Raw genomic sequence first — 55656 nt, forward strand, 5'->3', positions numbered from 1 at the left:
GGGCGGGGCCCCCCCGCGGGGCGGCCGCGTTTCTGGCCGGGGGGGGGGGGTAACACCCCCCCCCGGCCCGCGTCACGAACGAGTCGCCAAGATCTCACCTGCCGGACAGCTCGGGGGGCTACCCATCGCCGGGGGCGCACGGCACACTTCTACGCGCGTACCTCTACGCGCGTCACAGAGCCTGTGGGCCGCTACCGTCGGCCGTCGTCGGCCCTTGTTGACGATCCGTTTCGCAGTCCCCACCGGGAGAGTCGTCCATGCCCCTGAACCGCCGTGACTTCGTCGCCCGGTCCGCCGCCACCGCCGCGGGCGCCGCGCTGGCCGGCAGCGCCGGCCTGGCCGCCGCCTCCCCGGCCGCGGCCGCCGGTCCGGAGGACGCCCGCGCCAAGAGCCGGAACAAGCGGCAGGCCTTCACCGTCATGGGCACCACCGACCTGCACGGCCGGGTGCTCAACTGGGACTACTTCACCGACGCGGTCTACGCGGACAAGGCGCACAACGAGGTCGGCCTCGCCAAGATCTCCACGCTGGCCAAGCAGGTCCGCGAGGAGAAGGGCTGGGACCGCACCCTGCTGATCGACGCCGGCGACACCATCCAGGGCACCCAGCTGACCTACTACTACGCCCGGGTCGAGCCGATCGCCACCGAGGCCGACACCGCGCCCGAGCACCCGATGGCGCTCGCCATGAACACCATGGAGTACACCGCCGCCGCGCTCGGCAACCACGAGTTCAACTACGGCATCGACACCCTGCGCGCCTTCGAGGAGCAGCTCGACTTCCCGCTGCTCGGCGCCAACGCGCTGAACGCCCGCAACGACAAGCCGGCCTTCCCGCCGTACGTGATCCGCAAGCTGAAGCTGGGCAACGGCCCGGCCCTCAAGGTCGGCATCCTCGGCCTCACCAACCCGGGCATCGCGATCTGGGACAAGGCGAACGTCGCCGGCAGGATGACCTTCCCGGGCATCGTCGAGACCGCCAAGGTCTGGGTGCCCCGGCTGAAGGCGGCCGGCGCGGACGTCGTCGTCGTCGCCTGCCACTCCGGCATCGACGAGGCCACCTCCTACGGCGACCAGCTGCCGTGGGCGGAGAACGCCTCCGGCGCGCTCGCCGAGCAGGTGCCCGGCATCGACGCGATCCTGGTCGGCCACGCCCACAAGGAGATCCCGCAGCGGCTGATCGCCAACAAGGAGACCGGCAAGGCCGTCGTGCTCTCCGAGCCGCTCTGCTGGGGCCAGCGGCTGACCTGCTTCGACTTCGAGGTCGAGCTGGACAAGGGCGCCTGGAAGGTCGTCTCGCTCGCGGCCCGGGTGCTGAACTCCAACACCGTCCCGGAGGACCCGGAGATCGTCGACCTGATGACCGACCAGCACAGGAAGGTCGTCGAGTACGTCAACCAGGTCATCGGCACCGCCGCGATCGAGCTCTCGATCGCCGAGGCCCCGTTCCGGGACACGCCGATCATCGACCTCATCGGCCGGGTCCAGGCCGACGTGGTCCGTGCCGCACTGGCCGGCGGCCAGTACGCCAAGCTGCCGGTCCTCGCCCAGGCCGCGCCGTTCAACCGCACCGCCGTGATCCCGGCCGGCCAGGTCAAGCTGCGCGACGCCGCCGGCCTGTACATCTACGAGAACACCCTGGAGGCACGCGTCCTGACGGGGGCTCAGATCAAGGACTACCTGGAGTACTCGGCGAAGTACTACGCCCAGGTCGCCCCCGGCGCGCCGATCGACCGGGCCACCCTGACCAACGCGCAGAACACCCCGGACTACAACTACGACGCGGTGTACGGCGTCTCGTACGACATCGACATCGCCCAGCCGGCCGGCTCCCGGATCGTCGGCCTCAGCTTCGAGGGCAAGCCGATCGACCCGCAGGCGCAGTTCGTCCTCGCGGTCAACAACTACCGCGCCAACGGCGGCGGCAACTTCCCGCACGTCGCGGCCGCCCAGAAGCTGTGGGCCAACTCCGACGAGATCCGCAACGCGATGATCGGGTGGGTGAAGGAGAAGGGCGTCATCGACCCGGCGGACTTCCACACCGCGTCGTGGCGCCTGGTCCGCGCCGGCCAGCCGGTCTTCTAGGCCGGACCCTCCTGCGGACCCCTTTCGCGGACCCTCCCACGGGAGGACCGGCGGACCGCCGCGCCGCCGCGCCGTCGCGTCCGCCGTACGCGTCGAAGGGACAGCCCCGGGGCCCTCGCCCCGGGGCTGTTCCCGTCCGTGCCGCCCGCCGTTAGCCTGTCGGCATGCGCATCATCGCCAGCTGGCCGCTGGACGGCGAGCCCCCGGCCACCGTGCCGGCCGAGTTCCGCGAGCCCTGCACCCTGGTGGGGCGGGACCTGCTGCGCACGCTCGCCGACCGCGAGCTGCCACCGGGCGTCCGCTGGGAGCTCGCGGAGGAGCACTACTCCGGCTTCCTGCTGGGGCTGGGCGCACAGCACCCGCTGTTCACCCACGACACGGACCCCTACCTCCCGCCCGGCCCGCTGACCGCGTACGTGGCGGAGCAGGTCCAGGACCACCTGGCCGGTTACGAGTTCGTCCAGTGGCCGCCCTGCCCGGGGCACACCCACCTGCTGGAACCGGCCGCCGGCGGACCGGACGGGACGGCCTGGTGGCACTGCCGGACATCCCGGGCCGCCGTCATCAGGGTCGGCGAACTGCCCCCCGGCTAGCGGGCGTTCACTCCCCCCGTTCGGCTCGACTCCCCCAGCCGGGTCAACTCCCCCATCGCCGAACGTTCCAGGGCCGCCAGCTCCCGCAGCAGCGCGCCCGCCTCGACCAGCTGCGCCGCCTCGCCGGAGGTGCCGGCGGCGGCCACCAGCCGGGCCACCTCCGTCCAACCCCGCGCCGCCTCCGCGTACTTCGCGTGGGCGAGCCGGAGGCGCGGGTCGTCCAGGAGTTCCACGCACTCGCCGAGGAAGTCCCGGTAGAGGTTGCGGAACAGCGCGCCACCGGTACCGGCCAGCTCCATCATCCGGGCGGCCTGCGGCAGCCGGATCTCCGGCCGGTCGGCGCGTGCCTGCCAGCCCGGCACCAGCGCCGCCGCCTTGTCGACACCCCGGTGGCCGAGGTTGGCGATCGGTGGGTGGAGGAACGCGTCGGCGCAGGCGGTGAGCGCGGGCACCATCGCCTCCCGCACCAGCTTCTCCCGCGCCAACGGCCCCTGGAACGCGGCCGGTTCGCCCCGCAGGGCGAGCGTGAACGAGCGGTTCCGCGCCGTCATCGGCCCGCGCTCGGCACGCGCCGCGGCCAGCGAGGCGAGGCTGGTGGTGACGGCGCCGCCCTGCTGCTCGGTGTCGACCAGGTGCGCGTCCCGGCCGTCATGGCCGTACATCGCGACGACGTGCCCGCCGAAGTGGACCTTCGAGGTGAAGTACTCCAGCTGGTAGCTGTCCACCTGGAGCCCGACCGGCCGGCCGGCGTCGAGTTCGGCGGCCACGTTCTCCCAGGCCCGGCGCGCGGATCCGGTCTCCTTGACCACGAGCTCCAGCCCGAGGCGCCCGGCCAGGTTCCGGGTCAGTTCGAACGGCTTGACCCGGCCGCCGAGGAACGGGAAGTCCAGGCCCTTGCCGTCCCAGTAGACGAACGACAGCCCGGCCCCGAGCCCGAACAGCATCGGTTCGGACAGGTCCAGGCCCTCGTGGCGCAGCAGCACCCCCAGGGCGGTCGTCTCGCAGTGCTTCGCCCCGCGCGGCTCCGTCATGTCGCGTCCTCCTCGACCCGTACGACCAACCTGGTCATCCATTCCTCGTCCGGCGCCTCACCGGGGCCGACCAGGTACGCCTCCCGGACCGGGGGCACCGGGCGCAGCCCGCGCTCGTGCACGGCGGAGAGCAGCGCGTGGTAGGCGAGCGGCAGTCGGGAGTACGGGCCGTGGTGCACGGTCTCGACGACCGGCCCGCCGGGCAGCACCTCGTACGCGAGGCCCCGCTCCAGCCGTCCGCCCTCCGGTGACTCCTCCGGCGCCCCGGCCTGCGTCCCGACCGGCGTCCCGACGCCTTCCGTCGCCGGTAGTGCCGTCTCCACTTCCGCCCCGACGGCGATCCGCATCCCGTCCCCCAGGTCCAGCGGGAACAGGCCCCAGAGCGGGGGGCTCCACCGCAGGTCACCCGGTCCGCCCGGACCGGCGAGACCGGCCAGCAGCAGCCCGACGCACGCGCCGACCCGTTCCCCCAGCTCCGCCGGCCCGGCGGTCGCCCGGACCACCGCGAGCCGCCGGTCCGGCTCCCGCCCGCGGACGACCTCGTAGCCGGGCAGACCGCCGCCGTCGGCGAGACGTTCCAGCAGGTCCAGCCGGGCCCGGTCGCGGGTGATCCGTTCGGCGACGCGGTCGCGTTCGGCGCGCAGCAGGCGCGCGCGGTCGGGAGGCTCGGCGCAGAGGGTGGCGGCGATCACCGCCAGCGGGAGGTCGAGTTCGCGCAGCAGCACGATGGTGAGGGCGTCGCGGGCCTGCCCGGGCGCGTAGTAGCGGTAGCCGGTGGCGGCGTCGACCCGGGCGGGGGCCAGCAGGCCGGTCTCGTCGTAGTGGCGGAGCTGTTTGACGCTCAGACGGCAGAGCCGGGCGAAGCGCCCGATGGTGAGGAGTTCGTCGTGGTCTGGCACTCCGCCATCGTGGACCCTCCCTCCGGGGGAGAGTCCACTTCGGCGGGGCCGCCCGAGCGGACGGCCTGGGCCGTCCGGACGGGCCCAGGCGGCCGGCCGGCGAGACGCCGGGACATCTTCCGGAGACAGCAGGATATTCATCCGCGCTCACGGCCTTCCTACTGTTGGAGCCGTCACCAGCGGTCACCCCGGCAGAGAAGGAACAGTCCCATGCGCGCAGTCATCCAGAAGTCCGTCGGCGGCCCGGAGGTCCTGGAGGTAGTCGAGATCGACCGTCCCTCCCCGCTCGGCGCCGAGGTCCTCGTCCGGGTCCACGCCAGCGGCGTCAACCCGGTGGACGCGGCGGTCCGTTCGGGCAACTACCCGCTGCTCGGCGAGCCGCCGTTCGGGGTCGGTTGGGACATCTCGGGCGTGGTCGAGGCGGTCGGCCCGGGCGCCCGTTTCAAGCCGGGCGACGAGGTGTTCGGGCTGCCGTTCTTCCCGCGGGCCGCCACCGGCTACGCCGAGTACGTGGCGGTCCCGTCCCGCCAGGTGGCCCGCAAGCCCGCCTCGCTGGACCACGTGCAGGCGGCGGCCCTGCCGCTGGCGGCGCTGACCGCCTGGCAGGGCCTGGTGGACGCGGCGCGGCTCTCCGAGGGCGAGCGGGTGCTGATCCACCGTGCGGCGGGCGGCGTCGGCCACCTCGCCGTCCAGATCGCCAAGGCCCGGGGCGCCCACGTGATCGCGCTGGCGAGCGAGCCGAAGCACGCGTTCGTGCGCGGACTCGGCGCCGACGAGGTGATCGACTACCGGGCCGACGGCTACCTGGAGGCGGTCGGCGAGGTCGACGTGGTCTTCGACTCCTCCTCGCAGGGCACCGCCTCACTGCGGGTGCTGCGGCCGGGCGGCGTGCTCGTCTCGATCATGGAGCACTGGAACACCGCGCTCGCCGCCGAGGTGGAGGCCGCCGGGCGCCGGTTCGCGGGCATCTCGGTGGAGCCGGACTACGCCTCGCTGGAGGCGATCGCCAAGCTGGTCGACGAGGGCCGGGTCCGGCCGCACATCGCCGACACCTTCCCGCTGGAGGAGGCGGGCAAGGCCCACGAGCTGATCGCCTCGGGGCGGACCCAGGGCAAGATCGTCCTCACCGTCGCCTGAGCCCGGGCTTCTAGGCTGCGGACATGCGTCACCTGACCGGGGAGAACACGTGGACATCCTGACCGAGGCGTTGAGCTCGATGCGGACGGGGCAGCCCACCTCCGTCCGCACCGAGGGGCGGGCGCCCTGGGGGCTGCGTCTTCCCCCGGTCGCGGGCGCCGGGTTCCACGTGGTGCTGTACGGAACGTGCTGGCTGGTCCCGCTGGACGACGCCCCCGGGCTGGCGCCGGTCGCGCTCAGCCCGGGGGACGTGGTCTTCCTGCGGGACGGTCGCGGCCACATCCTCGCCGACCACCCGGACACCCCGGCCGTCCCGGAACAGCCGGACCAGTTCCGGCCGAGCCTGCCGATCGGCACGGTCTCCATCGGCGGCGACGGGCCGCGCACCAGCCTGCTGTGCGGCAACTACCACCTGGACCAGGGGCGCCCACACCCCTTGGTGCGCCAGCTGCCGGAGATCATCCACCTGCCGACCCGGCACGGCCGGCACCCCGAACTCAGCGCGGCCGTGCAGCTGTTGGGCGCCGAGCTGGAGAACCCCAGGATCGGCTCGACCGGCATCGTCCCGGCCCTGATCGACTCGTTGCTCCTCTACATCCTGCGGGCGTGGTTCGAGGACCGGCCTGCGGCGACGGCCGCCGGCTGGGCGGCGGCCCTCGGCGACGCGGCCGTCGCCCCGGCGCTCACCGCCATCCACGAGGCGCCGTCCACCGCGTGGACGGTGGAGTCCCTGGCGGGCCGCGTGGGCCTCTCCCGGGCGGCCTTCGCCCGCCGCTTCACCAACCTCGTCGGCGAGCCGCCCATGGCCTACCTCACCCGGTGGCGGATGACCACGGCCGCCCGGCTGCTGCGCGAGTCCGAGGCCCCGCTCACCACCGTCGCCGCCCAGACCGGCTACGGCTCGGAGTACGCCTTCGCCAAGGCGTTCAAGCGCGAGTACGGGCAGGCCCCCGGCGGCTACCGCCGCGAGGCCCGCACGGCGTAGGGCCTGCCCGCCGGGCCCCCGCCGGGCGCGCCGGGCGCGCCGGAGCGGGGGTGGCGGCCTCCCGCCCGGGCACCGCAGTCCCCCCGCGCGCCCGGACGGCGCGGCTCGGCGGACGGTGCGGCTCGGCGAACGGCGCGGCTCAGACCCTGCCGAACAGCTCGATGTACTGCGCGGTGAACAGGTCGCCGCCCTTGTACTGGGCGACCGTGGCCGCCGGGGCGAAGAACGGCCCGTCGGGTCCGGGCAGCTGGCCGACACCGCCCCGCGGGCCGAGCGGCACCAGCATCGCCGCGTGGGACAGCGGCTGGTAGACCGCCTCGGCCGGCTCGCCCTTCAGCTGGGCGAGGATGTTCCGCGCCACCACCTCGGCGTGCCGGCCCGCGTTGCCCGCCATCTTGGGCTCGGCGACGTCGGTGAGGTCGCCGACCGCGTACACGTGCGGGTGGCCTTCGACGGCGAGGGTCTCGCCGACCCGGACCTGGCCGAGCTCGGTGCGCTCCAGCAGCAGGCCGTCGGCGAGGTAGTCGCTGTTGACCCGCACGCCGTACGCGCGGAACCAGATGTCGGCGGTGATCTCCGCGCCGTCCGTGGTGGCGACGGTGAACTCCCCGGCCCGGCCCGGTTCGGTGGCGGGCTGCCCGGCGAGGCCGGTGCCCAGGCGAAGCCGCACGCCCAGCTCGTCCAGCTGCCGGTGCAGGTCCTCGCGCACCTCGGGCAGGAAGGCCGGGAGCAGCCGGTCGGCCGGGTCGAGGACGGTGACGTCCTTCGTCGGCCAGACCTCCTTGATCTCGCCGGCGAGCTCCAGCCCGACCGGTCCGGCGCCGACGATCAGGACCCGGGCGGCGCCGGCCAGTTCCTTGTGTGTCCCGTGGAGGTGCTCCAGCGCCTCGCCGGCGGAGTCGGCGGTGGGCTTGGCCGGGTAGGCGTAGGTCGAGCCGGTGGCGAGCACCAGGTAGTCGGCCTCGACGCGTCGGCCGGAGGCCAGGGTGACGCCGCCGGGGTCCACCGAGGCGGCGCGGTCGCGGATCACCTCGCCCCGGGCGAGCAGCGTGTCGTACGGGAAGAAGATGTTGCCCGCCCAGTCGGGCCGGACGAGCGCCCGCAGCGACCCGACGGCGTTGACGAAGGCGTCGCGCGGGTCGATCAGGACGACGTCGGCCTCGGCGTCGAGCGCCTTGGCCACCGCGGTTCCCCCGTACCCTCCGCCGACCACTACAACGGTACGACTCATGTCCCTTGCCCCCAAGCAGAAAAGAGTTGCAGTTCGCTCCACGAACATATTAGTTCGTTTCGCGAACTGCAACCCCTTCCGGCGAAGAGCCGGGCCTCAGCACGTGTGGCCGGCGCACCCCCCGACGCCTACGCCCGACTCTCCGAAGACCGCGGGCACCTTGTTGTCCAGCACCACCCGGCCGAGCAGGTCGGTGAGCACCTCCCGCTCGCCGGGGGCCAGGCCGTCCGGCAGCGCCTCGATCCGGCGGCAGGTCTCGGTGTGGAACTCCTCGGCCAGCGCGGCGCCCTCGGGCGTCAGCGCGACCCGCACCGCGCGCGCGTCCTCCGCGCAGCTCTCCCGTCGCACCAGACCGTTGCGCTCGGTGCGGTCGACCAGGCCGGTGAGGCTCGACTTGGCCAGCCGCAGGACCGACCCGAGCTCACCCATCACGAACGACCGCGCCATCAGCACGCAGAGCAGCTGACCCTGCTGCGGCGTGATCCCGTGGTCCCGCGCGGACTCCGTGTACACCGTGTCCACCAGGAACGCCGTCCGCACCAGCGCCCCCACGATCCCGATCCGGTCGTCATCACTCTTGTCCACCCGCCCAGACTAGCAGTCGGGCACCTTACAATTCGCGGTACGAACTATCTGGGACGCAGCCCGCCGCGGTGCGAGAATGACCGCACGACCGGAGTCCGCGCCGCCGAACGGCACGCCCGGTTGCCGGCCTACGCGCAGAGCCTCGCCCCTCCGCCGGGGTGGAGGATCGAGGTCTCCGGCGACGAGATCATCATGACGGCCGGCCGTCCGTGATCCACCAGCGGAACCTGCTGCTCGTCCGCCGCCGGTCCGGCGCCCGCCGCCCCGCCGATCTGATGCCCGGCGAGAACACCGACCTCGCCTCGCCCCGCACCGGCGAGCTCCGCAGTCCCGGCCTCACCCACATCCCGATCGCCACCGTCGAGCCGGGCGGCAGCCAGGTGCCCGCCGAACCGCTCCGCCACCCGTCGTCCTGACGGCCGCGAGGCCGGGACCGCCGCCCTACCGCTTCTCGCCGACGCCCGCCCAGATGCCCACCTGGGAGTCGGTGGACTGCTCGGGCCCGTCGGGGCGCCAGAGCGGCGCGGTGACCAGGCCGGGCTCGGCCAGGTCCAGGCCGTCGAAGAAGCGCAGCACCTGCGCGCGGCTGCGCATGGTCAGCTGTGCGGTGGCGCTGCGGTAGACGGCCGGGCCGCGGGAGGCGTCGACGTCGGGGGTGAAGTCGAGGGTGCCGTGCGAGAGGACGAGGCGGCTGCCGGCCGGCAGCGCGTCCACGAGGGTGCGCACGATCCCGTACGGGTCGCGCTCCTCGTCGACGAAGTGCAGCACCGCGACGAGCAGCAGACCGACCGGCTCCCCGGAGTCGAGCGCCCTGCGCACCTCGGGGGCCGCCAGGATCGCCGCGGGGTCACGCAGGTCGGCCTGGACCACGGAGGTGCTCCCGGCGGCGGTTCCGCTCAGCAGGGCGCGCCCGTGGACCAGCACGATCGGATCGTTGTCCAGGTAGACCACCCGCGCGTCGGGGTTCACCGCCTGGGCGATCTCGTGCGTGTTGCCGGCGCTCGGGATCCCGGTGCCGACGTCGACGAACTGCCGGATGCCCTCGGTGGCGAGCTGTCGCACGGCGCGGCCGAGGAAGGCCCGGTTGGCGACGGCGCTGATCCGCACCAGCGGGCTGATCGCGAGGACCTTCTCCGCGGCCGCGCGGTCGGCGGGGAAGTTGTCCTTGCCCCCGAGGTAGTAGTCGTACATCCGGGCGGGGTGCGGGATCTCCGGACGGAGGTCGGTGGGCGGGCGGGCCTCGTCGCCCTCACCGCCGACGAGCCAGTCCCGGCCGATCTCCTGATAGTCGGTCATCCCCGATACCCCCTGGGTCCGTTCCGGTCATATGCCGGGCAGCATAGGGCATCTGCCGTACACCTACGGAAACAAGGTGGAACCCGGCCGTCCGCCCGCAACGGCGGGGGGACGGCCGGACCCGTACGGCCGCACCGGCCGCGGCGCCTCAGAACGGGAAGCGGCTGCGTCCGTGCTGGATCGAGATCCACTTCACCGTGGTGAACGCGTCGACCGTGGACTCGCCGTTCAGCCGGCCGACGCCCGAGTTCTTCTCCCCGCCGAAGGGCACGATCGCCTCGTCCGCGATCGTGCCGTCGTTGACGTGGATCATGCCGGTCTCGATCCGCTGCGCCACCCGCACGCCGCGCTCGACGTCGGCGGTGTGCACCGCGCCGCTGAGCCCGAACGGGGTGTCGTTGGCGATCCGCACCGCCTCGTCCTCGCCGTCGAACGGCACCACCAGCACCACCGGCCCGAACAGTTCGCGCCGCAGGATCGGCGCGTCGGCCGGCAGGTCGCCGAGGACGACCGGGTCCATCAGGCTGCCGTTGGTCTCGCCGCGCAGCAGCGCCGTGGCGCCGGCGGCGAGCGCCTGGTCGACCTCGGCCCCGATGGCGGCGGCCTGGACGGGGTTGATCAGCGGGCCGATCTGGGTGGCCGGGTCCTTGGGGTCGCCGACCTTCAGGCCGGCGACCTTGGCGACGAACCTGGCGGTGAACTCCTCCGCCACGCTGCGGTCGACGAGGATCCGGTTGGCGGCCATGCAGACCTGGCCCTGGTGGGCGAAGCGGCTGAACACGGCGGCGGCGACCGCGTAGTCGAGGTCGGCGTCGTCCAGCACGATCAGCGCGCTGTTGCCGCCCAGCTCCAGCACGGTCCGCTTGAAGTGCGAGGCGGCGACGGTGGCGACGTGCCGGCCGACCTTGTCGGAGCCGGTGAAGGAGATCACCTTCGGCACCGGGTGCTCGATGAACGCGTCGCCGATCTCGGCGATGTCCGTGACCACGACGTTGAACAGGCCGGCCGGCAGGCCCGCCTCCTCGAAGATCTTGGCGAGCAGGGTGCCGCCGACCACCGGGGTCTCCTGGTGCGGCTTGAGCACCACGCCGTTGCCGAGCGCCAGCGCGGGCGCCACGGCCTTGATCGAGAGGAACAGCGGGAAGTTGAACGGGCTGATCACGCCGACCACGCCGACCGGCAGGCGGTAGAGCCGGTTCTCCTTGCCGTCGACCGGCGAGGGCAGCAGCCGGCCCTCGGCGCGCAGCGCCAGCTGCATCGCCTCGCGCAGCATGTCCTTGGTGAGGGCGAGTTCGAAGCCGGCCTTGAGCGCGGTGCCGCCGAGCTCGACCATGATGGCCTCGGTGATCTCCTGCTCGCGCTCCTCGACGATCCGCAGCGCGCGCTCGAAGACCAGCCGGCGGGCGTACGGGTTGGTGGCCGCCCACTCCTTCTGCGCCCGTTCGGCGGCCCGGTACGCCTGGTCGACCTCGTCGACGGTGGCGACCGTGACGGTGGCGATCTTGTCACCGGTGAACGGGTCGACGTCGACGATGTCCCAGGAGCCGCTGCCATTGCGCCACTCGCCGTCGATGTACTGCAGCGCCAACTCGGAAAGGTACGACATCTAAGTCCCTCTCGTGCCGATTCGTGAACGCCCGCGAGCAGTTCGCGATCAGATCTGATCGAGGCTCATCGTACTGAGCGTCTACAGCTCTTGGCGTACGGAGCGAAGAAGTTCCCGTGTCCGGTCGGGGGAGAGACTGTCGGCCAGCAGGCCGTCCATCGCACCGGCGTACTCGGCCACCTCGGCCGGCTTGTCCAGGTAGAGCGCGGTGGTGAACTGCTCCAGGTAGACGATGTCGGGGAGGTCCTGGTCGTCGAAGGTCAGCACGGAGAACGCGCCGCCCTCCGCCCGCAGGCCGCCGAACCCCAGCGGCATCACCTGGAGCACCACGTTGGGCAGTTCGGTCAGCTCCAGCAGCCGGTCGACCTGGGCCCGCATCAGCTCCGGCCCGCCCCACGGGCGGCGCAGCACGGCCTCGTCCAGCACCGCGAGCAGCCGGGGCGACTGCTCGGCGGTCAGCACCGCCTGCCGCTTGAGCCGCACCTCCACCCGGCGCTCGATCTCCTCCGCCTCGGTGACGTGCCCACCGTGGGTGATCACCGCCCGCGCGTAGTCGGCGGTCTGCAGCAGCCCGTGCACGAACTGGACCTCGTAGCTGCGGATCAGGGTGGCCGCCTCCTCCAGCCCCAGGTAGTTCTGGAACCAGCCCGGCAGGACGTCCCCGTACCCCTGCCACCAGGAGGTGGCGTTGGCGGCGCGGACCAGCCCCAGTACCGAGGCCCGTTCCTGCTCCGCCTCGACGCCGTACAGCGTCAGCAGGTCGGCGACGTCGCGCTCCTTGAAGCCGACCCGGCCGAGCTCCATCCGGCTGATCTTCGACTCGGAGGCCCGGATCGAGTACCCGGCCTCCTCGCGGCTGACTCCCCTCGCCTCCCGGAGCCGGCGCAGCTGTGACCCCAGCAGCAGACGCCGCACCGTGGCACCGCCGCCCGCCTGAGTCGCACTCATCGCCTCAACCTCCGCACCTCGCGCAGCCCCCCGGCCGTCGGCCGCAGTCTTCCATCAGGGACCGACAAACAACAGTCCTCGGTACGCCCCCGCGAACAGCCCGCCCGACGCGGTCCCCGGTGACCCGGCCGCCGTCGGCTTCGTGCCCGGGGCCGACCTGCCGCCCGGACACGCGCGGTAGTTGTCCCGTAGCTGCTCGGATTGCACTCTAGCCGTCGGACGGCCCTCTGGACATCCCCGGATCCCGGTCACCGCAAGCGTTCCAGCCGCATCAGGGCGGGAACGGCGGCCAGGCTCAGGACGAGCAGGAAGATCCAGGGCAGCGCGGTGCCGTGGCCGAGGAGGAGGGTGAGGAGTCCGGGGGCGACGGCCTGGCCGAGGTTCCAGGAGAGCTGGTAGACGGCGAGGTAGCGGCCGCGGCGGGCCGGGTCGGCGAGCGAGACGGAGAGTTCCTCGGCGTAGGGGGTGGAGACGGTCTCGGCGAGGTTGTAGACGGCCATCGCCAGGTAGAGGCCGGCCAGGACGGCCCAGCCGGGGGCGGCGGCCACGGCGGCGAAGAGTCCGAAGGCGACGGCGTTGAGCAGCGCGCCGGCCGCCACCACCCGGGTCGGCCGGAACCGTTCCAGCCGGCGGGCGACGGCGCTCTGGGTGAGCACCACCTGGACGCCGTTGAGGACGAGCAGCGAGCCGGCCACCCAGGCCTCCCGGTGCAGGCCCTCGACCAGGTAGACGGCGAGCAGCATGCTGATGATCATCGAGCCGAAGACGAAGGTGAGGTTGACGGCCACCAGCAGCAGGTACCGCCGGTCCCGGAGCACCGCCCGGTAGCCGCCGCGCTCGCGGGCGGCGGGCGCCACGCCCCGGTCCGCCCCCGCGGCCCCGTCCGGGCCCCTCCCCGGCGCCGCAGCGGCCGCCGGGCGCCAGGAGGCCAGCATGACCGAGGCCAGGGCGAAGCTGACCGCGTTGAGCACCACCAGCGCCCGCAGCCCGCCCGTGCCGCCCCCGGCCACCAGGACGGCGCCCAGGGCCCCGCCGAGCCCCATCCCGGTGTTGCGCAGGGTCTGGACGAGCGCGAACCAGCGGGTCCGCTCGCCGTCGGCCGAGGCGAGCACCACCAGCCCGCTGCTGGACGTCCAGTAGCCGACGTGCCCGATCTGGGCCAGCAGGCAGACCAGCACGATCTGCCACAGCTGCCCGGCGACCAGGTAGCCCGCGAAGGCGACGGCGGAGAGCGCGTTGCCGCAGACGGCCGTGGTCCGGGCTCCGTAACGGTCGATCAGCGGGCCGACGACGATCGCGGTGGGCAGCGCCAGCAACCGGGCGGCGGAGACGGCGGCGCCGATCGCCGCCACGGTGAGGGAGGTGGTGCGGGCGAAGTAGACGAGGGTGAAGGCGAGGATCAGACCGGTGCCGAGACTGTCCACGAGGTGGGCGGCGATCAGCCGGTGGCGGCCGGTGGTGACGGGGAGTCCGAGGCGGTCCCGGAGTGCGACAGGCGCAACGGTGGTGGTCATGGGCCGAGCCTTTCGGCGATGATCGACCATGCCCAGGGATTCGACCCTGATCGAATCCTCGCCGCTCGCTCCCCGCTCCCCGCTCCCCGCTCCCCGCCGGAGGACCTCGTGCTCACCCTGGACTTCTCCGCCCAGGACGTCGCCGCCACCCGGTTCGCGTGCTCGCGCCTCCTGGAGGTGGTGACCAGCGTCCAGGTCCTCAAGGACCCGGGTGCCAAGGCCGTCCACCTGCCGTGGGTGCGCCGCACCCGCGAGCGGCTGGCCGCGGCCGGCGTCCGCTACGACCTGCTCTCCCAGCTCGTCCCGATGCCGGCCTGGCACCTGCCCGGCTTCCTCATCCCGATGCCGTCCGCCACCGCGCCCGACCTGGAGACCGAGCTGGCCCTCCTGGCCTCCACCACGCCCGCCGCCGTCCGCACCGGCCTCGCCCCGCTGGCCGAACCGCTGCCCCCGCTGGTCGCCGCGCTGCGGGCCGACCCCGGGGCCGGCATCGCCCGGCTGGTGGCCGAGGTCCGGGCGTACTGGGCGGTGGCCGTCGCGCCGTACTGGCCCCGGATCGAGCGGCTGGCGGAGGGCGAGATCCTGTACCGGGCGCGGCGGATGGCGGCGGCGGGACCGGCGGCGCTGTTCGAGGGGCTGCACCACAAGGTGAGCTGGCGGGACGGCCGGCTGACGCTGGCCCAGCGCCGCTACGACATCGAGGAGCGGCTGGACGCGGGCCGGGGGCTGGTGCTGGTGCCGTGCGCGTTCATCTGGCCCGGCATGGTCTGGCAGAGCGGGAACGCCGGCCAGCCCGGCCTGGTCTACCCGCCCCGGGGCGTGGCCACGCTCTGGGAGACCACCGGCCCCACCGTCCCCGAGGGGCTGGCCCGGGTCATCGGCCGCACCCGCGCCCGGCTGCTCGCCGAACTCGCCGCGCCCGCCTCCACCACCGAGCTGGCCGCCCGCACCGGCCTCTCCCCCGCCAACGTCTCCCACCACCTCACGGCCCTGCGCGGGGCCGGCCTCACCGCCCGGCACCGCACCGGCCGCACGGTGCTGTACGCCCGCACCGAGGCGTCCGAACTCCTGCTGGACGGCCGGTAGCCCACGCGACCACCGCGAAGGCCGGACCGCCGTACGACGGCCGGACCACCGCGCGGGGGCACCGCCGCCCGGGAACGCACAGCGGCGCCTGCCCTCTGACTGGTCGGGGAGAGGGCAGGCGCCAGGGACCGCGGTGGCCCGGCGACTCTGGCGGGATGCGGCTCGGTGCAACCCGGCGATGCGGCGCCGGGCGGTTCAGGGGTGCGTCAGACCACCAGCGGGCGGTCGGTCGGCCGGATCGGGGCGGGCAGCGGGGTCTTGCCGCCCAGGTACGTGTCCACGGCCGCGGCGGCCGAACGGCCCTCCGCGATGGCCCAGACGATCAGGGACTGGCCACGCCCGGCGTCGCCGCAGACGTACACGCCATCGACGTTGGTGGCGAAACGACCGTCACGGGCAACATTACCCCGTGCGTCGAGGTCCACGCCCAGCTGCTCGACCAGGCCGTTCTTCACGTCGGTGCCGGTGAAGCCCATGGCCAGGGTGACCAGCTGCGCCGGGAGGGCCCGCGCGCTGCCGGGAACCTGCTCGAACTTCCCGTTCCTGAACTCCACCTCGACGAGGTGCAGCTCCTGCACGTTGCCGTCCTCGTCGCCGCTGAAGTGGGTGGTGGAGACGGAGTAGATCCGCTCGCCGCCCTCCTCGTGCGCGGAGGTGACCTTGTAGGTCATCGGCATGGTCGGCCAGGGCTGGTTGCCGGGGCGGTCCTCGCCGGGCCGCGGCATGATCTCCAGCTGGGTGACGGAGGCCGCGCCCTGCCGGTGGGCGGTGCCGACACAGTCGGCGCCGGTGTCGCCGCCGCCGATGACGACGACGTGCTTGCCCTTGGCGCTGATCGGGGCCTCGACGAAGTCGCCCTCCTGTACCTTGTTGGCCAGCGGCAGGTACTCCATGGCCTGGTGGACGCCCTTGAGCTCGCGCCCGGGCACCGGCAGGTCACGGGCGGTGGTCGCACCGGCGGCGACGACGACGGCGTCGAAGCGCTCGCGCAGCTGCTGCCCGGTGATGTCCTCGCCCACGTGCACGCCGGTGCGGAACCGGGTGCCCTCCGCCCGCATCTGCTCGACGCGGCGGTTGATGTGGCGCTTCTCCATCTTGAACTCGGGGATGCCGTAGCGCAGCAGGCCGCCGATCCGGTCGGCCCGCTCGTACACCACGACGGTGTGCCCGGCCCGGGTGAGCTGCTGGGCGGCGGCCAGGCCGGCCGGCCCGGAGCCGACCACGGCGACCGTCTTGCCGGAGAGCCGCTCCGGGATCTGGGCGGTGACGCCGCCCCGGTCCCAGGCCTTGTCGATGATGGTGACCTCGACGTTCTTGATGGTCACCGCGTCCTGGTTGATGCCGAGGACGCACGCCGACTCGCACGGCGCCGGGCAGAGGCGACCGGTGAACTCCGGGAAGTTGTTGGTCGCGTGCAGACGCTCGATGGCACCGGACCACTCGTCCCGGTAGGCGAGGTCGTTCCACTCGGGGATGAGGTTCCCGAGCGGGCAGCCGTTGTGGCAGAACGGGATGCCGCAGTCCATGCAGCGGCCGGCCTGCTTGGTGATGATCGGCAGGAGGCTGCGTTCGACGTAGACCTCGTTCCAGTCCCGCAGACGGACGTCCACGGGACGGCGCTCGGCCAGCTGCTTGGGCGTGGTCAGGAAGCCCTTGGGGTCAGCCATGTGCCGCCTCCATCATCTTGCGAGTGGTCTCGGCCTCGGAGAGGCCGTCGCGCTCAGCGGCGTCCTTGGCGGCGAGCACTGCCTTGTAGTCGGTCGGCATGATCGTGGAGAAGCGGGAGACACCGCTGCCCCAGTCCGCCAGGAGCTCGGCGGCGACGGTGGAGCCGGTCTCCTCGTAGTGCTGCTGCACGGTCTCGCGCAGCCAGTCCCGGTCGGCGGCGGTGGGGGCCTCGATGCCCACCATGCCGTCGTTGACGTTGGCCGGCCGCAGGTCGAGCACGTAGGCGATGCCGCCGGACATGCCGGCCGCCAGGTTGCGCCCGGTCTCACCGAGGACGACGACCCGCCCGCCGGTCATGTACTCCAGGCCGTGGTCGCCCACGCCCTCGACGACCAGGGTGGCGCCCGAGTTGCGGACGGCGAACCGCTCGCCGGCCTTGCCGCGCAGGTGGATCCGGCCGCTGGTGGCGCCGTAGCCGATGGTGTTGCCGGCGATGACGTGGTTCTGCGCGTCGTTGCCGATGGCGGCGGCGTCGCGGGCCGGGCGGACCACGATCACACCGCCCGACAGGCCCTTGCCGACGTAGTCGTTGGCGTCGCCCTCCAGCCGGAGCGTGATGCCGCGGGGCACGAAGGCGCCGAAGGACTGGCCGGCCGAGCCGGTGAAGGTGACGTCGATGGTCCCCTCCGGCAGGCCCTCACCGCGGTACCGCTTGGTCACGTGGTGGCCGAGCATGGTGCCGACGGTCCGGTTGACGTTGCGGATCGGCAGCTGGATGCGGACGGCGTCGCCGTTCTCCAGGGCGTCCTGCGCCAGGTCGATCAGCTGGTTGTCGAGCGCCTTGTCGAGCGCGTGGTCCTGCGTGGTGGTGCGGTGGAGCGAGGCGCCCTCGGGCAGCGCGGGGACGTGGAAGAGCGGGGCCAGGTCGAGCCCGGCGGCCTTCCAGTGGTCGACCGCGGCCTGCGCGTTGATGTGCTCGGCGTGGCCGACGGCCTCCTCGATCGTGCGGAAGCCCAGCTCGGCCAGGATCTCCCGGACCTCCTCGGCGATGAACTCGAAGAAGTTGACCACGAACTCGGGCTTGCCGGAGAACCGCTCGCGGAGCACCGGGTTCTGGGTGGCGACGCCGACCGGGCAGGTGTCCAGGTGGCAGACGCGCATCATGATGCAGCCGGAGACGACCAGCGGGGCGGTCGCGAAGCCGAACTCCTCCGCGCCGAGCAGCGCGGCGATGACGACGTCGCGGCCGGTCTTCAGCTGGCCGTCGGTCTGGACGACGATGCGGTCGCGCAGACCGTTGAGCAGCAGGGTCTGCTGGGTCTCGGCGAGGCCGAGCTCCCAGGGACCACCGGCGTGCTTCAGCGAGGTGAGCGGCGAGGCGCCGGTGCCGCCGTCGTGGCCGGAGACCAGGACCACGTCCGCGTGCGCCTTGGAGACGCCGGCCGCGACCGTGCCGACGCCGACCTCGGAGACCAGCTTCACGTGGATGCGGGCCGCCGGGTTGGCGTTCTTGAGGTCGTGGATCAGCTGCGCCAGGTCCTCGATGGAGTAGATGTCGTGGTGCGGCGGCGGCGAGATCAGACCGACACCCGGAGTGGAGTGCCGGGTCTTGGCGACCCACGGGTAGACCTTGTGGCCGGGCAGCTGGCCGCCCTCGCCGGGCTTGGCGCCCTGGGCCATCTTGATCTGGATGTCGTCCGCGTTGACCAGGTACTCGGAGGTGACGCCGAACCGGCCGGAGGCGACCTGCTTGATCGCCGAACGGCGCTCCGGGTCGTACAGGCGGTCCGGGTCCTCGCCGCCCTCACCGGTGTTGGACTTGGCGCCGAGGCGGTTCATCGCGATCGCCAGGGTCTCGTGCGCCTCCAGGGAGATCGAGCCGTACGACATGGCGCCGGTGGAGAACCGCTTGACGATCTCGGAGACCGGCTCGACCTCGTCGACGGAGATCGGGGTGCGGCCGAGGCCGTCCAGCCGGAACAGGCCACGCAGCGTCATCAGGCGCTCGGACTGCTCGTTCACCCGGTCCGTGTACTGCTTGAAGATGTCGTACCGGCGGTTGCGGGTGGAGTGCTGGAGCCGGAACACGGTGTCCGGGTCGAACAGGTGCGGCTCGCCCTCGCGGCGCCACTGGTACTCGCCGCCGATGTCCAGCGCGCGGTGCGCGGCGGGGATGCCGGAGGCCGGGTACGCCTTGGCGTGCCGGGCGGCGGTCTCGCGGGCGATCTCGTCCAGGCCGATGCCGCCGAGCTTGGTGGTGGTGCCGGCGAAGTAGCCGTTCACCAGCTCCTGGGAGAGGCCGATCGCCTCGAAGACCTGGGCGCCGCGGTAGGAGGCGACGGTGGAGATGCCCATCTTGGACATCACCTTCAGCACGCCCTTGCCGAGCGCCTTGATCAGGTTCTTGATCGCCTTCTCGGACTCGACGCCCTCGATGAAGACGCCCTGGGCGACGAGGTCCTCGACCGACTCCATGGCCAGGTACGGGTTGACCGCGCCGGCGCCGTAGCCGATCAGCAGGGCGACGTGGTGCACCTCGCGGACGTCACCGGCCTCGACCAGCAGCGACACCTGGGTGCGCTGCTTGGTGCGGATCAGGTGGTGGTGGATGGCCGAGGTGAGCAGCAGCGAGGGGATCGGGGCGTGCTCGGCGTCCGAGTGCCGGTCGGAGAGCACGATGATCCGGGCGCCGTCGGCGATCGCGGCGTCGGCCTCGGCGGCGATCGCGGCGAGCCGGGCGGCCAGGCCCTCGCCGGCGCTGGAGACCTTGTACAGGCCGGACAGCGTGACGGCCTTGAGGCCGGGCTGGTCGCCGTCGGCGTTGATGTGGACCAGCTTGGCCAGCTCGTCGTTGTCGATCACCGGGAAGGTGATGCCGACGGAGCGGCAGGCGGCGGCGTCGGCGGCCAGCAGGTTGCCCTCGGGGCCGAGGTTGGAGAGCAGGGAGGTGACCAGCTCCTCGCGGATGGCGTCCAGCGGCGGGTTGGTGACCTGCGCGAAGAGCTGCACGAAGTAGTCGAACAGCAGGCGCGGCTTCTCGCTCAGCGCGGCGATCGGCGAGTCGGTGCCCATCGAGCCGAGCGCCTCGCCGCCGGTCCTGGCCATCGGCGCGAGGATGACGCGCAGCTCCTCCTCGGTGTAGCCGAAGGTCTGCTGGCGGCGGGTGACCGAGGCGTGGGTGTGCGCGATGTGCTCGCGCTCGGGGAGCTTGGCGAGCTGGATCTGGCCGGCCTCGACCCACTCCGCGTAGGGGTGCTCGGAGGCCAGCGCCGACTTGATCTCCTCGTCGTCGACGATGCGGTGCTCGGCGGTGTCGACGAGGAACATCTTGCCGGGCTGCAGCCGGCCCTTCCGGACGACCTTCTCCTGGTCGATGTCGAGCACGCCGACCTCGGAGGAGAGGACGACCAGGCCGTCCTCGGTGATCCAGTACCGGGCCGGGCGCAGACCGTTGCGGTCCAGCACGGCGCCGATCTGGGTGCCGTCGGTGAAGGTGACGCAGGCCGGGCCGTCCCAGGGCTCCATCAGGTTGGAGTGGTACCGGTAGAACGCACGGCGGGCCGGCTCCATGGTGGCGTGGTTCTCCCACGCCTCCGGGATCATCATCAGCACCGAGTGCGGCAGCGACCGGCCGCCGAGGTGGAGCAGCTCCAGGACCTCGTCGAAGGAGGCCGAGTCGGAGTGGTCCGGGGTGCAGATCGGGAAGATCCGCCCGAGGTCGCCGGGGATCAGGTCGGTGGCGAGCTGGGACTCCCGGGCGGTCATCCAGTTCCGGTTGCCCTTGACCGTGTTGATCTCGCCGTTGTGCGCGACGAAGCGGTACGGGTGGGCGAGCGGCCAGCTCGGGAAGGTGTTGGTGGAGAAGCGCGAGTGCACCAGACCGAGCGCGGAGGCGTAGAGCCGGTCCGACAGGTCGGGGAAGAAGGGCTCCAGCTGGCCGGTGGTCAGCATGCCCTTGTAGACGACGGTGCGGGCGGAGAGCGACGGGAAGTAGACACCGGCCTCACGCTCGGAGCGCTTGCGGACGACGAAGGCGATCCGGTCGAGGACGATGCCCTCGACGCCGTCCTTGCTCAGGAAGATCTGCCGGAAGCGCGGCATCACGCTGCGGGCGGTGGCGCCCAGCAGGTCCGGGGTGACCGGGACGTCGCGCCAGCCGAGGACGGTCAGGCCCTCCTCGGCGGCGATGGTCTCGATCTGCGCGACGGCGGCCGCGTCGGCGGCGTCCTCGTCGGGCAGGAAGGCGATGCCGACCGCGTAGGCGCCGGCCGCCGGAAGCTCGAAGGAGGTCCTGGCGCGCAGGAAGGCGTCCGGGACCTGGGTGAGGATGCCCGCACCGTCGCCGGAGTCCGGCTCGGCGCCGGTCGCACCGCGGTGCTCCAGGTTGCGCAGGACGGTCAGCGCCTGCTCGACGACGGTGTGGTCGGCGATGCCGGTCAGCGTGGCGACGAAACCGACGCCACAGGCGTCGTGCTCGTTTCGCGGGTCGTACAGGCCCTGAGCAGCAGGTCGCGCATCCGGAACGAGCGCGTACGGCGGGCGCGCGGCGCCGACCTGGGGCTCGTTGGCGGAGTGCATGGATGCAGACAGCATCGGCTCTCCCGTCGTCGTCTTTCGAAGCTGGTGCAGTAGGGACGACGTTGGCCCTGATGCGATTTCATGCAAGTTACATGATGCCCAAGAACCCGGGAAGCGGAATATCGCGTCCACATCGCGGACTGATCCGCAGGTCAAGGGTGCAATGAGAGGACGTGCAGCAGCGCACGTACCGACGATTGTGCCCGGCGTTCGGCGGCCCGAAACAGGGGCGAAACCCGCACGCCACAGAGGCCGATCATGGCCGCCTGCGAATCCATCCCCGGAGTCGATCGCAGGATGCGAATCGTCGGACCCCGGGCCCGAATGGTGAGACTAGGCAAGGTCGCACCCGGACTTCATGTGCGGAACGTCACGCAGTCGTCCGCATAATCATGCACACTTCCGTACCATCCTACGGCGCCGCCCGCACACCCGCCCAGCCCTCGGGCCGGCCCGACGGGCCGGCCGAGCGGCCCCCGGCGGGCCCGTCAGCCGACCTGCCCGCCGATCAGCCACCCCAGCAGGTACGTCACCCCGGCCGCCGCCCCGCCCAGCACCAGCTGCCGCAGCCCGCTGAACCACCAGCTGCGCGCCGTCACCCGGGCCACCACCGCCCCGCAGGCGAACAGCCCGGCCGCCGACAGCAGCAGGGCCGGCAGCAGCGAGGTCGCACCGAGCAGGTAGGGCAGCAGCGGCAGCAGCGCACCGGCCGCGAAGCAGACGAACGAGGACCCGGCCGCCACCCACGGCGAGGGCAGGTCGTTGGGGTCGACGCCCAGCTCCTCCCGGGCGTGTATCTCCAGCGTCCGGTCCGGGTCGGCCGAGAGCTGCCGGGCCACCTCGCGGGCCAGCGCCGGATCGACCCCGCGCTCGACGTACAGCTGCGCCAGCTCGGCCAGCTCGCCGTGCGGGTTGCGGCGCAGCTCCAGCCGCTCAGCCTCGATCTCGGCCTGGACCAGCTCGCGCTGGGAGGCGACCGAGGTGTACTCCCCCGCCGCCATCGAGCAGGCACCGGCCGCCAGGCCCGCCAGACCGGTGAGCACCACGGTGCCGCCGGAGACGGCGCCGCCGACGACGCCGGTCATCAGGGCGACGTTGGAGACCAGCCCGTCCATCGCGCCGAACACGGCCGGTCGCAGCCAGCCGCCGTTCACGTCGCGGTGGTGCCCGGCGGCGGGGATCCGGGGGTGGTGCCCGGCCTCGGGGTCGAGGGTGGTCGCGCTCACGGTACTCCGGCCTCCATACGGTCGAATGATCGTCAGTTCGGCTGACGAATCGACCGTAGCCCTCCTGAGCTGGGCATTTCCAGCAAAGCAAGGCTGTCCGAACAAAGCTCCGGCCGCCCTCGCACAGGGTGCGGAGGGCGGCCGGAGTCGATGAACGTCGCAGGTCAGGCGGGGTTCCTGGCGCCCTTCTCCAACCTGTCGAGCTTCTCGGCGAGCGTGTCGGCCGATCCCGCGCCGGGCCTGTCCTCCGACTTTGCGTCGGACGTCGAGCCGGACGTCGAGCCAAACTTCGAGCCGGGCTTCGAGCCGGTCCTCCCGTCCGACGGCTCGCCGGACGCGCCCTCCGACTCCTCGTCCACGGCCGAGTCCGGGTCCGTCACGGCCGCCGCGGACGCCGAGTCGGGCGCCGTCGGGTCGATGCTCGCCGGGTCCTCGCGGCCGGGCCGCTTCTTCCCCACGATCACGAAGTAGGCGACGGCACCCACGAAGACCACGACCGCGACCCAGCCGTTGAGCCGCAGGCCGAGCACGTGGTGCGCGTCGTCGATCCGCAGGTACTCGGTCCAGAACCGGCCCACCGTGTACCCGGCCACGTACAGCGCGAAGGCCCGGCCGTGGCCCAGGGTGAACCGGCGGTCCGCCCAGATCACCAGCGCCGCGACACCGACGCACCAGAGCGACTCGTAGAGGAAGGTCGGGTGGTAGATCCCGGTGACCGTCTCGCCGCCGGGCAGCGTCTTCTGGATCTCCAGGCCCCACGGCAGCGTGGTCTCCCGGCCGTACAGCTCCTGGTTGAACCAGTTGCCCCAGCGGCCGAGCGCCTGGGCCAGCGCGATGCCCGGTGCGATCGCGTCGGCGTAGGCGGGCAGCGGGACGCCCCGGCGGCGGGCGCCGATCCAGGCACCGACCGCGCCGAGCGCGATCGCGCCCCAGATCCCGAGGCCGCCCTCCCAGATCTTGAGGGCGTTCCAGGGGTTCTTCCCCTCGCCGAAGTACAGCTGGTGGTCGGTGATCACGTGGTAGAGCCGGCCGCCGACCAGGCCGAACGGCACAGCCCAGACGGCGATGTCGCCGACCGTGTGCTTGCCACCGCCGCGGGCGACCCAGCGCTTGCTGCCGAGCCAGACGGCCACGACGACACCGAGGATGATGCAGAAGGCGTACGCGCGCAGCGGGACCGGTCCGATGTACAGGACGCCCCGCGACGGGCTGGGAATGTAGGCGATATCCATGGCAGCTCCGACGCTACAGGGTCCACGGCCTCCGCCGGGCACCCCCAGGGTCACAGATCGGCGCACAGCGCACCGCCGCCCCCTCCGGACGGGGAGGAGACGGCGGGATCCGCACGGGTACGGGTCAGCCGGCGGTCGGGGTGGCGGCCGGGCCGGAGGGGGCGGCCGACGCGCTCGCGGTACCCGGCTGCTTGCCCTGGTTGGCCGCGTCCACCCACTTGGTGAGGTTGGCCGGCGTGATCTCCTCGTTGTTGTACTTGGGGTAGATCGGCTGCCCGTTGAGCAGCACCGTCGGCGTGGACTTGTAGCTGGACTTGTCGAAGTCCTGCTGCACCGCCGACACCCATCCGCTGTACTTGTTGTCGTTGACGCACGCCTCGAACTCCGGCGTGTTCAGCCCCGGCACCTGCTTGGCCAGTTCGATCAGGGTCGAGGTCTTGCCGAAGGCGTCGTCGGTCTCCTGCGGCTGGTTGCGGTAGAGGACGTCGTGGTAGGCGCGGAACTTCCCCGCGTCCTGGGCGCAGCCCAGCGCGTTGGCCCCGTACTTGGAGCCCTTGCCGCCCACCGCCCGGTCGATGAACGAGACGATGTGGTAGTTCCCGACGATCTTGCCCTCGTCCTGCAGCCGGTCGATGGTCTCGGCGAACTCCTTCTCGAAGATCGCGCAGGCCGGGCAGCGCGGGTCCTCGTAGACGGTGAGCGTGGCCGGGGCGTCGGCCGCGCCGACCGGGATGACCAGGTTCTTGTCACCGATGGTGCCGGCGGGGGCGGCGGCGGGGGTCTCGGGCTTGGACCGTTCGTTCTGCACCACCACGCCGGTGACCACCGCGGCGGCGATCACGGCCAGTGCCACCCCGCCGATGATCAGCTTCTTCTTGCGCCGGCCGCGGGCCTCGTCCTCGGCCCGTTCCGCCAGCATCCGCTCGCGGGCGGTGCGCTTGCCTTCTCGGTTCTTCTCGCTCATCAGCCTTGGACATTCCAGGTTCGGGGGTGGGGATGCGGTGCGACGGGGCGGCCCGACGTGCTGTTCAGCTCGCCAGCCAGCCGTCCACCGAGAACTTGGTGCGGGGCCGCCAGACCAGCCACCCGGCCAGCAGCAGGAACCCGGTGTCGCGCAGGATCTCCTGCAGGTACTCGGTCTGCGAGGCGTCCACCGCCCCGCCGCCGCCGAAGCAGCCGCAGTCGATCGAGATGCCGCGCGCCCACGCGGAGGCGATCCCGCCGATGAAGGCGAGCAGCAGCACCGCGGAGACCACGGCGACCAGCCGCACGCCGAGGCCGATCACCAGGAGCAGCGCGAGCGCCAGCTCCAGGAAGGGCAGGGCGTGGCCGACCGGCTTGACCAGGCCCTCCGGCAGGATCTCGTACGCCCGCACCGCCTGCGCGGCCTCGGCCGGGTCGGCGATCTTGGCCAGCCCGGCCCAGCCCCACACCACGGCGAGGCCCAGTCGGGCGGCCGTGCCGATCCACTCCGTCACCGGCCCGGCCATCCGGACAACCCCCTCGGGAAACACCGTCACGTCCTGATGAACCGTAACCAGTGACGCCGGGTTCCTCCATATTCAGGAGTTAAGCCGAAAGAGTGACGTTTATGACGCCCTGTCCGATTGCGCCCTAGCGCGTGTTCGGATCGCAGCCCGGTGGCCGGCCGAGGTCGTAGCGGCCCGCGTCGAGGTCCCGTCGCCCCTCCCGGACCGAGCGGCCGGCCCGTACCACCGCGTCCACCCGGGCCGCCTCCGCACAGACGTGGGCGTCCCGCTCGGCGCGCTCCACACCCCGTTTGGCCAGCGCCGGACCGACCACGCCCTGGGCGCCGAGGGCGGCCCCCAGCACCAGGGCGGCCGCGGCCGCCCGCAGCAGCACGGCTCGCTGGAGACCTGGCACCGGCCGACCCCTTCCGCTCGCTCCGCACCACCGGGGCACGTCGTTCGTGCACTCGTCCCTCCACTCAACGCCGGTCAACCCCCGTTGATGCGTGCACCCGCCGCTGTTCACCCGTTCGGGTCGTCCCCGCCGGGACCGGGAACGCCGACGGCCCGCCGCCCCCGGAATGCGGGGCGGCGGGCCGTCGGTCCTGCGGGTCAGCGCCGGCGGACGCCCTCCGCCAGCTCACCGGCGAGGGCGCGCACGGCGGCCAGGCCGGCCCGCTCGTCCCCGTCCGCGTCCAGGATCCGCTGCACGAACGCCGATCCGACGATCACACCGTCCGCGAACCCGGCCACCTGCGCGGCCTGCTCACGGGTCGACACCCCGAGGCCGACGCAGACCGGCAGCTCGGTGGTGGCCCTGGTCCGGGCGACCAGGTCCTCGGCCAGGTCGCCGACCTGGGCCCGGCTGCCGGTCACGCCCATCACCGCGGCCGCGTACACGAAGCCGCTGCCGGCCGCCGTGACCTCGGCCAGCCGCTTGTCCCTGCTGCTCGGCGCGACCACGAACACGGTGTCCAGACCGTGCTCGTCCGCCGCCTTGCGCCACTCCTCGGACTCCTCCACCGGAAGGTCCGGCAGGATGCAGCCCACCCCGCCGGCCGCGGCCAGGTCGGCGGCGAACCGCGCGGTCCCGTACCGCTCCACCGGGTTCCAGTAGGTCATGACCAGCACCGCCGCCCCGGGGTGCGCGGCCGCGACCTCCTGCACCGTCCGCAGCACGTCCTTGATCCGGACGCCGCCGCGCAGCGCGATGTCGTCGGCCGTCTGGATGGTCGGACCGTCCAGGACCGGGTCGGAGTGCGGCAGGCCGATCTCGACGACGTCGCAGCCGCCCTCGATCAGCGCGTTGACCGCGCGCACCCCGCCGTCCACGCTCGGGAAGCCGGCCGGCAGGTAGCCGATCAGCGCCGCGCGGTTCTCCGCCTTGGCCGCGGCCAGGATGCCACTGAGCTTCGAAGCCATGATCACTTACCCCCGTGGGCGGAGCCGGCGCCCGGCTCGTCGTACAGGCCGAAGTACTCGGCCGCGGTGTGCATGTCCTTGTCGCCGCGCCCGGAGAGCGAGACCAGGATCGTGGCCTCGGGCCCGAGCTCGCGGCCCAGCTCCAGGGCGCCGGCCAACGCGTGCGCGCTCTCGATGGCCGGGATGATGCCCTCGGTGCGGGACAGCAGCCGCAGCGCCTGCATGGCGGCGTCGTCGGTGACCGGCCGGTACTCGGCCCGGCCGGTGTCCTTCAGCCAGGCGTGCTCCGGGCCGACGCCCGGGTAGTCGAGGCCGGCCGAGATCGAGTGGGACTCGATGGTCTGGCCGTCCTCGTCCTGGAGGACGTAGGTGCGGGAGCCGTGCAGCACGCCCGGGTCGCCCTTGGTGAGGGTGGCGGCGTGCTTCGGGGTCTCGGCGCCCTCGCCGGCCGCCTCGCAGCCGATCAGGCGCACGCCCGCGTCCGGGATGAACTCGTGGAAGATGCCCATCGCGTTGGAGCCGCCGCCGACGCAGGCGACGACGGCGTCGGGCAGCCGTCCGGTCCGGTCCAGGACCTGCTGCCGCGCCTCGATGCCGATCACCCGGTGGAAGTCCCGGACCATCATCGGGAAGGGGTGCGGCCCGGCGACGGTGCCGAACAGGTAGTGGGTGGAGTCGACGTTGGCGACCCAGTCGCGGAACGCCTCGTTGATGGCGTCCTTGAGGGTGCGGCTGCCGGAGGTGACGGACACCACCTCGGCACCGAGCATCCGCATCCGGGCGACGTTGAGCGCCTGGCGCTGGGTGTCCACCTCGCCCATGTAGATGGTGCAGTCGAAGCCGAACAGCGCGCAGGCGGTGGCGGTGGCCACGCCGTGCTGCCCGGCGCCGGTCTCGGCGATGATCCGGGTCTTGCCCATCCGGCGGGTGAGCAGCGCCTGGCCCAGCACGTTGTTGATCTTGTGCGAGCCGGTGTGGTTGAGGTCCTCGCGCTTCAGCAGGACGCGCGCGCCCCCCGCCTCGGCGGAGAAGCGGTGGACGTCGGTCAGCGGGCTCGGCCGGCCGGTGTAGTCCTTGAGCAGCGCGTCGAGCTCGGCGGTGAAGGCCGGATCGGCCTTCGCCTTCTCGTACTCCTCGGCGACCTGCTCCACGGCGGCGACGAGGGCCTCCGGGATGAAGCGGCCCCCGTACGCGCCGAAGTAGCCGCGTGCGTCCGGCACCTCGGCGCCGGGCAGGTAGTCCTTGGCGGACTTGTCGGACATGGTGAAGTCCTTCGGGAACTCGGGAAGATGACGATGACGAGAGGGACGTCGGAACGGCTGGTCAGCCGTGCGTCCCGCGCCATCGCCGTCCCGGCACCTGCCCGGGCTCGCAGCCGATGACGTACCGCACCCGCCTGCCCAGCACCCGGCGTGCGGGCGCGCGGCAGCCGCGCGGGCGGCAGCCGGGGGCGAGACGGGTGGCGATCTTCATGGCGGCGGGATCAGTCCTTGTGGCGGATCGCGGGGTGGGCACCGGCCGCGACCAGGTCGGCCACGGCGGCGCGCGGGTCCTTGCCCGTCACCAGGGACTCGCCGACCAGCACCGCGTCGGCGCCCAGGTTGGCGTAGGAGATCACGTCCAGCGGGCCGCGCACGCCGGACTCGGCGATCTTGACGACGTTGTCCGGGATGGCGTGGACGACGTTGCCGAAGGTGTTCCGGTCCACTTCGAGGGTCTTCAGGTTGCGGGCGTTGACGCCGATGATCCGTGCGCCGGCGTCCACCGCGCGCGCGATCTCCTCCTCGTCGTGCACCTCGACCAGCGGGGTGAGGCCGATCGACTCGGCACGCTCGATCAGCGACACCAGGGCCGGCTGGTCGAGGGCCGCGACGATCAGCAGCGCGAGGTCGGCGCCGTGCGCGCGGGCCTCCCACAGCTGGTAGGCGGTGACGATGAAGTCCTTGCGGAGCAGCGGGGTGTCCACCGCGGCGCGGACGGCGTCCAGGTCGGCCAGCGACCCGCCGAAGCGGCGCTGCTCGGTCAGCACGCTGATCGCGGCGGCGCCGCCGGCCGCGTAGTCGGCGGCCAGGGCGGCCGGGTCCGCGATCGCGGCCAGGGCGCCCTTGGACGGGCTGGAGCGCTTGACCTCGCAGATCACCCGTACGCCGTCGCCCTTGAGCGCGGCCACGCCGTCCTTGGCGTCCGGGGCCTTGGCGGCGAGCTCCTTGAGCTCGTCCAGCGACACTCGGGCCTGCCGCTCGGCGAGGTCCTCACGGACCCCTTCGATGATCGAGTCGAGCACACTCACGCCAAGCGCCCCCATCATGTCTGCTAGTTCTGCTAGCGAGGAGCCGGACGGCCAGTGGGCCTCCGGCCCTTCGATGGTATCGGCAAGGGGGGGCGCCCAGCGCATCCGCCCAGCGCGCGTCTCGCGGAGCGGACGCCTCCGGGCCCCCTCCGAGCTGCGGTTTCACGGCTCCTCCACCCCCGCTCGCCGCGCCCCGGACGGCCCGGACCGGCTCGGGACCGGCCGGGACCGGCGCGGGGTCCTCAGACCAGCGGCGGGGCCAGCCCCGCGCCGATCGGCAGGTTGCGCACCACCGTGAAGACCAGCACCAGCAGCCCCACCAGCACCCAGCGCCGCGCCCCGAGCGCGAGCCGGGGCACCGGCACACCGCGCGCCGCCGACCAGATCCACCGCAGCCAGAGCACCGCCAGCACGGCGAAGAGCAGCACCGCCACCGCGTTGTCGTGCAGCGCGCCGCTCAGGTCCCCGTGGGCCAGCGCGTGGACGCAGCGCAACCCGCCGCAGCCGGGACACCACCAGCCGGTGGCCGCGAGGAACGGACAGTCCGGGTAGTGCCCGGGGGCGTTCGGGTCGACCGCGGCGACGTACCCGGTGGGGACGGCCACCGCGACCAGGGCGGTCAGCGGCGGCACCAGCCGGCGCGGCCCGGACGACCGGGCGGTGGCGGCGGAAGCGGTGGGAGCGGCGTTCACGCCCACGATTGTGCCCGCCCGGGCGTCCCGCCAGAAACGAAACGGCGGGCGTGGCGCCCGCCGTTCACGCAGTACCGGGAGTTCCTCAGGCAGCGACCAGCGCGGCCTGCTCCTCGGGGGTGTACACGTTGGTGCTGGGCTGCTGGCCCATGCCCGCCATCGCCATGGCCTTGCCCACCACGGCACCGAGCAGGACGACCGCCAGGCCGGCCCAGACCAGCAGCACCGACGGCAGGATCATGGCGACGCCCGCGATGCCGAAACCGATGAAGGAGATGGTCACGCCGGTCCAGGCGGCGAGGGTGTGACCGTGTGCTGCTGCTGCCATCTGATGGTGCTCCTAGGCTCTCGGGTCCCGGCCGGGCCTGCGGGCCCCTGGCGGGTTGACGGTTCCATTGTGCCGGGCCACACACGGGTGCCCCAAAGGGGGTGGAGGGTCTATCGCGTCACAGCGCGCGCCGTGCGCCGGCCGGTCAGCCGGCGGTCGGGTCCTCGCCCCGGTCCAGCGCCTTCCACAGGTCGGCCGGGCTCTCCGCGGCCGCGCTCTTCCGCGACACCGGCGCCTTCCCGGTCGGGGCCTCGTAACGGCTGCCCATGGCCGGCCAGCCGCGCCCGAACCGGAGGGTGAGCAGCCCGGCCAGTGCCAGCAGCAGCCCGCCGGCCAGCGCCACCCACGGCCATCCGGTGTGCCCGACCCCGGTCGCGGCGGAGCCGGTCAGGGCGAGCTTGCGGGCCGCCTCACCGTCCAGCGCCGCGGTGTCCCCGGCGCCCGCCACCGCGGCCGCCGCCGCGCCGAGCCCGGCCAGCAGGGTCAGGGCCCCCACCGCGAGCCGCCCGGCGCCGCGCACCGCGAACACCGCGACCGCAGCCGCCAGCGCCACCAGCGCCAGCCCGGCGGGCAGTTCGGAGATCCTCCCGCCGGTGACGGAGACCTCCAGGGTGCCGGCCAGGCCCTCGGCCCAGACGCGGCCGGCGGCGGTCAGCACCAGGACCGCGCCCAGCGCGGTCAGCAGCAGCATCAGGCCGAGCGTCCGCCGCCCGGCGCCGCCCTTCGCGGGGACGGGCTCGGTCTCGGTACGGGACTGGGTAGGAACGCTCACCCGTCCACTATCCCTGACACCACGCGCCGGACCTACGCCGGGTCGACCGGGAAGTCGTCGGTCGACAGCACCAGGGTCCGGTCCGCCGACGGCAGGAACACGTCGTTGCCGAAGGGCACCCGCTCCGCCTCCCGGTAGCCGCCGGTGCGCTGCGGGGCACTGTGCACCGTGCAGACCGCCTCGGCCTGGTCCACCACGACGTACAGCGGGATCCCGCACCCGCCGTAGGTGCGCACCTTCGTCACGTGGTCGTGGTCCCGGCCGGACGGCGGCACCACCTCGATCACCGCTTCGAGGTCGTGCCACGCGAACCGGCCGCGGCCGTTGCGCTCGGCGCCGGGGGCGACGACCGCCAGGTCGGGGGCGTAGCCGGAGCGGGCCGAGGGGAAGTCGACCATGGCGTCCGCGAGAACGGTGCCGCGGCCGGCGAGCTGCTGCTCCAGCTGCGCGGCCGCGCTGCGCACGACGGCCCGGTGGCTCTCCCCCCGGGGCGTCATGATGATCTTCCCGTCCGTGATCTCCACCCGGTACCCGCGCGGGAGGTTCACGCCCTCCAGCACGTCCCAGGCCGATCCGGCACCCTGGTCCTGCGACATCCCGGCTCCTTACGGCGGCTCACACCGCCGGCGTGCGCAGCGTATTCGCCGTGGCCACCGCGCGCAGGACGGCGGCGGCCTTGTTGCGGCATTCGGTGTCCTCGCCGTGCGGGTCGGAGTCGGCCACCACGCCGGCGCCGGCCTGGACGTACGCGGTGCCGTCGCGCAGGACCGCCGTCCGGATCGCGATCGCGGTGTCGGAGTCCCCGGCGAAGTCCAGGTAGCCGACGCAGCCGCCGTACAGGCCGCGGCGGGTGGGCTCCAGCTCCTCGATGATCCGCATCGCGCGCGGCTTGGGCGCCCCGGAGAGGGTGCCGGCCGGGAAGCAGGCGGTGAGCACGTCGAAGGCGGTCCGACCCTCGGCGACCCGGCCGGTCACGGTGGAGACGATGTGCATGACGTGGCTGTACCGCTCGATGTGCATGAAGTCGACGACCTCGACGCTGCCCGGCTCGCAGACCCGCCCGAGGTCGTTGCGGCCGAGGTCGACCAGCATCAGGTGCTCGGCCCGCTCCTTGGGGTCGGCGAGCAGCTCGGCGGCCAGGTCGCTGTCCTCCTGCGGGGTGGCGCCGCGGTGCCGGGTGCCGGCGATCGGGTGCAGCATCGCCTCGCCGTCGGTGACCTTGACCAGCGCCTCCGGGCTGGAGCCGACCACGTCGAAGCCGCCCTCGGCGCCGCCGTCCGGCCCGGGGAACCGGAACAGGTACATGTACGGGCTGGGGTTGGTGGTGCGCAGGACGCGGTAGACGTCGAGCGCGGAGGCCGGGCAGGGCGCCTCGAACCGCTGCGAGGGCACGACCTGGAAGGCCTCGCCGGCCCGGATCCGCTCCTTGATCTCCTCGACCGCGGCCCGGTAGGGCTCCCCGCCGAACGGCGAGCGGACCTCGCCGGGGCCGGTCGGGGTGAAGGTGGCGAGGCCGGGGTCGACCGGCTTCAGCAGGTCGGTCTCCATGGCGTCCAGCCGGGCGACCGCGTCCGCGTACGCCTCGTCGACGCCGCTGGCCAGGTCGTTGTGGTTGACGGCGTTGGCGATCAGCAGCACCGTGCCGTCGGCGTGGTCGAGCACGGCGAGGTCGGTGGCGAGCAGCATGGTCAGCTCGGGGAGCTTCAGGTCGTCCGGGTTGAGGTCCGGGAGCTTCTCCAGCCGGCGGACCACGTCGTAGCCGAGGTAGCCGACCAGGCCGCCGGTGAGCGGCGGGAGGCCGTCGTCGGCGCTGCGCGGGGTGTGCAGGGTCTCCAGCGCGGCGCGCAGCACCTCCAGCGGGTCGCCGGTGGTGGGGATGCCGACCGGCGGGGCGCCGTGCCAGCGGGCCCCGCCGTCCGGGCCGACGGTCAGCGCGGCCTCGCTGCGGACGCCCACGAAGGAGTAGCGGGACCAGCTGCGGCCCTGCTCCGCGGACTCCAGCAGGAAGGTGCCGGGGCGCTCGGCGGCCAGGCTGCGGTAGAGACCGATCGGGGTGAGGCCGTCCGCGAGGAGCCTGCGGGTGACCGGGATGACCCGGGTGTCGACGGCGAGTTTGCGGAAGGCTTCGAGGTCCATGGCGGGCGGCACCTTACGGAAGTGGGGTGGGGGTGGTCAGCCGAGGGGGAGCACGTCGGCGTCGAAGCAGGTGCGGTCGCCGGTGTGGCAGGCCGCGCCGGTCTGGTCCACCTTGACCAGCAGGGTGTCGCCGTCGCAGTCCAGCGCGACCGACTTCACCTGCTGGACGTGGCCGGAGGTGTCGCCCTTCACCCAGTACTCGCGGCGGCTGCGGCTCCAGTAGGTGCAGCGGCCGGTGGTGAGGGTGCGGTGCAGCGCCTCGTCGTCCATCCAGCCGAGCATCAGCACCTCGCCGGTGTCGTACTGCTGCGCGACAGCCGGGAGCAGGCCGTCCTCGGTGCGCTTGAGGCGCGCGGCGATCTCGGGGGCGAGGGCGGTGGAGCCGGGGGCGGCGGGTGTGGTGGACATGGGGCCATTGTGTCAGTCCGGTCCGCTCGCGACGCCCGCCGTCCGGATCCCGGCCGCCGCCGCGGGCCCGGCCCGGACGGTCCGCCCGGAGGCCGGGGAACGCCCTGCCGACCGGGCCGGCCCGGGCCCGGTCCGCGGGACGCCGCCCGAGGTCCGGGCCCGGATCGGACGAGTTGTGCCAACCGGCTGCCGACCGGCACCGCTCTGGGCCATCCTCGTGCCCATGACCACCGAGCCGCCCGCCGCCGAGCCCCCGGGCACCGACCGTCCGAGTACCGACCGTTCGAGCCGCGACCGGCCGGGTGCCGGCGCACCGGGGGCCGGCCGTCCCGGCACCGGGCCCGCCGCCGGGCCGTCGCGGGGGCTGCTGCTCGCCGTCGTGGCGGTGCTGGCCGTCCTGCTCGCGGTGGTGGCCACCGTGCTGCTCTGGCCGGAGGAGAAGCCGGCCGCCCAGCCGCCCCCGCCCTCCCCCACCACGACCTCCCCGAGTCCCACGCCCACACCCACCCCGACCCCCACGCCGACCCCGACCCCGACGCCCACCAAGGTGGTCCCGTACACCTTCTTCACGGTCGGCACCTGCTTCGACCACCCGCAGCTCAGCAGGACCATCACCAAGCCGGAGGCACGGCCCTGCGAGGGCCGGCACGACGGCGAGGCGATCGCCGACCTGCTGCTCCCGGAGGGTCTGAGCGGCGACTACCAGATCGCCAACGCGATGCGGGACGGCTGCAAGGAGGCGCAGGCCGCCGCCGAGGCCCGCCAGGGCGGCGGCGGCCCGTACTACAGCTACCCCGTGGGTCCGACCAAGACCTTCTACCAGCAGGGCTGGCGGGACTACACCTGCACCCTGACGGCGAGCAACCGCCTCGACTCCACCAAGCTCACCGGCAACCTCCGCCCGTGAGTGCCCGGGTCCCTCACCCGGGGCACGTCATCTGACTAGGCTGGGCGGCATGTCGAACCACGCCCTCGCCGAGCGTCACCGCCTCGCCGAACTGCTGGCCGCCGCCGGGCCGGACGCGCCCACCCTCTGTGCCGGGTGGTCCACCCGGGACCTCGCCGCCCACCTGGTGCTCCGGGAGCGCCGGCCGGACGCGGCGGCGGGCATCCGGGGCGGCCCGCTGGCCGGCCGGACCCGACGGGTGCAGGACGCGTACGCCGACCGCCCGTACGAGGAGCTGATCCGGCTGTTCCGCTCCGGCCCTCCGGTGTTCTCGCTGTTCTCGCTGCCAGGCGCGGACGAGGCGGCCAACACCGTCGAGTACTTCGTGCACGCCGAGGACGTCGCGCGGGCCGGCGCCGACCCCGTGCGCCGGCCGGTGCCGCCCGGCCGGACGGAGGCGCTCTGGCGCCGGCTGCCGCTGATCGCCCGGCTGGAGGCCGGCCGCCGCTCCCCCGTACGGCTGGAGCTGCACCGCCCGGACGGCGCGGGCCCGACCGTCGGCCCGTCCGGTTCGTCGACCGTGCGGATCACCGGCGAGCCGGGCGAGCTGCTGCTCTTCGCCTTCGGCCGGGGTGCCCGCGCCGAGCTGGCCGTGGACGGCCCGCCGGACGCCGTCGAGGCCCTCCGCCACGTCCTGCCGCTCCCGTAGGACCTGCCGGCCGAACCGGTGTCGCCGCAGGCCGGGCCCGCCCCGGCTGCGGATGTCAGTGGCGGGGTGCAGACTCGCAGAGGGCCGGGGAGGGGCGCCTCCACGGCCGTCTGAGGGCTGCCCGGCCCCGTCCCGTCGAAGGAGCGCGACACCATGCTCACCACCGACTTCCCCACCGGTTCCCCCTGTTGGATCGACCTCGGCAGTCCGGACCCGGCCGCCGCCGCCGCGTTCTACGGCTCGGTGTTCGGCTGGACCTTCCGGTCGGCCGGCCCGGAGGCCGGCGGCTACGGCTTCCTCCAGCTGGACGGCCGGACGGTCGCGGCCATCGGCCCGCTGACCGAGGAGGGCGCGCAGTCCGCCTGGACGACGTACCTGCGCACGCCGGACGCGGACGCCGCCACCAAGGCCGTCGAGCAGGCCGGCGGCTCCGTCCGCGTACCGCCCTTCGACGTGATGGACGCCGGGCGGATGGCCCAGCTGACCGACCCGCAGGGCGCCCGGTTCGCGCTCTGGCAGCCCGGCGCGGTCACCGGCCTGGACGTCGTCTCCGAGGACGGCGCGCTGATCTGGGCCGAGCTGCACACCACCGACGTGGACGCCGGGTTCGCCTTCTACGAGCGGGTGTTCGGCTGGCGCCACGCCGACCTCCCCTCCCCCGGCGGTACGTACCGGGTGGTCTCCACCGCCGACGGCGACCAGCAGGACGCCACCTTCGGCGGCATCGCCCCGGTGATGGGCGAGGACCAGGTGACCGCCTGGACCCCGTACTTCGGTTCGTCCGACGTGCCGGCGGTGGTCGCCCGGGCCACCGCGGCCGGCGGCACGGTGCTGATGGGCCCGGAGCACGTCCCGGACGTCGGCGTGCTGGCCTGGCTGGCCGACCCGTTCGGCGCCCCGTTCGCGCTGATCAAGGGCGAGCCGCCGCAGGAGTCCTGACCGGTCCGGCCGGCCCGCCCGACCCCGCGGAGGCGCCCCCCTCGTTCGCCATGTCCGTTACAGGACAAGGAAGTTGACGAACCGAGGGCGCCTCAGCGGGGGCCGCGCGCGGCCTTCCCGTACCCCGGCCGCTGCGCTAGCCTCACCAGGGCATCCCCACGGCCGATCCCCCGGCGGGATCGCCGCCCATCCACCGTGCAGCGGAGGACCACGGGTTGAGACCGGCGCAGCCGACAGCACCGAACCACCACCCGGACCACCACCACGCGAACCCCCACCGCCAGGACCCCCGGCAGCCGGACCCGACCACCCGGCCGGGCCCGCCGGCCGTACGGCCACCGGCGGCACGCCCGCCGGCCCGGGGCTGGCCCGAGGGCACCCTCCTCGCCGAACTGCGCCGCGACGGGTCACCGGCCGCGCTCGCCGCCGAGCAGGACATCCTCCGGCTGGGCACCCGGCGCGTCCACGGCCACGACGAGACCCTCATCCTCGACCAGGACCACGGCCGCTTCGTCCTGCTCCTGCTGGACGGCTTCGCCAAGGCCACCGTCGAGGACACCGCCGGCACGCCCGTCCTGCTCGACGTCCGCGCGTACGGGGACATCGTCGGCGAGGCCGCCGCCCTCGACGACCGCCCCCGGTCCGCCACGGTGAGCGCCGCCGGTCCGGTCACCGTCCGCCGGATCTCCCAACCCGACTGGCTGCACTGGCTCGGCACCCACCCGGTCGCCGGCATCGCGCTGAGCCGCTGCCTGGTGAACCGCAGTCGCACCGCCACCCGCCGCCTGGTCGGCCTCGCCTCCGAGCAGGTCGTCAACCGGCTCGCCCACGACCTCGCCGACCTCGCCCAGCGGTACGGCAGCGCCGGCCCGCGCGGGATCACCATCCGCCCCCGGCTGACCCAGGTCGAGCTGGGCGCCCTGATCGGCGCCGGCGAGCGGCGGGTCCACCACGCCCTGCACGAGCTGGCCGACCGCGGCCTGCTCCGGCTCGGCCGCCGCAGCACCGTCGTCCTGTCGCTGCCCGGGCTGCTCGCCGTCGCCGCCGAGGGCGAACCGGGCCGCTGACCCGCAGAAGATCGCCGCCCGGCCGAGATCCGGTCACGGAACCCTTGCGAAGCCCCCGAACCCGTCCTGCGACGGGTTCGGGCCGCCGCCGGCGCGCTCTACTACGCCCCGGGCCCGCCCGTGGGGCCCGTGGTGCGGACCGCTCGTACGGAAAGGGCGCTCATGTCTTCGATCCCGGTGACCGTGGTGGGTCCACGATCCTCCGGCAAGACCGTGTACCTGGCCAGTCTCTTCGCCAGGCTCTCCCAGCAGGACCCCGAACTCGGCTTCTCGGTGACCCTGCCGCTCGGCCAGTCCCAGCAGCTCAACGCCGTCTACGAGCAGGTCGTCGGCCCGGGCGACTGGCCGATCCCCTCCACCCCGGCGGACTTCCCGGTCTGGGACTTCACCTGCACCGTCAGCACACCGGCGCGGCGGCGGCTCACCCCGTTCGCCGTCTCCTACGTCGACTACAGCGGCGAGCTCCTCACCCAGGGGGACCTGTACCCGGAGTCGCTGGAGAAGCTCGACCGGCTGATGACCGCCTCGCCCTTCCTGCTGATCCTGCTGGACGGCGAGAGGGTTCTGCGCTTCCTGGCCGGCGACAACCGGCTGATCAGCGAGTACCGGCCCGTCTTCAGCCACCTCGGTGCCAACCAGGACGCGGTGGTCCACTTCGTCCTGACCAAGTGGGACCTGCTGGAGGCGGCCGGCCACACCCTGGAGCAGGTGGCCGACCGGCTCTGCGCGACGCGGGAGTTCCGGCTCTTCGTCGACGGCCGGCGCGCGCTGCAGGGCGACGGCGGCGTGATCCGGCTCATCCCCGTCAGCTCGGTGGGCCGCGGCTTCGCCCGCCTCGACGAGAACGGCCACGTGGTCAAGACGCCCGGCGCCCGGCCCGACCCGCTCGACGTCGAGGTGCCGTTCATGGCCGTCGTGGTGGACCTCTTCACGACCGAGCTGAGGAAGTACACCCGGGCCCGGGAGAACCCCGCCGTCCGTGCGCCGGGGAACTCCGAGGGCCTGCTGCGGATCTTCCGGCGGGTCAGCGCCGGCATGCCGCTGGTCCGGGCGTTCCTCGCCACCCGCGCCACCAGGAACCCGCTGCTGAAGACCGCCGGCGAGGTCGTCGTCGACGCCCTCGCCGAGTACGTCGACGAGCAGGCGCGGCGCCACGGCCGCCGGATCGAGGAGAGTGCCGCCCAGCTGCGCCGGGCGGTCGAGCAGGCCGCCACCGACCAGCAGGCACTGGTCCGCATCGCCAAGGCGTTCCAGGCCCGGCTGGAGGAGTTCGAGGACGAGCACCCCGGCTCCCGGCTCGACCTCTGGACGGCCCGGACATGAGCGCCGCCGCCGGCACCCGCCGCCAGACGGTCTGGCCGTTCGCCATCGTCTGCGCCCCGACCACCGGCTACGGGCTCGCCGCCGCGCCGGACTTCCTGGTCGAACGCCGCCAGGCGTCCGTCCTCAGCAGCACCGCGGGCGGCAGCCTGAACGGCTCCGCCTCCCTGGTGCAGCTGGTCGGCGCCGACGGCGGAAGCTTCTGGCTGCTCTACCGGATGGTCCCGCTGAGCGCCCGGGAGGTGGACCAGGAGGGCGAGGTCGCCCGCAGCGGCAGCCGGATCGCGCCCCTGGTCGAGGGGGTGGTCACCCTGGAACGGCCCACCGGCCGGCCCACCGCCGCGTACTTCGACGCGGTGCACGAGCTGGTCCGGGGCTCGGTCCGGAGCTACTTCCTCGCCGACAACCCGCGCCGCCCCGTGGATCCGCTCCCGGGCACGACCGACCTCCCCGACCCGGCCGACCCGGCCGAGGGCGGCGAGGAGCTGCCGCTGACCGAACTGGAACCGCGCCGGACGAAGGAGCTCCTGCACGTCGTCGACGTGCCTCTCCCACCCGGGGGGCGGAGCGGGGCCACCGGGCCCGCGCCCGCTCCCGATCCCGCCGGGTCTGCTGCACGGGACCGCGCGGGTCCTGACCTCGGCGGGGCGGGGGCTGATCCTGCTCGGCGGGATCCTGGAGTCGCTCGCGGCCCCGGACCGGTAGCGCCAGCCGGGACGCCGGGGGCTCCAGGCGTCCCGGGCGGATTCGGCCGTCCCGCCCTCGCCGTCATCGGAGCACTGAGCCTGCTGGTGCTCGTCCTGCTGGTGCTGCTCGCCCTGAAGTGACGCCGGGGCGGGCACCCGGCACCCCGGAGTCCCGGGGTGCCGGGTGCCCGGCCCGCCCTCAGCGGACCGGCTGCCCGGCCTCCCGCAGCGCGTTCTTGACCTCGCCGATCCGCAGGTCGCCGAAGTGGAAGACGCTGGCGGCCAGCACCGCGTCCGCACCGGCCTCCACCGCCGGGGCGAAGTCGGCGAGCTTCCCGGCGCCGCCCGAGGCGATCACCGGCACCGAGACGGTCTTGCGGACGGCCCGGATCAGCTCCAGGTCGTACCCGTCCTTGGTGCCGTCCGCGTCCATCGAGTTGAGCAGGATCTCGCCCGCGCCCAGCTCGGCGGCGCGCCCGGCCCACTCGACGGCGTCCAGGCCGGTGCCCTGGCGCCCGCCGTGCGTGGTGACCTCGAAGCCCGACTCCGTCTCGGTACCGGGCGGGCAGCGCCGGGCGTCGACCGAGAGGACCAGCACCTGACGGCCGAACCGCCGGGCGATCTCCCGGACCAGCTCCGGCCGCGCGATGGCCGCGGTGTTGACGCCGACCTTGTCGGCGCCGGCCCGGAGCAGCTTGTCGACGTCCTCGACGGCGCGGACGCCGCCGCCGACGGTGAGCGGGATGAAGACCTGCTCGGCGGTGCGGCGCACCACGTCGTAGGTGGTCTCGCGGTCGCCGGAGGAGGCGGTGATGTCGAGGAAGGTCAGCTCGTCCGCACCCTCGGCGTCGTAGAGCTTGGCCATCTCGACCGGGTCGCCGGCGTCCCGCAGGTTCTGGAAGTTGACGCCCTTGACCACGCGGCCGGCGTCGACGTCCAGGCAAGGGATGACACGTACTGCGAGGGTCACTGCTGTCTGCCTTCCAGAGTCTTGGCGAGCCCGGCACGATAGGCGTCGATCTCGACCTCGACCATCATCCGGGAGTCGACCAGGCCCTCGACCACCACCATGGTGGCGGCCGGACGGACCGTGTCGAAGAGGAACTTGTGGGCGCGGCCGGCCTCGGAGCAGTCCCGGGCGTGGGTCACGTACATCCGGGTGCGGACCACGTCCGCGAGGGTGAGGCCGAACCGTTCGAGGGCCTCGCGCGCCGTCCCGAAGGCGGCGAGCGTCTGCCCGTACGGGTCGCCCTCGTGGTGGACGACGCCGTCGACGTCGAGGGCGGTGGCGCCGGACACGAAGAGGAAGTCCCCGGCCGCGACGGCTCGGGAGAAGCCGAACTCCTCCTCCTGGGGGAAGGAGCCCGGTACTCGGTCGAGCCGCCGCGCGGCCGGGGGTTCGCTCATCGGGACACTGCCTCCAGGGCCTCTTCGAGGGTGAACTTCTGCTCGTAGAGTGCCTTGCCGACGATCGCGCCCTCGACTCCCTCGCCGACCAGCGTCGCGATCGCCCGGAGGTCGTCCAGCGAGGAGACGCCGCCGGAGGCGACCACGGGGCGGTCGGTGGCGGCGCAGACGTCGCGCAGCAGCTGCAGGTTGGGGCCGGTCAGGGTGCCGTCGCGGTTGACGTCGGTGACCACGTACCGGGCGCAGCCCTCGGAGTCGAGGCGGGCCAGCACGTCGAAGAGCTGTCCGCCGTCGCGGGTCCAGCCGCGGCCGCGCAGGGTGGTGCCGACCACGTCCAGGCCGACGGCGATCTTGTCGCCGTGCTCGGCGATGACCTTGGCGACCCACTCGGGGCTCTCCAGGGCGGCGGTGCCGAGGTTCACCCGGGTGCAGCCGGTGGCGAGCGCGGCGGCCAGCGACTCGTCGTCGCGGATGCCGCCGGACAGCTCGACCTTGATGTCGAGGGCGGCGGTGACCTCGCGGAGCAGCTCGCGGTTGGAGCCGGTGCCGAAGGCGGCGTCGAGGTCGACCAGGTGGAGCCACTCGGCGCCGGCGCTCTGCCAGGCGAGGGCGGCGGCGAGCGGCTCGCCGAAGGAGGTCTCGGTGCCGGAGGCGCCCTTGACCAGGCGGACGGCCTGGCCGTCCCGGACGTCGACGGCGGGGAGCAGTTCGAGGCGGCTCATAGTGTTGGCAACTCTCAGATCGTCAGAGGGTGCTGACCCAGTTGGTCAGCAGGGCGGCGCCGGCGTCGCCGGACTTCTCCGGGTGGAACTGGGTGGCCCAGAGCGGACCGTTCTCGACGGCCGCCACGAACGGCTCGCCGTGGGTGGCCCAGGTCACCAGCGGGGGGTTGATCCGCGCGCTGTGGACCTCCAGCTCCCAGCTGCGCACCGCGTAGGAGTGCACGAAGTAGAAGCGGGAGTCGGCGTCGAGGCCGGCGAACATCCGGCCGTCCGCGGGGGCGTCGACGGTGTTCCAGCCCATGTGCGGGACGACCGGCGCCTCCAGCGGTTCCACGGTGCCCGGCCACTCGTCGCAGCCGGCGGTCTCGACGCCGTGCTCGACCCCCCGCTCGAAGAGGATCTGCATGCCGACGCAGATGCCCATGACGGGGCGGCCCCCGGCGAGCCGGCGGCCGATGATCCAGTCACCGCGGACGGCCCTCAGCCCGCGCATGCAGGCCTCGAAGGCGCCCACGCCGGGGACGAGCAGGCCGTCCGCGTCCATCGCGGTCTGGAAGTCGGACGTGACGGTGACGTTCGCCCCGGTGCGCTCCAGGGCGCGCTGGGCCGAGCGGAGGTTGCCGGAGCCGTAGTCGAGCACGACGACGTTCTTGCCCATGTTCAGGTGTCCAGTCTTTCGGTCGCTCGACGGATTACAGGCGCATCAGGCCGGAGACGAGACACATCACCGAGCCGAGCGCGAGCACCACGATGACGCCCTTCGGGATCTTCTGCTTCCAGAACGAGATCACGCCGCCGGCCAGGAAGAGGCCGACGAAGAGAAGGACGATCGCAGACTTGCTCACAGCGCACCCTTGGTCGACGGGAGGATGCCGGCCGCGCGCGGGTCGCGCTCGGCGGCGTAGCGCAGCGCCCGGGCCAACGCCTTGAACTGGCACTCCACGATGTGGTGCGCGTTGCGCCCGTACGGCACGTGGACGTGCAGGGCGATCTGCGCCTGGGCCACGAAGGACTCCAGGATGTGCCGGGTCATGGTGGTGTCGTAGGTGCCGATCATCGGCGCCATCGTCTCCGGCTCGGTGTGCACCAGGTAGGGGCGGCCGGAGAGGTCGACGGTGACCTGGGCGAGCGACTCGTCCAGCGGCACGGTGCAGTTGCCGAACCGGTAGATGCCGACCTTGTCGCCGAGCGCCTGCTTGAAGGCGCCGCCGAGGGCGAGGGCGGTGTCCTCGATGGTGTGGTGGGTGTCGATGTGCAGGTCGCCCTCGGTCTTCACGGTGAGGTCGAAGAGCCCGTGCCGGCCGAGCTGGTCCAGCATGTGGTCGTAGAAGCCGACGCCCGTGGAGATGTCGGTCTTCCCGGTGCCGTCGAGGTCTATCTCGACCAGGACCGAGGTCTCCTTGGTGGTGCGTTCGACGCGTCCGATGCGGGTCATGCGGGGTTACAGCTCCTTGATCACTTTGGCGACGGCGTCCAGGAAGGCGTCGTTCTCGGCGGGGGTGCCGGCGGTGACGCGCAGCCACCCCGGGACGCCGTTGTCACGGACCAGGACGCCGTGGTCGAGGATGGCCTGCCAGACGGCGTGGGTGTCGGCGAAGCGGCCGAACTGGACGAAGTTGGCGTCCGAGTCGGTCACCTCCAGCCCGAGTCCGCGCAGGGCGTCGACCAGCCGGTCGCGCTGGGCCTTGAGCCGGCCGACGTAGCCGAGCAGGGTGTCGGTGTGTTCCAGGCAGGCCAGCGCGGTGGCCTGGGTGACGGCCGACAGGTGGTAGGGCAGGCGGACCAGCTGGACCGCGTCCACCACCGCCGGGTCGGCGGCCAGGTAGCCCAGGCGCAGTCCGGCGGCGCCGAAGGCCTTGGACATGGTGCGGGTGACCACCAGGTTGGGGCGGCCCTCGATCAGCTCCAGCAGCGAGTCCCGGTGCGAGAACTCGACGTACGCCTCGTCGACCACCACCAGGCTGGGCCGGGCGGCCTGCGCGGCCTCGTACAGCCGCAGCACGACGTCGGCCTCGACGGCGGTGCCGGTCGGGTTGTTCGGCGAGCAGACGAACACGACGTTCGGCCGGTGCTCGGCGATGGCGGCGACGGCCGCGTCGAGGTCGATGGTGAAGTCCTCGTTGCGCGGCCCGGAGATCCAGCCGGTGCCGGTGCCCCGGGAGATCAGGGCGTGCATCGAATAGGAGGGCTCGAAGCCGAGCGCGGTGCGGCCGGGGCCGCCGAAGGTCTGCAGCAGCTGCTGGAGCACCTCGTTGGAGCCGTTCGCGGCCCACACGTTCGCCCGGGCGACCGGGAAGCCGGTGGTGCGGGTCAGGTAGGCCGCCAGGCCCTCGCGCAGCTCGACCGCGTCCCGGTCCGGATAGCGGTTGAGGTCTCGGGCGGCCTCGGCGACCCGTTCGGCGATCCGGGCCACCAGCTCCTCGGGGAGCCGGTACGGGTTCTCGTTGGTGTTCAGCTGGACGGGCACGTCGAGCTGGGGCGCGCCGTACGGGGACTGCCCGCGCAGCTCGTCGCGGATGGGAAGGGAGTCGATGGTGCTCACGCGCCCGGCACACTCCAGTCGAATCGGGCCTTGATCGCGTCGCCGTGACCGGGCAGGTCCTCGGCGTCCGCCAGGGTGACGACGTGCGCGGCGATGCCGGCCAGTGCCTCGCGGTCGTACTCGACGACCTGCACGCCGCGCAGGAAGGTCTGCACGGACAGGCCCGAGGAGTGGCAGGCGCAGCCGCCGGTGGGCAGCACGTGGTTGGAGCCGGCGGCGTAGTCGCCGAGCGAGACCGGCGTGTACCGGCCGATGAAGATCGCGCCCGCGTTGCGGACCCGGGCGGCGACCGCGTGGGCGTCCCGGGTCTGGATCTCCAGATGCTCGGCCGCGTAGGCGTCGACCACCGCGAGGCCCTGGTCGAGGTCGTCGACCAGGATGACGCCGGACTGCCGGCCGCCCAGGGCCTCGGCGACCCGCTCGCTGTGCCGGGTCCGGGTGACCTGCACCTTCAGCTCGGCCTCCACCGCCTCGGCCAGCTCGGGCGAGTCGGTGACCAGCACCGAACCCGAGGTCGGGCCGTGCTCGGCCTGGCTGATCAGGTCGGCGGCGACCTCGCGCGGGTCGGCGCTGTCGTCGGCGAGGACGGCGATCTCGGTCGGGCCGGCCTCCGAGTCGATGCCGATCCGGCCGGCGAAGTAGCGCTTCGCGGCGGCGACGTAGATGTTCCCGGGGCCGGTGACCATGTTCACCGGCTCGCACTCCTCGGTGCCGAGCGCGAACATGGCGACCGCCTGGGCGCCGCCGACCGCGTACACCTCGGTGACGCCGAGCAGCGCGCAGGCCGCCAGGATGGTCGGGTGCACGCGGCCGCCGAAGGCCTTCTGCGGCGGCGAGGTGACCGCGATGCCGCGGACACCGGCCTCCTGGGCCGGCACCACGTTCATCACAACGGAGGACGGGTAGACCGCCAGGCCGCCCGGTACGTACAGCCCGACCCGGTCCACCGGCACCCAGCGCTGGGTGACCGTGCCGCCGGGCACCACCTGGGTGGTGTGCCCCTCGCGGCGCTGGTCGGCGTGCACCGTGCGGGCCCGGCGGATCGACTCCTCCAGTGCGGCGCGCACCTTCGGGTCGAGCGTCTCCAGGGCCTCGGCGAGCTGCTCGGCGGGGACCCGGGTGGTCTCCAGCCGCACGCCGTCGAAGCGCTCGGTGATCTCGATCAGCGCCTGTACGCCCCGATGGTGCACGTCCTCGGCGATCGGCCGCACCGTCTCCAGGGCGGCCGCCACGTCGAACTCGGCACGGGGCAGCAGGTCACGCGGGTCGTCGAGCGAGCCGCGGAGGTCGATTCGAGAGATCACGCCACCCAGTGTAAGGAGTGGCCGGAACGGGCGGCCCCGCATTTCAGTCCGTGATACGAAGAGCGAGACGACCGGGGGAAGCAGGGGGGAACCATGACCGAACGGGCACCCGACGGCTGGACGGTGACCGAGCAGGGGCTCTGGCACGCGTTCCGGCACGGCCGGATCCACGACCTGCGGGTCGGCGTGGCCGAGCAGGACGACCCGTTCGGCGACGCCGACTGGGGGCCCGGGCGCACCGTCCGCGCCGAGGTGCTCTCCCGGCTGTTGCTGGACGGGCCCACCGCCGTCTCCGGCCGGGTCGCCTCGCTCAAGCTGACCGGCGCCCTGATCGCCGGCCCGCTGCGGCTGGCCGGCGGCACCATCAGCCACTACGTCGAACTGCACGAGTGCCGGTTCGAGCAGAAGGTCCTGATGTCCGAGGCCGAGGCGGGCACGGTGCGCTTCGTCGGCTGCCTGATCCCGCGCCTGGAGGCCTCCCGGCTCGCCACCTCCGGCGACCTGCACCTGGCCCGCTGCCGCCTCCCGCAGGGGGTCCGGCTCACCGACGCCCGGATCGGCACCGACCTGCTGCTCAACCAGGCCGTGCTCGGCGGCGACCGGTTCGGCCGGGCGCTGTCCGCCGACGGCCTCGCCGTCAGCCAGGACTTCGAGGCCGAGCGGCTGGAGGCCGTCGGCGAGATCAGCCTGCGCACCGCCCGGATCGGCGGCCGGTTCTCGCTGCGCGGCGCCCGGCTGCAGGCCGTCCCGGAGAACCCCAACGCGCTCAACGCCCCGCGAATAACCGTCGGCCACACGCTGTACCTGAGCAGCTCGGCGGACCGGGGCTGGACCGACTCGCAGTCCTACTACGGCTCCGGCTACGGCCAGGTCATCCCGCCCAGCGCCTCCAGCACCCCGTTCCGCGCGTACGGCCGGGTCCGGCTCTCCGACGGCCGGTTCGAGAACGCCTGCCTGATCTCCGGCGCCGAGTTCCACCTCGGGGAGGGGGACGAGCTCGCGCTGCGCCGGATCCAGACCCCCGAGCTGCGGTTCACCTGCCGCACCCCGCCCACCGGGCCGGTCTCGCTCTCCCGCGCGCGGATCGGCAACCTGGTCGACTCCCCCGAGGCCTGGCCGCACGGCCGCCACCTGGGCCTCACCGGCTTCACCTACGAGTGCCTGCGCCCGGCCGTGCCGTTCACCGTCCGGCAGCGGATCGCCTGGCTGGAGGGCTCCTCGGTCGACTTCCAGCCCGAGTCGTACGAGCAGCTGGCCGCCGCCCTGCGCCGGGACGGCGCCGACGACGACGCCCGCGAGGTGCTCTACGCCAAGCAGCGCCGCCGCCGGCAGACCCTGCCGCTGCCGTCCCGGATCTGGGGCCGGATCCAGGACGCCACCGTCGGCTACGGCTTCCGCCCCAACCGGGCCGCCCTCTGGCTGCTGCTCGCCTGGGCGCTCGGCAGCCTCTACTTCGCCACCCACGAGCTGCAGCCGCTCAAGGCCGACGAGCGGCCGCACTGGAACCCGGTGCTCTACGCGCTCGGCCAGCTGCTGCCCGTGGTCGACCTCGGCCAGCAGGGCTGGAACCCCGGCGGGACCTCCCAGTGGGTGGCCGCCGGCCTGGTCATCGTCGGGTGGGTGCTCGCCACCACCGTCGCCGCCGGCGCCAGCCGGATGCTCCAGCGCGGCTAGAACCGGCCCCGGCACGGGCCCCCGGGACGGGTGGGGGCACCCGGCCGGGGCCCCGTGCCGGTAACCCCCGGGCGCCCGCCCGCCCCGGGGAACTACGCTGTCCGCCGTGACAGAACGGCTGCCCCTCTTCCCGCTGAACACCGTGCTCTACCCGGGCCTGGTGCTGCCCCTGAACGTCTTCGAGGAGCGCTACCGCCGTCTCGTCGCCGACCTGCTCGCCCTGCCCGAGGACCAGCCCCGGCGGTTCGGCGTGCTGGCCATCAAGGACGGCCGCGAGGTCGCCCCGGTCCGCCCCGACGACGGCCCGGCCGGCCCGCTGAACGGCCTCGGCACCGTCACCGGCGACCCGCTGGAGGCGCTCCACCACATCGGCTGCGTCGCCGACCTCACCTCCGTCCAGCCCCAGCCGGACGGCCGGTACGAGCTGCTGGTCACCGGCACCACCCGGTTCCGGCTCCGCTCGGCCGACACCGGCGGCCCGTACCTGACCGGCGAGGCCGAGCCGATCGAGGAGCGCACCGGGGAGGGCTCCGGCGCCCTCGCCTCCGAGGTCGAACGCGCCTTCCGGACGTACCAGAAGCGCCTGGCCGGCGCCCGCGAGGCCAGCACCGTCGGCCGCCAGGAGCTGCCCGACGACCCCCAGGTGCTCTCCTACCTGGTCGCCGCCGCGACCGTCCTGGAGACCCCGCTCAAGCAGAAGCTGCTCGCCTCCCCCGACAACGCCCAGCGGCTGCGCCTCGAACTCGACCTGCTCCGCCGCGAGACGGCCGTGCTCGGCTGGCTCCCCTCGCTGCCCGCCGCCGACCTCACCCGCCAGTCCTTCAGCCCCAACTGACCGGCCCGGGGCGGCCCGACCCGGGCGGCCCCGGGACCGGGCAGCCCGTCCACCGGAGACCCGCACATGGCCAAGAAGCCGAAGAAGGGCGGCCAGGGCACCCCTGCCACCGTCGCCCTGGAGACCGCCGCCGTGCCGTTCACCGTCCACGCCTACGCGCACGACCCGGCCGCCGCCTCCTACGGCGGCGAGGCCGCCGAGGCCCTCGGCGTCCCGGCCGACCGGGTCTTCAAGACCCTGGTCGCCGACGTCGACGGCGTCCTCACCGTGGGCGTCGTCCCGGTCGCCGGCCGGCTCGACCTCAAGGCCCTGGCCGCCGCCGTCGGCGGCAAGCGCGCCGTGATGGCCGACCCGGCGGCGGCCGAACGCAGCAGCGGCTACGTCCTGGGCGGCATCTCCCCCCTGGGTCAGCGCCGTCCGCTGCGCACCGTCGTCGACGACGGCGCGCTCGCCCATCCCACCGTCTACGTCTCGGCCGGCCGCCGGGGCCTGGAGGTCGAGCTGGCCCCGGCCGACCTGATCACCCTCACCGCGGCGCGCACCGCCCCGATCACCCGCTGAGGCCCCTCAGGGCCCCGGGAGCGCACAGGGAGCGCCCGGGGAGCGCCCGGGGGAGTCAGCCCCGCCGCCCGTCCTCCGGCGGCACCGGCCCCGGATGCTCCGGGTGACCCGGGTGACCCGGGAACGCCTGCCCCGCGCCCTCCGGGGGCACCGGCGCGCCGTACGGCCCCGCCCAGTACGGCGGCGGGTCCTCCTCGCGCTTCCCGAACGCCGCCGACAGCGCGAGCAGCACCACCATCGCCGCCATCGGCCAGGCCAGCACCGCCCCGTACGCACCGAGGTCGATGTCCGCCCGGAAGTGCCCGCCGTTCCCGACCCGCCGGGCCTCCGCGATCAGGTCGCGGCTCGGCCCGAGCCAGCGTCCCAGCCCCCAGGCGCCGACCGAGGCGAGCAGCCCGCCGACGGCGAGCCCGAGGGCGACGGCGATCCCGCCGCCGCGCTTGCGGGTGACCAGGAACGCCCCGAGCGCCGTCAGCACGCCCATGCCCAGCCCGATCAGCACGAAGACGCTGTCCGCGCCGGCCCGCTGCTCCCCCTCCGGGTCGCCGTAGAGGATCTTGTTGCCGTCCACCACCAGCGGCACCTTGGGCGCCAGCCAGGCCCACAGCCCGGCCATCGCCACGCCCAGCACCAGACAGGCCAGGACCGTGATCGCACCGATCCGCAGCTCGGGCGCCAACCGCTGCAGGGAGGGCTCGTTCGACCGCTTCGCGGAGACCAGGTCCAGCACCGGGTAGGAACCCGGCGCCGGGGCCCGCGGCGGCGCGTACGGATCGGGAACGGCGTCCGCGACGGCGTCGGCGTCGGCTCGCGCGGGATCCGGAGGTGTGTTCGGTACGGTCACGGTGCCATCGTTTCACGACCGCCGCCGCGGCGACCGCGCCACCCGCGCACCCCGGCCCGGCGGGCGCGGGCCGCGCCTACCGCCGGGTCGCCCGCCGGTAGGCCCACGTGGCGGCCGCCAGCGACACCACGCCCACCCCGGCGCAGACCGCCAGGTCGCCGAGCACCGCCGCCCAGTCCGGGTCCGGTTCGAAGGTCCGTGCGAACGCCTCGACCCCGTACGTGGAGGGGAGCAGGTCGCGCATCCAGAGCACCGGCTGCGGCAGGTGGTCGACCGGCAGGACGCCGAGCAGCAGCGCGGCCGACATGCCGAGCTGCCCGAGCATGGTGGCCAGCTCCTGCCGGGGCGCGAGCAGCCCGCAGATCGCTCCGAGCCCGGAGAGCGCCGCACCGGCCAGCGGCACCACCGCGAGCAGCACCCACAGCTGTCCGAGCGGCAGCCCGAACATGACGGCGCCCGCGCCCGCCGTGACCAGCGTCCCGGGCAGCGTGAACGAGGCGTACGCGGCGGCCGCCCCGAGCACCACCGAGGCGGCCGGCACCGGCAGCGTCGCGTAGTGGTCGAGGCCGCCGGTGGCCCGCAGCCGGCCGAAGTACTGGGCGAGCAGGTTGAGCGCGACGAACGCGACGACCAGCACGCTGGAGCCGGCCACCACGTACCGGGCGGCCGAGGTCTGCCCGGCGTCGACCACGCCCCGCATCATCACCAGGATGCCGAGCGACTGGAAGGTGGCCACGAACAGCAGCGGGATCCGCGCCACCCGGGCCCGCGCCAGCTGCGCCCGGTAGACCGCGGCGAGGGCGGGCAGCAGCCGGGCCGCCGGCGCGAGCGGGGCGGGCCCGCCGCCCGTGGCCGGTGCGGTCCGTGGCGGAGCCGAGAGCAGCGTCACTTGGCCAGTCCTCCGTGGCGGCCGCCCAGCTTGAGGTACGCGTCCTCAAGGCTCGGGGTGGCCAGAGTGAAGTCGTCCAGGGCCGCGAAGGCCGGGCCGGTGGTGACGGCGGCGACCAGTTCGCGGGCCTGCTCGGGGGTGGTGCGGACGGTCCAGCGGCGGCCGGTGCGCTCGGCCCGTTCCGCGAGCGCGGCCACGGCGGGGACGCCGAGCGGCGCCTCGTCCCGCCAGACCAGGTCGAGCCGGACGTCGCCGTCGACCAGCGCCTTGAGGCCGCCCGGAGTGTCACAGGCGATGATCCGGCCGTCGTCGACCACGGCGACCCGGTCCAGCACGGTCTCCGCCTCGATGACGTTGTGGGTGACCAGCAGCACGGTCGCGGCCCGCTCGGCCCGACGCCGCTCCACGGCGGCCCAGACGGCCCGGCGGGCGATCGGGTCCATGCCGGTGGTGGGCTCGTCGAGGACGAGCAGCGGCCGGTCACCGACCAGGGCGGCGGCGAAGCAGGCGAGCCGGCGCTGGCCGCCGGAGAGCTTGGCGAGCGGCCGGTGGGCGAGCGGCTCCAGCGCCAGCTCGGTGATCACCTCGTCGGCCGCCGCCCGGGCCTGCGCCCGGCCGAGGCCGCGCAGCCGGCCGGTGGTCTCGGCGGCGAGGGCGACGGTCAGCTCGTCCAGCGCGGTGGACTCCTGCCCGAGGTAGCCCAGCAGCCTGGCGGCCCGCTCGGGGTGCTTGACCACGTCGTGGCCGAGCAGCTCGATCGAACCGGAGTCGGGCCGCAGCAGTCCGGTCAGCTGGCGGACCAGGGTGGACTTGCCGGCGCCGTTGGGTCCGAGCAGCCCGAAGATCTCCCCCTGCCGAACGGTCAGGGTGATGCCGTCGTTGGCCCGGATCTCGGTGGCGGCGGCGCCGCGCCCGGCGCGGTACGTCCTCACGAGGTCGCGCACGGCGCAGCACGGCGAGGTCTTCTGGGGTGCCCGCCCGGCCGTCTCGCTCACGACCGACGACTCTACGCGGTGCAACCGGCGAACCGGACAAGGGGGCCCGTTCCGCCACCCCTTCGCAGGTCAGTCGTCCCGGCAGGTCAGTCGTCGACGACCAGCTCCCCACCGGGGACGCGGGCGGCGAGCTCCTTCCAGAAGCCGGCCCGGATCGCGTACCGGTCGTGCTCGTCGATCTGGTCGTCCTTGTGGGCGAGCAGGCCGAACCGGGCGGCGTAGCGGAGGAGCTCGCCGTCGACCCGGTGCGGGATGCGCGGGTAGTCGGGCCAGAGCACGGTGAGCCGTTCGACGTCACCGAGCCGCCCGGTCCATCGGCGGGCGAAGACCTGGCCGACCTCGTGGGCGTCGCCGCCGATCGTGGTGATGTCCTCCTCGCGGTCGGCCCAGCGCTGTTCGGCGGTGGTGAGCTGGGCGAGGGTGGGCAGGCCGTCGCCGGCGGTGACGGCCGGTTCGGGGACGGGCCGGTCGACCCAGCCGCGGTCGGAGGACCAGCGCAGCACCGGACCGGCCTGCTGGTGGTGGGCCGCGGGGGCCGGCCGGTCGACGCTGCGCCCGGCGAGGTCCTTGGGGGTGGGGACGACCTTGAGCGCGGTGGCCGACTGCGGTCGGCCGTTGGCCACCGGGACGGCGGCGGGGGCGGGAGCGGGAGCGCCTGCGGCCGGGCGGACGGCGACCGACGCGGCGGCGGGCAACGAGCCGGGCAGCGTGCCGGGAAGGGCGGCGGGGGGCGCGGTGGGCGGGGCGGCGAGGATCTTGACGATCTCGTGGCGGGGGCCGGGAGCGGGGAAGACGGCGGAGGTCTCGCGGAGGCTGAACGAGCCCTCGATCCACTCGCGGTCCAGGACCCGCCGTTCGTCGGCCTCGCCGACCAGGTCCTCGGACTGGTTGAAGTCGCCGTCGGCGGCCTGGAGCGCCCAGAGGTGGACGACGACGCCGTGTTCCTTGGCGGACATCATGCCGGGCAGCAGGTCCCCGTCCCCGGTGATCAGGACGACGTCGGCGCAGGCCCGGTTGCGGGCGAGTTCGGACAGCTCGGCGTGCATCGCCGCGTCGACGCCCTTCTGCACCCAGCGGCCCTCGGCCCGGGTGAGCGCGCCGAGCCGGACGGTGACCCGGGGCAGGACCCGGAGGCGGCGGTGCTCCGGCATCGGGCGCCGCTCGGGGGCGGCGTCGAACCAGTAGATGCGCAGCAGCGGCAGGCCGGTCTCGGCCTCGGCCCGCTCGCGCAGGGCGGCGATCAGCGCGGTGTGGTCGACGGAGATCTTGGACCGCGACGGGTCTCCGGCGAGCAGGCTGGCGGCGGCGCCCAGCAGGTATCCGGCGTCCACCAGGACGACACAGCGGTCCATCGCGCACCTCGTTCCGCTCGCCCTCGGGGTCCGGCTCCGCCGGGGGCGGCGGTTCCGTGGTGGGCGCGGTCCGCCCGGCTCCCGGGCGGGGAGGGGGTGAGGGGGTACCCGCAACCGCCCGATCGTTGGGTCACCTTTTCCCCCTGGTTCGCCGGCCGAACCTCGGCGGTCCGTCGCGGTCCCGCAACAGGTCGAAGGGCCCCGCCGGCTCGGCGGGGCCCTTCGTACCGGTGGTGCCGGGTGCCCGGCCCCCGGGTCAGCCCTTGAGTTCGGCGGCGACCAGCTCGGCCAGCTGGACGGCGTTGAGCGCGGCGCCCTTGCGCAGGTTGTCGTTGGAGACGAACAGCGAGAGGCCGTTCTCGACCGTCTCGTCGGCACGGATGCGGCCGACGAAGCTCGGGTCGCGGCCGGCGGCCTGGAGCGGCGTGGGGATCTCGCTCAGCTCGACGCCGGGGGCGCCGGCGAGCAGCTCGGCGGCCCGCTCGGGGCTGATCGGACGCTCGAAGCGGGCGTTGATCTGCAGCGAGTGGCCGGAGAAGACCGGGACGCGCACGCAGGTGCCGGCGACCTTCAGGCCGGGGATGCCGAGGATCTTGCGGCTCTCGTGGCGGAGCTTCTGCTCCTCGTCGGTCTCGTTGGAGCCGTCGTCGACGATCGCGCCGGCCAGCGGCAGCACGTTGAAGGCGATCGGGCGCTTGTAGACCTGCGGCTCGGGGAACTCGACCGCGGAGCCGTCGTGGGCGAGCGCGGAGGCGCCGTCGACCACCTTGGCGGCCTGGTCCTGCAGCTCGGCCACGCCGGCCACGCCGCTGCCGGAGACCGCCTGGTAGGTGGAGACGACCAGGGCGGCGAGTCCTGCCTCGTCGTGCAGCGGGCGCAGCACGGGCATGGCGGCCATGGTGGTGCAGTTCGGGTTGGCGATGATGCCCTTGGGCCGGTCGGCGATGGCCTGCGGGTTGACCTCGGAGACGACCAGCGGGACGTCGGGGTCGCGGCGCCAGGCGGAGGAGTTGTCGATGACGACGGCGCCCGCGGCGGCGGCCTTGGGGGCGAGCTCCTTGGAGGTGGAGCCGCCGGCGGAGAAGATCACGATGTCCAGGCCGGTGTAGTCGGCCGTGGCCGCGTCCTCGACCGTGACCTCGGTGTCCTGCCACGGCAGGGTGCGTCCGGCCGAACGGGCCGAGGCGAACAGCCGCAGCTGCTCCACCGGGAAGTTCCGCTCCGCCAGGATCTCGCGGACCACGCCGCCGACCTGACCGGTGGCCCCGACAATGCCGATCTTCATTTCCGACTACTCCTCTTGATCGTGCTGTTCACAGCCGCAACACTCCGCCCATCATGCCTTGTCACGGGCGGAATCCGGCCTGGTATTCCACGGTGTGAGAGGCCCGGACCCCTCAGTGGTCCAGACCAGTCGCCAGCTCCAGGGCCCGCGCGACCTCGGCCGGCCCGGCCGGCAGCAGCGGCAGCCGGACGTCCGGGGTCGGGATCCGCCCCTGCGCGTGCAGCACGCCCTTCACCACCGACGGGTTCGGCGCCGCGAAGGCGGCGAGCGCCAGCCCGGTCAGCCGGTGGCCCAGCGCACGGGCGCGTGCCGCGTCCCCGGCCTCCCACGCCTCCACCAGTTCGACGAAGCGCGCGGTGGCCAGGTGCGCGGCTGCGGGGATACCACCGGCGGCACCCAGGGCCAGCAGCGGCGAGAGGAAGGCGTCCTCCCCCGACAGCACCGCGAACCCCTCCGGCGCGGCCGCGAGCAGTTCCACCGCGGCCTGGTCCACCCCGCCGGTGGCGTACTTCACGCCCACCACGCCCGGCAGGGCCGCGAGCTCCAGCAGCGCGCCGGCCGACAGGTCCTGCCCGGTCCGGTACGGGATGTGGTAGACGACCAGCGGTACCGAACTCGCCTCGGCCAGCGCCCGGAAGTGCGCGACCGTCCCGGCCTCGCCGGGCCGCACGAAGGACGGCACGGTGACCAGCGCGGCGGTCACGCCCGGCACCCGCCCGGCGAGCCCCGCCAGCTCCGCCGCGGCCGCCCGGGTGTCCGGCCCGCCGGCGCCGACCAGCAGCCGGGCGCCCCGGTCGGCGCAGACCGCCGCGCAGACCTCGACGACCGCGCGCCGCTCGGCGTCGTCCAGGGTGGCCGGCTCCCCCGTGGTGCCGAGGGCCACTAGCCCGGCCGCGCCGGCGTCCAGCAGCGAGCCGGCCAGCTTCTCCAGCGCGTCGAGGGCGACCGAGCCGTCGGCCGCGAAGGGGGTGATCAGCGGGACGTGGATGCCGTGGAGAGCCGTGGTGTGTTCCATGACGACGATCCTGCGGCCGGCCGATCGCACAGGTCCAGTTCACATTTCCGAGGCTTCTCGTAAGCTGAGCCGATGCTCGACGTCCGACGCCTGCGCCTGCTGCGCGAACTGGCCCACCTCGGCACCATCGCCGCCGTCGCCGAGGCGCTCTCGTTCAGCCCCTCGGCGGTGTCCCAGCAACTGTCCGTCCTGGAGAAGGAGGCCGGCGTCCCGCTCCTCGAACGCACCGGCCGCCGGGTCGCCCTCACCCCGGCGGGCCTGAACCTGGTCCGGCACGCCGAGGCGGTGTTGGAGCGGCTGGAACAGGCCGACGCCGAACTCGCCCACGCCCGTGAGGGGTTGGCCGGCCCGCTCCGGATCGGCACCTACCCGTCGGCGGCCCGTGCGATCATCCCCGCCCTGCTCGCCGAACTGGCCGGCTGGCACCCGGGGCTGGAGCCGATGGTCACCGAGGTCGACCCGGCCGCCGTGGCGGCGGCGCTGCGCGCCGGGGAGCTGGACGTCGCCCTGGTGCACGAGTACGACCTGGTCCCGGCCGATCCGGAGCCGGGGCTGGCGGTGACCCGGCCGGTCTTCACCGAGCCGATGTACCTCGCGGCCCGGGGTCCGGGCAGCGTGGCCGACCAGCGCACCGAGCCCTGGATCCTCGCCCCGGCCGGCACCCTCTGCCACACGATGGCCGTCCGGGCCTGCGAGAGCGCCGGGTTCGCGCCCCGGATCCGCCACCAGATCGACGACTTCGCCACCGTGCTCGCCCTGGTCGCGGCGGGCCAGGGCGTGGCCCTGGTGCCCCACCTCGGCACCGCGGAGCCGCCGCCCGGCGTCACCCTCACCCGGCTGCCGATGTACCGCCGCACCCGGACGGCCTTCCGAGCCGGCGCCGGGGCCCACCCCGCGATCTCCGCGTTCGTCTCGGCCCTGTACACCGCCGTCCCGCCGGGGCTGCGCGGCTCGGCCTGAACGCGCCGGGGCGCCCACCCCCGGAAGGGTGGACGCCCCGCTCGACCCACGGCCGCACCGGGCCGGCCGCGGCCCGGCCGGTCGGTCAAGGGCCGGTCGGTCGGTCAAGGGCCGGTCGGTCGGTCAAGGGCCGGTCGGTCGGTCAAGGGCCGGTCAGCCGGCCAGGCAGCTCGGCCCGAGCAGCTGCTTCAGGTCCCCGAACAGCGCCGGATCCGACTTCACCCGGTGCCGGTCCAGCCGCAGCACGGTCGTCCTGTCCCGCGCCTCCAGCCGCACCCGCACCTCGGTCGTCCCCCGGTGGCTGCTCAGCACCTCGCCGAGCCTGGCCACCAGCGGCGGCGTCACCTTCACGCTCGGGATGTTGATGATGATCGGCGCGTCGGCGTGCGCGTTGGACAGGTCCGGAACCGACAGCTCCATCCCCATCAGCCGCGGCACGTCCTCCCGC

At 73.7% G+C, this 55656-nt stretch carries 56 protein-coding genes (1 of these 56 only partly in view); 16 read left to right on the forward strand and 40 right to left on the reverse strand.

Annotated elements, in window-relative coordinates; translation table 11 throughout:
• The first annotated feature begins 257 nt into the window (after positions 1-257).
• On the forward strand, positions 258-2084 hold the full coding sequence (locus tag ABZY91_RS10890; RefSeq protein WP_355401506.1) for a 5'-nucleotidase C-terminal domain-containing protein: 1827 nt from the start codon (positions 258-260) through the stop codon (positions 2082-2084).
• Positions 2085-2248: 164 nt separating this feature from the next.
• On the forward strand, positions 2249-2677 hold the full coding sequence (locus tag ABZY91_RS10895) for a hypothetical protein (protein ID WP_355401508.1): 429 nt from the start codon (positions 2249-2251) through the stop codon (positions 2675-2677).
• Here ABZY91_RS10895 and ABZY91_RS10900 read toward each other — a convergent pair.
• Both ABZY91_RS10900 and ABZY91_RS10905 read right to left on the reverse strand, forming a co-directional pair.
• The gene (locus tag ABZY91_RS10900) at positions 2674-3708 is read right to left on the reverse strand and encodes a BtrH N-terminal domain-containing protein (RefSeq protein ID WP_355401509.1); all 1035 of its coding nucleotides are present in this window, start codon (positions 3706-3708) and stop codon (positions 2674-2676) included. The genes ABZY91_RS10895 and ABZY91_RS10900 overlap by 4 nt on opposite strands.
• Positions 3705-4607, reverse strand: coding sequence for a MerR family transcriptional regulator (locus ABZY91_RS10905; RefSeq protein WP_355401511.1), 903 nt, complete (start codon positions 4605-4607; stop codon positions 3705-3707). Before ABZY91_RS10905 ends, ABZY91_RS10900 begins: the two co-directional genes overlap by 4 nt.
• A gap of 210 nt (positions 4608-4817) precedes the next feature.
• Between ABZY91_RS10905 and ABZY91_RS10910 the strand changes: the two genes are divergently transcribed.
• Positions 4818-5744 carry an NADP-dependent oxidoreductase gene (locus ABZY91_RS10910; RefSeq protein ID WP_355401513.1) on the forward strand — a complete coding sequence of 309 codons (927 nt, stop codon included), beginning with the start codon at positions 4818-4820 and terminating at the stop codon, positions 5742-5744.
• A gap of 49 nt (positions 5745-5793) precedes the next feature.
• Complete coding sequence (locus ABZY91_RS10915; protein ID WP_355401515.1) at positions 5794-6729, forward strand: AraC family transcriptional regulator; 936 nt, start codon at positions 5794-5796, stop codon at positions 6727-6729.
• A 139-nt stretch (positions 6730-6868) separates the two neighbouring features.
• On the opposite strand, the gene ABZY91_RS10920 is transcribed toward ABZY91_RS10915, so the two are convergent.
• Both ABZY91_RS10920 and ABZY91_RS10925 read right to left on the reverse strand, forming a co-directional pair.
• Positions 6869-7960, reverse strand: a complete 1092-nt coding sequence (locus ABZY91_RS10920) for an FAD-dependent oxidoreductase (protein WP_355401517.1) — start codon at positions 7958-7960, stop codon at positions 6869-6871.
• A gap of 96 nt (positions 7961-8056) precedes the next feature.
• Positions 8057-8521: a MarR family transcriptional regulator gene (locus ABZY91_RS10925; RefSeq protein WP_329952163.1), complete on the reverse strand. Its 465-nt coding sequence runs from the start codon at positions 8519-8521 to the stop codon at positions 8057-8059.
• 233 nt (positions 8522-8754) lie between these two features.
• Here ABZY91_RS10925 and ABZY91_RS10930 point away from each other — a divergent pair, with 233 nt between their 5' ends.
• Positions 8755-8961 (forward strand): hypothetical protein, encoded by a 207-nt coding sequence (locus ABZY91_RS10930; protein ID WP_355401519.1) that lies wholly within the window; start codon positions 8755-8757, stop codon positions 8959-8961.
• A 25-nt stretch (positions 8962-8986) separates the two neighbouring features.
• Here ABZY91_RS10930 and ABZY91_RS10935 read toward each other — a convergent pair whose 3' ends face one another.
• From ABZY91_RS10935 to ABZY91_RS10950, 4 genes are all read right to left on the reverse strand, one after another.
• On the reverse strand, positions 8987-9841 hold the full coding sequence (locus ABZY91_RS10935) for an SAM-dependent methyltransferase (protein ID WP_355401521.1): 855 nt from the start codon (positions 9839-9841) through the stop codon (positions 8987-8989).
• A 148-nt stretch (positions 9842-9989) separates the two neighbouring features.
• A complete protein-coding gene (locus ABZY91_RS10940; protein ID WP_329882081.1) occupies positions 9990-11447 on the reverse strand; it encodes an aldehyde dehydrogenase family protein in 1458 nt (485 codons plus the stop codon).
• Between the two features lie 81 nt (positions 11448-11528).
• Positions 11529-12395, reverse strand: a complete 867-nt coding sequence (locus tag ABZY91_RS10945) for a helix-turn-helix transcriptional regulator (RefSeq protein WP_355401523.1) — start codon at positions 12393-12395, stop codon at positions 11529-11531.
• Positions 12396-12643: 248 nt separating this feature from the next.
• A complete protein-coding gene (locus ABZY91_RS10950; protein ID WP_355401525.1) occupies positions 12644-13909 on the reverse strand; it encodes an MFS transporter in 1266 nt (421 codons plus the stop codon).
• An 18-nt stretch (positions 13910-13927) separates the two neighbouring features.
• Between ABZY91_RS10950 and ABZY91_RS10955 the strand changes: the two genes are divergently transcribed.
• A complete protein-coding gene (locus ABZY91_RS10955; protein ID WP_355401527.1) occupies positions 13928-14995 on the forward strand; it encodes a winged helix-turn-helix domain-containing protein in 1068 nt (355 codons plus the stop codon).
• A 206-nt stretch (positions 14996-15201) separates the two neighbouring features.
• Here the strand turns inward: ABZY91_RS10955 and ABZY91_RS10960 are convergent, their stop codons facing one another.
• The 17 genes from ABZY91_RS10960 to hisI all read right to left on the reverse strand — a co-directional run bounded on the left by ABZY91_RS10960 (position 15202) and on the right by hisI (position 33216).
• Positions 15202-16662 carry a glutamate synthase subunit beta gene (locus tag ABZY91_RS10960; protein ID WP_355401529.1) on the reverse strand — a complete coding sequence of 487 codons (1461 nt, stop codon included), beginning with the start codon at positions 16660-16662 and terminating at the stop codon, positions 15202-15204.
• On the reverse strand, positions 16655-21241 hold the full coding sequence (gene gltB, locus ABZY91_RS10965) for a glutamate synthase large subunit (protein ID WP_355401593.1): 4587 nt from the start codon (positions 21239-21241) through the stop codon (positions 16655-16657). The genes ABZY91_RS10960 and gltB overlap by 8 nt, the downstream gene beginning before the upstream one ends.
• Before the next feature lie 488 nt (positions 21242-21729).
• Complete coding sequence (locus ABZY91_RS10970) at positions 21730-22422, reverse strand: VIT1/CCC1 transporter family protein (RefSeq protein ID WP_329882202.1); 693 nt, start codon at positions 22420-22422, stop codon at positions 21730-21732.
• A gap of 209 nt (positions 22423-22631) precedes the next feature.
• Entirely contained in the window at positions 22632-23699 is a 1068-nt protein-coding gene (gene lgt, locus ABZY91_RS10975) for a prolipoprotein diacylglyceryl transferase (protein ID WP_355401530.1), read from the reverse strand.
• A 124-nt stretch (positions 23700-23823) separates the two neighbouring features.
• Entirely contained in the window at positions 23824-24663 is an 840-nt protein-coding gene (locus ABZY91_RS10980) for a thioredoxin domain-containing protein (RefSeq protein ID WP_329882087.1), read from the reverse strand.
• Between the two features lie 64 nt (positions 24664-24727).
• Positions 24728-25219: a MauE/DoxX family redox-associated membrane protein gene (locus ABZY91_RS10985; protein WP_355401532.1), complete on the reverse strand. Its 492-nt coding sequence runs from the start codon at positions 25217-25219 to the stop codon at positions 24728-24730.
• Between the two features lie 94 nt (positions 25220-25313).
• Entirely contained in the window at positions 25314-25583 is a 270-nt protein-coding gene (locus ABZY91_RS10990; protein WP_329882089.1) for a hypothetical protein, read from the reverse strand.
• A gap of 197 nt (positions 25584-25780) precedes the next feature.
• Complete coding sequence (trpA, locus tag ABZY91_RS10995; protein WP_329882090.1) at positions 25781-26590, reverse strand: tryptophan synthase subunit alpha; 810 nt, start codon at positions 26588-26590, stop codon at positions 25781-25783.
• A gap of 2 nt (positions 26591-26592) precedes the next feature.
• Positions 26593-27852 (reverse strand): tryptophan synthase subunit beta, encoded by a 1260-nt coding sequence (trpB, locus tag ABZY91_RS11000; RefSeq protein ID WP_329882091.1) that lies wholly within the window; start codon positions 27850-27852, stop codon positions 26593-26595.
• A 61-nt stretch (positions 27853-27913) separates the two neighbouring features.
• Positions 27914-28063, reverse strand: coding sequence for a hypothetical protein (locus tag ABZY91_RS11005; RefSeq protein WP_167352964.1), 150 nt, complete (start codon positions 28061-28063; stop codon positions 27914-27916).
• 10 nt (positions 28064-28073) lie between these two features.
• Entirely contained in the window at positions 28074-28880 is an 807-nt protein-coding gene (gene trpC / locus ABZY91_RS11010) for an indole-3-glycerol phosphate synthase TrpC (RefSeq protein ID WP_329882092.1), read from the reverse strand.
• Positions 28881-29122: 242 nt separating this feature from the next.
• Positions 29123-29572, reverse strand: coding sequence for a DUF2752 domain-containing protein (locus tag ABZY91_RS11015; protein WP_329882093.1), 450 nt, complete (start codon positions 29570-29572; stop codon positions 29123-29125).
• Positions 29573-29657: 85 nt separating this feature from the next.
• Entirely contained in the window at positions 29658-29900 is a 243-nt protein-coding gene (locus tag ABZY91_RS11020; RefSeq protein WP_355401536.1) for an HGxxPAAW family protein, read from the reverse strand.
• Positions 29901-30045: 145 nt separating this feature from the next.
• Positions 30046-30672, reverse strand: coding sequence for a TIGR02234 family membrane protein (locus tag ABZY91_RS11025; protein ID WP_355401538.1), 627 nt, complete (start codon positions 30670-30672; stop codon positions 30046-30048).
• 32 nt (positions 30673-30704) lie between these two features.
• A complete protein-coding gene (locus ABZY91_RS11030; RefSeq protein WP_355401540.1) occupies positions 30705-31268 on the reverse strand; it encodes a Uma2 family endonuclease in 564 nt (187 codons plus the stop codon).
• Between the two features lie 19 nt (positions 31269-31287).
• Complete coding sequence (locus ABZY91_RS11035; protein WP_329882098.1) at positions 31288-32808, reverse strand: anthranilate synthase component I; 1521 nt, start codon at positions 32806-32808, stop codon at positions 31288-31290.
• Positions 32809-32844: 36 nt separating this feature from the next.
• Positions 32845-33216, reverse strand: a complete 372-nt coding sequence (gene hisI, locus ABZY91_RS11040) for a phosphoribosyl-AMP cyclohydrolase (RefSeq protein ID WP_329882099.1) — start codon at positions 33214-33216, stop codon at positions 32845-32847.
• Between the two features lie 223 nt (positions 33217-33439).
• On the opposite strand from hisI, the gene ABZY91_RS11045 reads away from it, so the two are divergent.
• The 6 genes from ABZY91_RS11045 to ABZY91_RS11070 all read left to right on the forward strand — a co-directional run bounded on the left by ABZY91_RS11045 (position 33440) and on the right by ABZY91_RS11070 (position 38964).
• Positions 33440-34123 carry a hypothetical protein gene (locus tag ABZY91_RS11045; protein WP_355401542.1) on the forward strand — a complete coding sequence of 228 codons (684 nt, stop codon included), beginning with the start codon at positions 33440-33442 and terminating at the stop codon, positions 34121-34123.
• A gap of 49 nt (positions 34124-34172) precedes the next feature.
• The gene (locus ABZY91_RS11050; RefSeq protein ID WP_329952059.1) at positions 34173-34811 is read left to right on the forward strand and encodes a TIGR03085 family metal-binding protein; all 639 of its coding nucleotides are present in this window, start codon (positions 34173-34175) and stop codon (positions 34809-34811) included.
• A 153-nt stretch (positions 34812-34964) separates the two neighbouring features.
• Entirely contained in the window at positions 34965-35750 is a 786-nt protein-coding gene (locus ABZY91_RS11055; protein ID WP_355401544.1) for a VOC family protein, read from the forward strand.
• Between the two features lie 215 nt (positions 35751-35965).
• Entirely contained in the window at positions 35966-36817 is an 852-nt protein-coding gene (locus ABZY91_RS11060) for a Crp/Fnr family transcriptional regulator (RefSeq protein ID WP_355401546.1), read from the forward strand.
• A 162-nt stretch (positions 36818-36979) separates the two neighbouring features.
• A complete protein-coding gene (locus ABZY91_RS11065; protein WP_355401548.1) occupies positions 36980-38140 on the forward strand; it encodes a hypothetical protein in 1161 nt (386 codons plus the stop codon).
• The gene (locus tag ABZY91_RS11070) at positions 38137-38964 is read left to right on the forward strand and encodes a hypothetical protein (RefSeq protein ID WP_355401550.1); all 828 of its coding nucleotides are present in this window, start codon (positions 38137-38139) and stop codon (positions 38962-38964) included. The genes ABZY91_RS11065 and ABZY91_RS11070 overlap by 4 nt, the downstream gene beginning before the upstream one ends.
• 58 nt (positions 38965-39022) lie before the next feature.
• Here ABZY91_RS11070 and hisF read toward each other — a convergent pair whose 3' ends face one another.
• From hisF to hisD, 8 genes are read right to left on the reverse strand one after another with little or no spacing between them, the layout of a single operon-like run.
• Positions 39023-39793, reverse strand: a complete 771-nt coding sequence (gene hisF / locus ABZY91_RS11075; RefSeq protein ID WP_329882106.1) for an imidazole glycerol phosphate synthase subunit HisF — start codon at positions 39791-39793, stop codon at positions 39023-39025.
• Positions 39790-40230 carry a Rid family hydrolase gene (locus ABZY91_RS11080; protein ID WP_329882107.1) on the reverse strand — a complete coding sequence of 147 codons (441 nt, stop codon included), beginning with the start codon at positions 40228-40230 and terminating at the stop codon, positions 39790-39792. Before ABZY91_RS11080 ends, hisF begins: the two co-directional genes overlap by 4 nt.
• Positions 40227-40952 carry a bifunctional 1-(5-phosphoribosyl)-5-((5-phosphoribosylamino)methylideneamino)imidazole-4-carboxamide isomerase/phosphoribosylanthranilate isomerase PriA gene (gene priA / locus ABZY91_RS11085; RefSeq protein ID WP_329952054.1) on the reverse strand — a complete coding sequence of 242 codons (726 nt, stop codon included), beginning with the start codon at positions 40950-40952 and terminating at the stop codon, positions 40227-40229. Before priA ends, ABZY91_RS11080 begins: the two co-directional genes overlap by 4 nt.
• Before the next feature lie 22 nt (positions 40953-40974).
• Entirely contained in the window at positions 40975-41610 is a 636-nt protein-coding gene (gene hisH, locus ABZY91_RS11090; RefSeq protein ID WP_355401553.1) for an imidazole glycerol phosphate synthase subunit HisH, read from the reverse strand.
• 34 nt (positions 41611-41644) lie between these two features.
• Entirely contained in the window at positions 41645-41797 is a 153-nt protein-coding gene (locus tag ABZY91_RS11095) for a hypothetical protein (RefSeq protein WP_329882110.1), read from the reverse strand.
• Positions 41794-42387, reverse strand: a complete 594-nt coding sequence (gene hisB / locus ABZY91_RS11100; protein WP_329882111.1) for an imidazoleglycerol-phosphate dehydratase HisB — start codon at positions 42385-42387, stop codon at positions 41794-41796. The genes ABZY91_RS11095 and hisB overlap by 4 nt, the downstream gene beginning before the upstream one ends.
• A 6-nt stretch (positions 42388-42393) precedes the next feature.
• The gene (locus ABZY91_RS11105; RefSeq protein ID WP_355401555.1) at positions 42394-43494 is read right to left on the reverse strand and encodes a histidinol-phosphate transaminase; all 1101 of its coding nucleotides are present in this window, start codon (positions 43492-43494) and stop codon (positions 42394-42396) included.
• Positions 43491-44798 carry a histidinol dehydrogenase gene (gene hisD / locus ABZY91_RS11110; protein ID WP_329882113.1) on the reverse strand — a complete coding sequence of 436 codons (1308 nt, stop codon included), beginning with the start codon at positions 44796-44798 and terminating at the stop codon, positions 43491-43493. Before hisD ends, ABZY91_RS11105 begins: the two co-directional genes overlap by 4 nt.
• Before the next feature lie 93 nt (positions 44799-44891).
• Here hisD and ABZY91_RS11115 point away from each other — a divergent pair, with 93 nt between their 5' ends.
• The 3 genes from ABZY91_RS11115 (at position 44892) to ybaK (ending at position 47868) form a co-directional block, all read left to right on the forward strand.
• Positions 44892-46472 carry an oxidoreductase gene (locus tag ABZY91_RS11115; RefSeq protein ID WP_329882114.1) on the forward strand — a complete coding sequence of 527 codons (1581 nt, stop codon included), beginning with the start codon at positions 44892-44894 and terminating at the stop codon, positions 46470-46472.
• Between the two features lie 106 nt (positions 46473-46578).
• The gene (locus tag ABZY91_RS11120) at positions 46579-47307 is read left to right on the forward strand and encodes an LON peptidase substrate-binding domain-containing protein (protein WP_329882115.1); all 729 of its coding nucleotides are present in this window, start codon (positions 46579-46581) and stop codon (positions 47305-47307) included.
• Positions 47308-47373: 66 nt separating this feature from the next.
• Positions 47374-47868 (forward strand): Cys-tRNA(Pro) deacylase, encoded by a 495-nt coding sequence (ybaK, locus tag ABZY91_RS11125; RefSeq protein ID WP_355401558.1) that lies wholly within the window; start codon positions 47374-47376, stop codon positions 47866-47868.
• Positions 47869-47923: 55 nt separating this feature from the next.
• Here the strand turns inward: ybaK and ABZY91_RS11130 are convergent, their stop codons facing one another.
• From ABZY91_RS11130 to ABZY91_RS11155, 6 genes are all read right to left on the reverse strand, one after another.
• On the reverse strand, positions 47924-48712 hold the full coding sequence (locus ABZY91_RS11130; protein ID WP_355401560.1) for a hypothetical protein: 789 nt from the start codon (positions 48710-48712) through the stop codon (positions 47924-47926).
• Positions 48713-48788: 76 nt separating this feature from the next.
• Positions 48789-49601 (reverse strand): ABC transporter permease, encoded by an 813-nt coding sequence (locus ABZY91_RS11135; protein ID WP_329882119.1) that lies wholly within the window; start codon positions 49599-49601, stop codon positions 48789-48791.
• Positions 49598-50596, reverse strand: coding sequence for an ABC transporter ATP-binding protein (locus tag ABZY91_RS11140; protein WP_329882120.1), 999 nt, complete (start codon positions 50594-50596; stop codon positions 49598-49600). The genes ABZY91_RS11135 and ABZY91_RS11140 overlap by 4 nt, the downstream gene beginning before the upstream one ends.
• 86 nt (positions 50597-50682) lie before the next feature.
• A complete protein-coding gene (locus tag ABZY91_RS11145; protein ID WP_355401562.1) occupies positions 50683-51948 on the reverse strand; it encodes an NYN domain-containing protein in 1266 nt (421 codons plus the stop codon).
• A gap of 256 nt (positions 51949-52204) precedes the next feature.
• Positions 52205-53233, reverse strand: coding sequence for an aspartate-semialdehyde dehydrogenase (locus tag ABZY91_RS11150; RefSeq protein WP_329952051.1), 1029 nt, complete (start codon positions 53231-53233; stop codon positions 52205-52207).
• A gap of 112 nt (positions 53234-53345) precedes the next feature.
• A complete protein-coding gene (locus tag ABZY91_RS11155; protein WP_355401564.1) occupies positions 53346-54248 on the reverse strand; it encodes a dihydrodipicolinate synthase family protein in 903 nt (300 codons plus the stop codon).
• Positions 54249-54320: 72 nt separating this feature from the next.
• Here ABZY91_RS11155 and ABZY91_RS11160 point away from each other — a divergent pair, with 72 nt between their 5' ends.
• Entirely contained in the window at positions 54321-55208 is an 888-nt protein-coding gene (locus tag ABZY91_RS11160; protein WP_329882125.1) for a LysR substrate-binding domain-containing protein, read from the forward strand.
• A 153-nt stretch (positions 55209-55361) separates the two neighbouring features.
• On the opposite strand, the gene dnaE is transcribed toward ABZY91_RS11160, so the two are convergent.
• Positions 55362-55656: the 3' end of a DNA polymerase III subunit alpha gene (gene dnaE, locus ABZY91_RS11165; protein WP_329952049.1), read on the reverse strand. Its footprint extends 3239 nt past the window's final position; 295 of the gene's 3534 nt are visible here — the last part of the coding sequence; its start codon lies beyond the right edge, outside the window — the gene reads right to left on this strand; its stop codon occupies positions 55362-55364.

This window comes from Kitasatospora sp. NPDC002965 (genome assembly GCF_040611255.1).
Lineage (GTDB): Bacteria > Actinomycetota > Actinomycetes > Streptomycetales > Streptomycetaceae > Kitasatospora.

Excerpts from the sequence above, each read along its gene's own strand:
- ABZY91_RS10895 (WP_355401508.1), top strand. The coding sequence starts at position 2,249 with ATGCGCATCATCGCCAGCTGGCCGCTGGACGGCGAGCCCCCGGCCACC.
- ABZY91_RS10920 (WP_355401517.1), bottom strand. The coding sequence starts at position 7,960 with ATGAGTCGTACCGTTGTAGTGGTCGGCGGAGGGTACGGGGGAACCGCG.
- ABZY91_RS11020 (WP_355401536.1), bottom strand. The coding sequence starts at position 29,900 with ATGGCAGCAGCAGCACACGGTCACACCCTCGCCGCCTGGACCGGCGTG.
- ABZY91_RS11150 (WP_329952051.1), bottom strand. The coding sequence starts at position 53,233 with ATGAAGATCGGCATTGTCGGGGCCACCGGTCAGGTCGGCGGCGTGGTC.
- ABZY91_RS11115 (WP_329882114.1), top strand. The coding sequence starts at position 44,892 with ATGACCGAACGGGCACCCGACGGCTGGACGGTGACCGAGCAGGGGCTC.
- ABZY91_RS10900 (WP_355401509.1), bottom strand. The coding sequence starts at position 3,708 with ATGACGGAGCCGCGCGGGGCGAAGCACTGCGAGACGACCGCCCTGGGG.
- ABZY91_RS11160 (WP_329882125.1), top strand. The coding sequence starts at position 54,321 with ATGCTCGACGTCCGACGCCTGCGCCTGCTGCGCGAACTGGCCCACCTC.
- ABZY91_RS11070 (WP_355401550.1), top strand. The coding sequence starts at position 38,137 with ATGAGCGCCGCCGCCGGCACCCGCCGCCAGACGGTCTGGCCGTTCGCC.
- priA (WP_329952054.1), bottom strand. The coding sequence starts at position 40,952 with ATGAGCCGCCTCGAACTGCTCCCCGCCGTCGACGTCCGGGACGGCCAG.
- ABZY91_RS11080 (WP_329882107.1), bottom strand. The coding sequence starts at position 40,230 with ATGAGCGAACCCCCGGCCGCGCGGCGGCTCGACCGAGTACCGGGCTCC.
- ABZY91_RS11050 (WP_329952059.1), top strand. The coding sequence starts at position 34,173 with ATGTCGAACCACGCCCTCGCCGAGCGTCACCGCCTCGCCGAACTGCTG.
- ABZY91_RS11005 (WP_167352964.1), bottom strand. The coding sequence starts at position 28,063 with ATGAAGATCGCCACCCGTCTCGCCCCCGGCTGCCGCCCGCGCGGCTGC.
- ABZY91_RS10945 (WP_355401523.1), bottom strand. The coding sequence starts at position 12,395 with ATGAGTGCGACTCAGGCGGGCGGCGGTGCCACGGTGCGGCGTCTGCTG.
- ABZY91_RS11145 (WP_355401562.1), bottom strand. The coding sequence starts at position 51,948 with ATGGACCGCTGTGTCGTCCTGGTGGACGCCGGATACCTGCTGGGCGCC.
- trpB (WP_329882091.1), bottom strand. The coding sequence starts at position 27,852 with ATGTCCGACAAGTCCGCCAAGGACTACCTGCCCGGCGCCGAGGTGCCG.
- ABZY91_RS10950 (WP_355401525.1), bottom strand. The coding sequence starts at position 13,909 with ATGACCACCACCGTTGCGCCTGTCGCACTCCGGGACCGCCTCGGACTC.
- hisI (WP_329882099.1), bottom strand. The coding sequence starts at position 33,216 with ATGTCCACCACACCCGCCGCCCCCGGCTCCACCGCCCTCGCCCCCGAG.
- ABZY91_RS10940 (WP_329882081.1), bottom strand. The coding sequence starts at position 11,447 with ATGTCGTACCTTTCCGAGTTGGCGCTGCAGTACATCGACGGCGAGTGG.
- ABZY91_RS10910 (WP_355401513.1), top strand. The coding sequence starts at position 4,818 with ATGCGCGCAGTCATCCAGAAGTCCGTCGGCGGCCCGGAGGTCCTGGAG.
- lgt (WP_355401530.1), bottom strand. The coding sequence starts at position 23,699 with ATGGATATCGCCTACATTCCCAGCCCGTCGCGGGGCGTCCTGTACATC.
- ABZY91_RS10935 (WP_355401521.1), bottom strand. The coding sequence starts at position 9,841 with ATGACCGACTATCAGGAGATCGGCCGGGACTGGCTCGTCGGCGGTGAG.
- trpA (WP_329882090.1), bottom strand. The coding sequence starts at position 26,590 with ATGGCTTCGAAGCTCAGTGGCATCCTGGCCGCGGCCAAGGCGGAGAAC.
- ABZY91_RS10890 (WP_355401506.1), top strand. The coding sequence starts at position 258 with ATGCCCCTGAACCGCCGTGACTTCGTCGCCCGGTCCGCCGCCACCGCC.
- ABZY91_RS11155 (WP_355401564.1), bottom strand. The coding sequence starts at position 54,248 with ATGGAACACACCACGGCTCTCCACGGCATCCACGTCCCGCTGATCACC.
- hisH (WP_355401553.1), bottom strand. The coding sequence starts at position 41,610 with ATGGGCAAGAACGTCGTCGTGCTCGACTACGGCTCCGGCAACCTCCGC.
- ABZY91_RS11030 (WP_355401540.1), bottom strand. The coding sequence starts at position 31,268 with ATGTCGCAGGACCAGGGTGCCGGATCGGCCTGGGACGTGCTGGAGGGC.
- hisB (WP_329882111.1), bottom strand. The coding sequence starts at position 42,387 with ATGACCCGCATCGGACGCGTCGAACGCACCACCAAGGAGACCTCGGTC.
- ABZY91_RS11055 (WP_355401544.1), top strand. The coding sequence starts at position 34,965 with ATGCTCACCACCGACTTCCCCACCGGTTCCCCCTGTTGGATCGACCTC.
- ybaK (WP_355401558.1), top strand. The coding sequence starts at position 47,374 with ATGGCCAAGAAGCCGAAGAAGGGCGGCCAGGGCACCCCTGCCACCGTC.
- ABZY91_RS10955 (WP_355401527.1), top strand. The coding sequence starts at position 13,928 with ATGATCGACCATGCCCAGGGATTCGACCCTGATCGAATCCTCGCCGCT.
- ABZY91_RS11045 (WP_355401542.1), top strand. The coding sequence starts at position 33,440 with ATGACCACCGAGCCGCCCGCCGCCGAGCCCCCGGGCACCGACCGTCCG.
- ABZY91_RS10980 (WP_329882087.1), bottom strand. The coding sequence starts at position 24,663 with ATGAGCGAGAAGAACCGAGAAGGCAAGCGCACCGCCCGCGAGCGGATG.
- gltB (WP_355401593.1), bottom strand. The coding sequence starts at position 21,241 with ATGCACTCCGCCAACGAGCCCCAGGTCGGCGCCGCGCGCCCGCCGTAC.
- ABZY91_RS10960 (WP_355401529.1), bottom strand. The coding sequence starts at position 16,662 with ATGGCTGACCCCAAGGGCTTCCTGACCACGCCCAAGCAGCTGGCCGAG.
- ABZY91_RS11065 (WP_355401548.1), top strand. The coding sequence starts at position 36,980 with ATGTCTTCGATCCCGGTGACCGTGGTGGGTCCACGATCCTCCGGCAAG.
- ABZY91_RS11035 (WP_329882098.1), bottom strand. The coding sequence starts at position 32,808 with ATGGACCTCGAAGCCTTCCGCAAACTCGCCGTCGACACCCGGGTCATC.